Genomic DNA, 57,430 nt, shown 5'->3' on the forward strand with positions numbered 1-57,430 from the left:
TAGGCGGCTTGTCACGTCGATTGTGAAAGCCCGAGGCTTAACCTCGGGTCTGCAGTCGATACGGGCTAGCTAGAGTGTGGTAGGGGAGATCGGAAGGGCCTTCGACTGCAGTAGCGGGGACAGGATTTGAACCTGCGACCTCTGGGTTATGAGCCCAGCGAGCTACCGAGCTGCTCCACCCCGCGCCGTTTGCCTGGTAACAGTACCACGGCGCGGGGCGCTCTTGATCAATTCTTGCTTCCGGTCCCGTTCTTGCCGGCCTTGGCCTGCGCGTCCTCGGCCCGCTTCAGCGCGGCCTTCAGATCCTTCTGGGCCTTGTCGTACGCGGTCCAGTCCGGGCCGTTCGGCGACTGCAGGGCCTTCTGTCCGGCGTCGAACGCCTTCTGGGCGTCGCCCAGGGCCTGTTGGACGGTCGGGTTGCCGGACGGCGGCGGGCTCGTGGTGCCGGTAGCCGGCGGTGTGCTGGTCGAACCCGCAACGCCGAACACCTTGTTGAGCGCCTCGTCGAGGGTGTCCTCGAAGGCCGGCTTGCCGTTGTAGGTGACCAGCACCTTGCCCAGCAACGGGTACTTCAGCTTGTTACCGCCGAGGACGTAGACCGGCTCCACATACAGCAGTCCGCCGTCCAGCGGCACGGTCAGCAGATTGCCGTACTCGACCTTGGAATGTCCGCGGGTCAGCAGGCTGATCGTCTCCGCGATGTCCGGCCGGGAGTTGAACTGGCTCTGCACCTGTCTCGGGCCGTCGGCCGTCGTGCTGGTCGGCAGCTTCAGGAGTCTGATCTTGCCGTAGTCGCTGGTTCCCGGGTCGGAGTCGACCGCCATGAACGCGGCGAGGTTGTCCCGTCCGTTCGGCGTGAACGTCGTCGTCAGCGAGAACGCCCGCTCGCTCTGGTCCGGCATCTTCATGCTCAGGTAGTACGGCGGCACCGCGCTGCCCGAGTCGTTGGTCGGGTCGTCGGGCACCTGCCAGACCTCGCTGCCGGTGAGGAACGTCTGCGCGTCCGTCACGTGGTAGCGGGTGAGCAGCTCGCGCTGGACCTTGAACAGGTCCTGCGGATAGCGCAGATGGGCCAGCAGGTCCCTGGAGATGGCGCTCTTCGGCCGCACCGTGCCCGGGAACGCCTTCATCCAGGTCTTCAGCACCGGGTCCTGGGTGTCCCACTGGTACAGCCTGACCTCGCCGGTGTAGGCGTCGACGGTCGCCTTCACCGAGTTGCGGATGTAGTTGACCTGGTTCTGCTGGGCCACCACCGCGCGGGTGTTGTTGGCGGCGGTCAGCGAGTCGGCCGTCGTATCGCCGAGGGTCGTGCGGGAGGAGTACGGGTAGCCGTTCGACGTCGTGTACGCGTCGACGATCCATTGGATGTGGCCGTCCACGACCGCCGGGTAGGTGTCCCCGTCGATGGTCAGCCAGGGGGCGACCGCCTCCACGCGCTCCTTGGGCGTGCGGTTGTACAGAATCCGCGAGCCCTTGCCGATCGCGCCGGAGTAGAGGATCTGCGGCTCGTTGAACGCCACCGCGTACGCGGCCCGGTTGATCGGGTTGTCGAGGTTGACGCCGCTCTTGCCGGTGTAGCTGGTGGTCTTCTCGTCGCCGTTGTCCGCCGAGTAGTCGACCTCCTTCTGCGGTCCGCCGACGATCGAGTAGGTGGTGGTCTTCTCGCCGTAGTAGACGCGCTGCTGGTACGTGCCGAGGTCGCCCTTGGACGGCAGGCCGGACTCGTTGAAGACCGGCTGGCCCCGGTCGTCGGCCTCGGTGCCCTTGGCGGCGACCACGCCGTAACCGTGCGTGTAGCGGAAGTGGTCGTTGATCCAGTTGTTGCTCGGGACGCCGTCCAGGTTCAGCTCGCGCAGCCCGATGACCGTGTCCTGCTCCTTGGTGTCCGCGCCGTCCTTCGCGGGGTACCGGTCGACGTCCAGGTTGGTCGGGAAGGCGTAGTACTTCTTCATCTGCTGCGCCTGCTGGAACGTCGGCGACACGATGTTCGGGTCCATGATGCGGATGCTCGCCGCGTCGTCCGCGTCGTTGCGCAGCTTGGCCTTGTCCGAGGTCGTGGGCTTGCCGTCGTACTCGGTGACCTTGGTGGCGTCGATGCCGTACGCCTCACGGGTCGCCGTGAGGTTCTTCTGGACGTACGGCGCCTCCTTGGCCTGCTCGTTGGGCTGGACCTGGAACTTCTGCACGATCGCGGGGTACAGGCCGCCGATGAGGATCGCCGACAGGACCATCAGGCCGAAGCCGATGACCGGCAGCTGCCAGGTGCGCCGCCACAGCGTGGCGAAGAACAGCAGTGCGCAGATGACGGCGATGCAGAACAGGATCGTCTTCGCCGGCAGATAGGCGTTGGCGTCCGTGTACCGCAGGCCGGTCCAGTTGCCGGTCGCCTTGAAGTCGCTGGACTTGACGGCCAGTCCGTACCGGTCGAGCCAGTAGGCGACCGCCTTCAGCGCGACGAAGATGCCGAGCAGCACCGACAGGTGCCCGGTCGCGGCGCCGGTGGCCCGCGCGCCGGGGCTGGTGACGCGCAGCCCGCCGTACAGGTAGTGCGTGAGCGCGGCGGCGATCAGGCAGAGGATGGCGGCGGCGAAGCCGAAGCCCAGCAGGAAGCGGTACCAGGGCAGATCGAAGGCGTAGAAGGAGACGTCGAGGTGGAACTGGGGGTCCTTCTGGTGGAAGGGCACGCCGTTGACCCACATGAGCCAGGTCCGCCACTGGCCGGCCGCCGAGGCGCCGGCGATCAGCCCGACGAGCGCGGTGACCGCGAGCAGCAGCCACTTCTTGTACGGCGCGATGCCCATCCGGTAGCGGTCGAGGCTCTGCTGCTCCATGGACATGGCGCTCAGCGGGGGCCGCAGGCGGTGCGCCAGCCAGATGTTGACCCCGACCGCGACCGCCATCAGCACACCGAAGACGAAGAAGAGACCGATCTTGGTCCACAGCGTCGTCGTGAACACGGAGGAGTAGTGCACCGACCGGTACCAGAGCCAGTCCGTCCAGAAGCCCGCGAACATGGTGAACGCCATGCCGAGCACGGCCAGGACGCCCAGTGTCATCAGCAGGGTCCGGACACCCCGGGTCGGGCGGCCCGCTCTGATCCGTGGCCCCGTCGGGCCTCCGCCGCGGTCCGGCATCTGGAAAGCCAAGGTGCGCACCTCGAAGTTCGCTGTCGATCCGTCAGGCCCTCGTGTTCGCGGACCCTCCGTGGCCCCCCGTGATCGCGGACCCACACCTATGCAACTTACTCACGGTTTGCTCGGTTCCCGATTCGGGTGGGTAACGAGGCAGGATTGTGACCATGTCCAACACTCCCATGGCAGCGAGCCCGCTCACCCGGGCCGTACTCGAGATCGACGAGTACGTCTCCGGCCTCGGCTGGGACCAGCCCGCTCGCCTCTTCGCCCTTGTCGACACCGCACGGCTGCGGTCTCAGGAACCCGCGCTCGCGGCCCAGCTGGGCCTTGAGGACGGGTCCGAGTCCGCCGGTCTCACGCCTATCGAGCAGGACGAGATCCCGACCGGCAAGCCGCTGGACGAGTTCCTCGGCACCATCGCCTGGCCCGACGCGGTGGCCGGCTGCGCGCTCTCGGTGGAGCGCCTGATGCTGCCGCCGTCCGCCGAGGCGCAGGTCCCGCAGAACCTCGGCGAGGCGAAGCTGGCCAAGTGGGTCGCCGAGCACCCCGAGCGTCAGGAGGTGCGCATGACGGTCGCGGTGCTGCGCGACGGCGGCCGCGAGTCGGCGCTGCGGCTGCGTGAGAAGGACTCTCCGACGGAGGTCCTGACCGGCCCGGACCTGGTCCCCGGTCTTGCGCAGGCCCTTGCCGCGACGTTCGAGGACTGACGTACCGACGGAGCGGCGGTGGGGCGCCCCTTGTGCTCATCGGGCGCCCCAGGCGTGTCACGCGCGCGTGCCGCTCAGCCCTTGGTGGTGCACTTGGGCAGTGCCGCGGTGTTCCCGGTGCGGATGTCCTTCAGCGCGCCGAGCGCGTCCCCGATCGTCCTGACCTTCACCAGCCTGAGCCCGCTCGGGGTGTCCTTGGCGGCGGCCGCGCAGTTGTCGGCCGGCGTCAGGAAGTACTGGGCTCCCTTCTCCCGCGCTCCGACGGTCTTCATCTCGACGCCGCCGATCGGCCCGACCGTGCCGTTGTCGTCGATGGTGCCCGTGCCGGCGACGAACTTGCCGCCGGTCAGGCTGCCCGGGGTCAGCTTGTCGTAGATGCCGAGCGAGAACATCAGACCCGCGCTGGGCCCGCCGACGTCGGCGAGCTTGATGTCGATGCTGAACGGGAAGGTGTGGTCGGTCCCGGCGGAGATCCCGACGATGGCCCTCTTGGCGCCGCTGTCGTCGGAGGTGGCCGTGGTGAGGGTGACGTCCTGGGTCTTCGTCGCCGTCCCGTGGGCCTTCTCGGCGGCGGCCTGCTCCTTGGCGGGGACGACGGTGAAGACGACCTTCTGACCGGGCTTGTGCCTGGTGACGAACTTGGCGACGTCGGAGGGCTGCTTCACGGCCGTGCCGTCGACGGCCTTGATCACGTCACCGGCGTGCAGCCTGCCCTGGGCGGGCGAGCCCTTGACCACGGTGGAGACGATCACCCAGGACCTGACCGGGATGCCCAGCTCCTTCAGGGCGGCGACCTTGGCGCTCTCCTGGGACTGGCTGAACTCCTCGGCGTTCTGCTGCGTGGACTGCTCCTCGGTCGTGCCTTCCGGGTAGAGCGTGTCGTGCGGGACGACCTTGGTGTCGTGGTCCAGCCAGCCGTAGACGGCCTCCACCAGGTTCATGCGGAAGTCCGCGCTGGTCACCCGGACGGTCGTCATGTTCAGGTTGCCGTCGGTCGGATACGTCTTGTGCCCGGAGATCTGCAGCACCGGCTCGCCGTCGTGGTCGCCCAGTGTGTTCACGGTCGGGCCGGGAGACATCTCCGAGTACGGCACGGGGATGAGCACTCCCGCGCACAGGAGCGCGATCAGCATCAGGGTCGAGGCGAGCATCGTCGCGGTGCGGCGTGGCATGCCACGACAGTACGGGACGCCTCTGTCAGCGCACCGTCAGGGCACCCCCGTCACGCGCCGCCGGCACCCGTGTGGGACTTCTCCATGGCCTCGCGGAACCGGGCATACCCGTCCAGCTCGGGGCCGTCGCCCCGCGCCTTACGAGTCCGGTTGGCCCAACTGCCCCAGAGCCCTCCGCCGATCGCGGCCAAGAGCGGAATCAGCAGCCAGACAAGCGCCCCCATGCCGACCTCCCAACGCCATGAGCGTCCGCAACTGACTGATGAGCAGATTAACCATCCGCACCGACAACGCTCACGCGAGGGGGCCGGTTACGCAACTTGAGCGGCGGAAGTACTCCAAGTGACGGAACTCAGCAGGCCCCCACCCATTCTTCCGTACCATCGGAGAACTTCTGGTGTTTCCAGATCGGCACCTCGTGCTTGAGGTCGTCGATCAGCTTGCGGCAGGCGTCGAAGGCCTCGGCCCGATGAGGGCACGCCACAGCGACGACCACGGCGAGGTCCCCGACCCCGAGGTCCCCCACCCGGTGCACGGCGGCCAGCGCCCGCACCGGATACCCGGCCACCACCTTCTCGGCGATCCGCCGCATCTCGGCCTCGGCGCTGGGGTGGCAGGAGTAGCCCAGCGCGTCCACGTCGGCGCCTCCGTCGTGGTTGCGCACGGTCCCCACGAACAGCGCGATTCCTCCGGCCGCGGCGTCCCCGACGGCCTGGAACACCTCGTCCACGGAGAGCGGGGTCTCCCGGACACCGATCAGTTTGATGGGGTCCTGCGCCGCCTGCTCACCGGGGTGCTCGTTCGCGTGTGCCATGCCCCCATCGTGCCGCACGCCCGTGACAGCGGGGAATACGAGATTCACCAGGCACGCGCGCGTGCGCCTTTGGAGTGTCCTACGACGTGGCTGCGCCCAGCGGCGCCCTCACACGCGCCGCCGGGCCTTGCGGGCCCGCCGTACGACGGCAGCCGCGCCCAGCAGAGCGACCGTCGCTCCGGCGGCGCCCGCGGCCGTCGCGTCCTTGCGCCCCAGCCGCCGCCCGGCCACGGTGTGCCGCCCGGAGACCTCCTCCAGCAGTTCCGCGAGCACCTCCTCGTTGGTCCACCGCGGCCGCCACCCGGCGTCGTGCAACCGGCTCCCGCTGATCACCCACGGGTACATCGTGTAGGCGAGATCGCCGGCCGGGGACGGCGTGAGCCCGATCCGGTGCAGCCGGGCCGCCGCGCCCAGCGCGACCGCCGACGGCAGCTCCATACGCCGGATCCCGCTCAGCTCCTCGACCTCCTCCTGCTCCAGCCACCCGTCGCAGCCGACGGCCAGCTCCCCGTCGACCTTCTCCAGCACGGTGTACTCCAGAGCGCTGCACAGGTCCTCGACGTGGCAGAACTGCCACGCGGGCCGCGACCCGGCGACGACGAGCAGCCGCGGCGACTCGAAGTACCGGGTCAGCGCGGTGTCCGTGCCTCCGACCAGCACGGCGGGCCGTACGACGGTGACGTTCAGCCCCGGATGCGCCCGCGGCGCGCGCCGTGCGAGCCGCTCGATCTCCAGCAGGTCGCCGACCCCGGTGGCCTCGGCGGTCGCACGCAACTCGGCGTCCTCCGAAAGAGGCAGCTCGTTGTCGGGCAGCGCGCCGTACACCATCGCCGAGGTACAGAGCACGACCCGGTGCACCCCGGCCGCCGCAGCGGCCGTGAGGACGGTCTGCGTCCCCCGGACGTTGTAAGCGGTGCGAGCCGCCGGATCGGTCTCCAGATCGAGGTCCAGCGCGAGATGGACGACCACGTCGGCACCCCGCAGCTTGTCCGCGATGGCGGGGTCGCGCACGTCGAGGATGTGCCACTGCGCCCCGGCGCACTCCCCGCGCCGCTCGTCGATGGCGACGACCTGCTTGATCTCCTCGGAGGCGGCGAGCCGCTCGGTGAGCAGGGCGCCGACCCCGGTGGCGGCGCCGGTGACCGCTACGACGGGGCCGCGCACGGCGGGAGAGGTTGCGGGGTTTCGCGCTGCGCGAACCTGCGGATCTGGGGAACTCACCGGGCGTCTCCAGCGGTTGTCTTCAATACGAGCGCGAGTGACGCGTACGTACCAGGTGCATCCATCCTGCCGCAGCCCTTCCGTGGGCGAAGCACCGAGGCCCGATCGGTTCCGGGTGTCTACGCTGGGTGGTGTTGTCGGGCAGCCGCGCCGCCGGAGAGAACCGGCGGCCTTACCAGCCGAGGAATCCCGTGAGTGACACCCCATTCGGTTTCGGCCTTCCGCCGGAGGAGCCGGAGGACGGCGACGAGGGCAAGAAGAAGGACCAGCAGAGCGGTGGTGGGCAGGGACCGGCCAACCCGTTCGGCTTCGGCGGCCTGCCCGGAGCCGGGGGCTTTGACGGCCCCGGCGCCGACAATCCGCTCGCAGCCATGTTCGGGTCCCTGAACCCCACCGATCTGGGCGCCGCGTTCCAGCAGCTGGGCCAGATGCTCTCCTACGAGGGCGGTCCGGTGAACTGGGACATGGCCAAGCAGATCGCCCGCCAGACGGTCGCCCAGGGCACCCCGGACGGCACGAAGGACGCCAGCGTGGGCCCGGCCGAGCGCAAGGCGGTCGAGGAGGCCGTCCGGCTGGCCGACCTGTGGCTGGACGACGTGACGTCCCTGCCGTCGGGTTCGGCCTCGGCGGTGGCCTGGTCCCGCGCGGAGTGGGTCGAGGCGACCCTGCCCGCCTGGCAGGAGCTGGTCGACCCGGTCGCCGAGCGGGTCGGCGCGGCCATGGGCGACGTCCTGCCGGAGGAGATGCAGGCCATGGCGGGCCCGCTGATCGGCATGATGCGCTCCATGGGCGGCGCGATGTTCGGCACGCAGATCGGGCAGGCCGTGGGCGTGCTCGCGGGCGAGGTCGTCGGCTCGACGGACATCGGCCTGCCGCTCGGCCCGGCCGGCAAGGCCGCGCTGCTCCCGGCCAACGTGGAGGCGTTCGGCAAGGACCTCGGCGTGTCGCAGGAGGAGGTGCGGCTGTATCTGGCCCTGCGCGAGGCGGCCCACCAGCGCCTGTTCGCGCATGTGCCGTGGCTGCGCTCGCACCTTTTCGGCGCGGTCGACGGGTACGCGCGCGGCATCAAGGTCGACACGGCCAAGCTGGAGGACGTGGTCGGCCAGTTCGACCCGCAGAACCCCGAGCAGCTGCAGGACGCGCTCCAGCAGGGCATGTTCCAGCCAGAGGACACGCCCGAGCAGAAGGCCGCCCTGGCCCGGCTGGAGACCGCTCTGGCGCTCGTCGAGGGCTGGGTGGACGCGGTGGTCCACGCGGCCGCGAAGCCGCGCCTGGCGTCCGCCGACGCCCTGCGGGAGACTCTGCGCCGCCGCCGCGCCACCGGTGGCCCCGCCGAGCAGACCTTCGCCACGCTGATCGGCCTGGAGCTGCGCCCGCGCCGGCTGCGCGACGCCTCCCGCCTGTGGGCCTCGCTCACGGACGCGCGCGGGGTCGACGGCCGGGACGGCCTGTGGGCCCACCCGGACATGCTGCCGACCGCGACCGACCTGGACGACCCGGACGGCTTCGTGCACCGCGAGCAGCTGGACTTCTCCGAGCTGGACAAGATGCTGGGCGAGGCGGCACACGGCGGCTCCCAGGGCAAGCCCGACCTGCACAAGAAGGGCGACGACACCGAGGGCGACGACACCGAGTGAGCCTGTACGACGACGCGGTCCTCGTGCTGAAGGAGTACGAGGGCCAGGACGAGCTGCGCCAGGCCTACCTGGACCATCTGGCCGCCCATGCGGACGGCATGTGGAAGGCCTGCCGGGCGGGCCATGTCACGGCGAGTGCCCTGGTGGTCGATCCTGAGCGCGGCCGGGTGCTGCTCACCCTGCACAAGAAGCTGCGGATGTGGCTGCAGATGGGCGGCCACTGCGAGCCGGGCGACGCCTCGCTCGCGGCGGCGGCCCTGCGCGAGGCCACCGAGGAGTCCGGCGTCCCCGGGCTGGCCCTGCTGCCCGGCGGCCCGGTGCGCCTGGACCGGCATCCCATCCCGGCGCCGTGCCACTGGCACTACGACGTCCAGTACGCGGCCCTGGCCCCGGCCGGCGCCGAGCAGGTGATCAGCGACGAGTCACTGGACCTGCGCTGGTTCGCCTACGACGAGGTGGCGGACGTGGCCGACGAGTCGGTCGTACGCCTGCTGGAGGCGACCCGCGGGCGTCTGTGAACCCGAGGCACGAGTAAGGGGCGCTCGCCAAGGAGGAGCGCCCCTTACGTCTGCTTACCGGACGCTCGACTAGCTCCAAACGTTCCCCTGGTTCTGCCCGCGCGCCCCGTGCTGGCCCATGCCGAACTGGGCGGCGAGGCCCTGCCCGATCACCGCGTTCTGCGGCGGCAGCAGCTCGCTCGGCTGGACCAGCGCGAATCCGGAACCCATGAAGCTCAGCTCCCAGCCCTCACCGGTGTTGCCGCGCCGGCGCCACACCCCGGAGGAGTGCGTCTGGGCCTGCATCTGCACGCGCAGCCCCGTGGACCATGCGACGATCGCGTCCGCGTCGCAGTTGACGTACCTGTCGGGTGTGACCTGCATCAGCAGCGGCGCCCCCGAGGTCATCAGGGCGACCCGGCCGCGCCCGGTGATGTTGAGCTGGTACTTCCCGGAACCGGAGATGCCGTAGAGGCTGTCGACGGCGATGACCTCGTAGTGCAGCGAGGAGTCCATGGCGAGGACGTAGGAGCTGTCGACGGTCAGCCCGTCCTGCTCGACGTCCATGATGTGCACGTGCTGGGCGAGGTTGGCGAGGTACACCGTGCCCTGCCCGTGACAGCGCATCAGGTCCAGGCCCTCGCCGGTGTACGCACGCGCGCGTGCCTGGTTGTTGCTGCGGTACTCGGCGTCGAACTCGACCAGCCCCTGGTAGGCGACCATGGTGCCCTTGCGGGCGAGGATGTCGTCGTGGCCCTCCAGGGTGACGCGGAGCAGCTGCGAGTTCTGCAGGCTCCAGCGCTCCTGGGTCTGGAGGTCGTTGTGCGCGAAAAGCGGGCTCTGCATGGTTTTCTGGCTCCCCCTCAGCCCCGGACCCGGATGCGGTCGGTGCTGTCCTCGCTGGGCTGGACGACGACGATGCCCTGACCGGAGAAGGCCATCTGGTAGGCCTCGCCGCTGCCCCGGCCGATCAGCGACTGCGCCTTGAAGCTGCGCTTGCCCTTCACCTTCAGGTTCGGCGACCAGGCGACGAGCGCGTCCGGGTCGACGTACGTCTCGTCCTCGCCTCCGCCGCAGTCGACCACGATCGGCTCGCCCCGGGAGGTCAGCGCGACCCAGCCCTGCCCGGAGATCCGCGTGTTCCACAGGCCCTGCCCGGCGAACTTGGCGAGCCCCTTGACCCGTTCCACGCCCCAGCTGAGGTGGGCGTCGAAGGCGAGCAGGTTGGTGGCGTTGACGGAGATGCCGTCCCCGTTGAGGTTGATGACGACGACGTTGGCGCCGTAGTCGGCCAGGTAGAGCAGCCCGTCGCCGGAGCACTTCATCAGCGGCGCGCCCTCGCCGGTGATCCAGTCGCGGGCGATCTGGCGGACGGCGGGCGGGTTGGGCTCGTACGTGACGAACCCTTCGTAGGCGACCATCGACCCCACGCGCGCGAGGAGGTCGTTCCCGGTCTGCATGGCGACCTTCAGCATGTGCTGGCCGTGGTTCTCCATGCGGGCGGTGACGGGTGCGGGAGCGAAGCCCGCGAGCGGCTGGTTCATGACGGGCTCCCTCAGACCTCGTACGGCTGAACGACGATGAAGTTGCCGGGTGCGCCCCGGAACTGGAGATTGACGCTCTCGCCGGTGTCGCCCGGGTAGGCGTTGCGGCGCATGCGGACCTGGCTGGAGACGATCACCTGGGAGGCGGCGGACCAGGCGACGACGGCGTTGCAGTCGGCGAAGGTGGTCGGCGTGACCGGCAGGACCACGGGCGTGCCGTGCGTCTTGACCACGATCGTGCCGGTGCCCTGGAACTGCATGGTGAACAGCGCGCCGCCCGGAATGCCGTGGCCCTCGATGCGGCGGACCTCGTACTGCAGGCTCTCGTCGAAGGCGAGGACGTTCTCCGCGGACACGCAGATCGCGTCGCCCTGCAGCTCCACGGGGTGCACGTGGGTGGAGTTCTCGGCGAGGAACACCTGGCCGTTGCCGGTGCAGCGCATCAGCTGCATCTCCTGGCCGGTGGCGTTGCCGACGATCCGCCCGGCGAACCCTGCGCCCTTGTAGCTGAAGTCGACCTTGCCCTGGTAGAGCACCATGCTGCCCTGCTTGGCCAGCACCGGCTGCCCGCCGATGCCGAGGTCGACGCGGATGAGCTTCTTGTTCTGCTGGGTCCAGCGCTGCCCGGTCGGCGTCTCCTTGTACATCTGCAGCGCGGCCGTCACACCGGCACCGCCCTGCGGGGCGCCCTGCGGCGCTCCGTAGCCGCCGGGCTGCCCGGGGACCTGCCCGTAGCCCGGGGGCATGGGCGCGGCGGGCTGGCCGCCGTACGAGGGCGGCTGCGGGCCGTAGCCCGGGGGCATCGGCGCGGTGGGCTGACCACCGAAGGACGGCTGCTGGGGCGGCTGGCCGTAGGGCTGCTGCGGCCGGCCGTACGGCGCGGGGGCCGGGGCCGGCGGCGGGACGGTGCCGCCGGCGGGCGGGGTCAGGGGGGCGATGACCGTCGGCGCACCGTGCACGTCGGGCGCGGGCGCCGGCGCCGGGGGCGGGGTGTGGCCGGGCGGCGGCGTGAGGCCCTGTGGCGGCGTGCCACCGGCGGGCGGCGCGAAGCTCTGGGCGGCGGGCTGCGGCGCGGGGGCCGGAGCAGGTGCCGGGGCGGGCGCGGGCGGGGCGGCGAACGCGGGCGGGGTCGCGGCCTGCGGGGGCGGGGCGAAGGCGGGAGCGGCGCCGGTCTGCGGTGGCTGCGGGGCGGCGGGCGCCTCCTCCTCCAGCACCTCGCCGCCGAAGTTCTTCAGCAGCGCCTCCAGACCGCCGTCGAAGCCCTGTCCCACCGCGGCGAACCGCCAGCCGTCCTTGAAGTAGAAGTCACCGAGCATCACGGCCCGTTCGGTGGAGAACTCCGCGCCGTTGAAGGAGTACCGCGCGACCTCCTCGCCGCCCGCCACGATACGCAGATAGCCGGGGGCGACCTGCGACATCTGGCCGGTGCCGTCGATGGTCGCCGTGAAGGACAGCTTGCGGATGTGCGCCGGGACGCGGTCCAGCGTGACCCGGAACGACTCGGTGTCGCCCGCCTGGGCACCCAGCAGCTGGATGGACTCCTCCGGGGACTTCGGCTGGTTGAAGAAGACGAAGTACCGGTCGTCCGAGAGGCGCTCGTCGGCGTCCAGACCGAAGCAGCTGATGTCGAAGGTCAGTCCGGGGGCGGAGATCTGCACGCCTACGTACAGATCCGTGCCCGCCGTGAGGTCACTGATCCTGGCCTTGTGGCCGCGTTGGAATTCCCTGGCCATGCGTTACGACCGTCCCCCATCCCGAATGTGAGTGCGTCGCGCCAGGCTAACGGCAAAGTCCGAGACCGGACGCTGCCGGTACAGACCCGGTACACAACCGCGCCCGGAGGCGGACGGAGGACGCCCGGCTCACTCGCCGCGCGCCCCGGGCACGTGCGGCAGCCGTTCCGCGGCGACCACGCCTTCGAGGTAGCCGCGAGCCCGCTCGGTGCGCGGGTACGGGTCCAGCAGCCGCCAGAAGTCGGGCCCGTGACCGGGCACGAGCAGATGTGCCAGCTCATGGCAGAGCACGTAGTCGACGACGTATTCCGGCATGCCCTGCAGCCGGTGCGAGAGCCGGATGCTGCCCTCGGCCGGGGTGCACGAACCCCAGCGCGTGTTCTGGTTGGTGACCCAGCGCACGGAGGCGGCCCGCGCCCGGCCGTCGAAGTACTGGGCAGACAGCCGCTCGGCACGCTCGGCCAGTTCGGCGTCGCCGAGCACCCGCTTGCTCTCCTGGGCGGCGAGTTTGTCGAGCATGACGGTGATCCAGCGCTGTTCCTCCGCCTTCGACATCCGGGCGGGGATCAGTACGACGGTGCGATCGCCCTCGCGGTACGCGGAGACCGTCCGGCGGCGCCGGGAACTCCTGCGGACCTCGATCGCGCTCGCCCCCGAGCCGCCGGGCGGCTGGCTCGTCGTGCTGCGCTGTGGCATTCGGGCGCGGTGCAGGGGGTCGGCGGGCACGCCCCGACGTTACCCGCTGGGCATGGCCGAAGTCCCGGCTCCGGAACGGTTCCGTGCCGATCCCCCACCATGCGTTTGATTCCTATGATTCCTACGACTGATCCGCACATCCGGTTTACCCGGCTCCGGGTGTCCGGCTTTGCCGGACTTCGCCCCGCCGGTTCGGTCGTTTTCATCCGATCGGCTCGCCGAGCTTCACTCGATCGGTTCATATGACAAACATCCCCACCCTGTGGACAACTCTCGGCGTCCGGCAGACGGACGCGGCATGCTGGCAGGTGTCGGCGGAGCGTGACCGGCTCCACCGGCACCTAGCCGTCACGAGTTGTTTTCAACGGATACGGGGGGTCAGTCATGCATCCGATGCTCAAGCCCGCGCTGCGGCGCGGCTGGCGTGATCGCGACACCGTGCAGTTCGGGATGACCCCGGCGCACGCGCTGACGCTGGGGCCGGTGGATCCGGCGACGCACGCCCTCCTGGACCTGCTCAACGGCACGCGCGGCCTGCCGCTGCTGCGCGAGGAGGGCCGCCGCATCGACCTCCCGGCCGAACATGTCGACACCCTGCTGGAGCGGCTGACCCACGTCGGCCTGGTCGACGACGCACGCGGCGGCGGACCGGCCGCGGACGCGCTGCGTGGGAAGGGGGACGTCCTGCAGCGGCTGCGCCCCGACCTCGCCGCACTGTCCCTGACCACGGCCGAGCCGGGCGGTGCGCTCGCCCGGCTCGCCGCCCGCCGTGCGCTGCGCGTGCAGGTGCGCGGCGCGGGACGGGTCGGCGCCGTGCTGGCGTCGGTGCTGGCGGGCGCCGGAGTCGGGGAGATCGACGTGCGCGACACGGGGCCCGTGGAGCCGTGGGACGTGGCACCGGGCGGCCTGCCCGCGGAGTCGGTCGGCGAGCGCCGTGACGCGGCGGCGCGGGCCGCCGTCCGCCGGGCGGCACCCGACCGCCCACCGCGCCACGCACACTCCCCCGGCACCGGCGGCAACGGCCCGGGGCTCACCCTGGTGGTCCTCACGCCCCGGGACGACGTCGCCGTGCACACACCCGACCCGGCGGCCGCCGAGCCGCTCATGGCCTCCGGAACGCCACATCTGTACGCCGGGGTCGTCGAGGGCACCGGTGTCGTCGGCCCGCTCGTGCTGCCGGGCGAGTCGGGCTGCGCCCGCTGCCTGCACCTCGGCCGCACGGACCGGGATCCGGCCTGGCCCCGGCTGACCGCCCAGTGGCGGTGCCCCAGGGCCCACCGGGTCGGCGCCTGCGATCTGACGCTGGCCACGGCGGTCGCCGGACTCGCCGCGGCACACGCGCTGGCCTTCCTCGACGGGGGGTCGCCGTCCGCCACGGGCACCCGCTGGGAGGTCTCCCTGCCCGGTCTGGACTGGCAGGCCCGACCGGTCCCGGCGCATCCGGCATGCGGGTGCGGCGCGACGGAGAGAGGTAAGAAGGGGGAGCACTCCTCAACCGGCGGCGCACCGCGCGCGACAATGGCGGTGCAACGGCCGTCGACGGAGCCACGACGCATGACAGGCGCGGCACGGCCGACTGGGACTTGGAGGGCGCATGTCTGATCTTCCCCGCAAGGCGGTCACCCGTACCGCCAAGCTCGCCGCGCTCCCGCTCGGCTTCGCCGGCCGGGCGACCTGGGGGCTGGGCAAGCGGATCGTGGGCGAGTCCGCGGAGATCGTCGGGCGGGAACTCCAACAGCGCACGGCGGAGCAACTGTTCCGGGTACTCGGGGAGCTGAAGGGCGGGGCCATGAAATTCGGGCAGGCCCTGTCCGTCTTCGAGTCCGCGCTGCCCGAGGAGATCGCCGGGCCCTACCGCGCCGCCCTGACCAAGCTCCAGGAGGCGGCGCCGCCGATGCCCACCCGCACGGTGCACACCGTGCTCGAGGACCGGCTGGGTCCGGACTGGCGCGACCTGTTCGAGGAGTTCGAGGACAAGCCGGCCGCCGCGGCCTCGATCGGGCAGGTGCACCGCGCCATGTGGCACGACGGCCGCGAGGTGGCGGTCAAGGTGCAGTACCCGGGCGCCGGCGAGGCGCTCCTTTCCGACCTCGGACAACTGAGCCGCTTCGCTCGTCTCTTGGGGCCGCTGATTCCCGGCATGGACATCAAGCCGCTCATCGCGGAGCTGAAGGACCGCGTCTCCGAGGAGCTGGACTACGGCCTGGAGGCACAGGCCCAGACGGCCCACGCGGAGGAGTTCGCCGACGACCCCGACGTGGTGGTCCCGGCGGTGGTGCACCAGTGCGACCAGGTCCTGGTGACCGAGTGGATCGACGGCATCCCGCTGTCGGAGGTGATCTCGGACGGCACCCAGGAACAGCGCGACCGGGCCGGCCAGCTCCTGGCCCGGTTCCTCTTCTCGGGCCCGGTGCGCACCGGCCTGCTGCACGCCGATCCGCACCCGGGCAACTTCCGGCTGCTGCCGGGCGGCCCGGCCGGAGAGGACGACTGGCGCCTCGGCGTCCTGGACTTCGGCACGGTCGACCGGCTGCCGGGCGGACTGCCATCGCCGATCGGCGTCTCCCTCCGCATGACGCTGGACGGCGATGCCGAGTCGGTGTACGAGATGCTCTGCGCCGAAGGGTTCGTGAAGGAGTCCATAGAGCTGGACCCCGACGCGGTGCTCGACTACCTGCTGCCGATCATCGAACCGGCCCGGGTCGAGGCGTTCACCTTCACCCGCAGCTGGATGCGCAATCAGGCCGCCCGCATCGCCGACCCCCGCTCCCCCGCCTACCAGCTGGGCAAGCGGCTCAACCTGCCGCCGGCCTATCTGCTGATCCACCGGGTGACCCTCAGCACGATCGGCGTCCTGTGCCAGCTGAGTGCCACGGTACGGCTCCGGGATGAACTGGAGGAGTGGCTGCCGGGCTTCGCCGAGGACGTCCTCGACGACGAGCCGAACGAGGAGGAGCCTGCGGCGGAGGGTTGATCTAGGGGGGAGGGGGGAGGGCCCCCGAGAAGGGGCTCACCACCAGGACGAGTCCAGCCTCCCCTCGATCGCCCTCAGATTCTCCCTCGAGCAGGTGTCGCAAAAGTACCGACGGACGCCGTTCTCCATGGAGCAGGTCCAGGTGGCCGGCGGGGGCCCGTCGGCGGGGGTGCCGCAGCGGGCGCACACGAGCGCGCGGCGCTCCGGAGTGGAGCCGCCCTGATCACTTCCTCCGGGAAGACTCGTCACCCGGTGACGATAACTCCGCCGGCGGCGGATCGCCGTGCACAACGCACCGCGGGGGCCGGTCCGTTCGGCCGGACCGGCCCCCGCGCCAAAGACTTCGCCTCCCCGGGCCGGGAGGCCACCGCTTCAGCAGGTGTGATCGTTACTGCATGACCGCCATGGCGAGCGCCCGGCGGGCGCGCAGCGAGGCACGCTCGGCCCGGCGCTGCATCCGCTGGGCGACCACCAGGCGCAGGGCCCGGCGTTCCCGCACGGCGTCATGGAGTCGCTCGTGCATATGCGCACGAGCCAGGGCTTCTTGCATGAGTTGCATCTCTCGGGTCCTGTCCTGGCGCGCTTCGGTGGCGCCGGTGCTGGTGACGTCTGAGGTCGCGGAGCCTGCGGGCTCGCTGGTGGACGGCTTCATCGGGGCCTGCTTCTTGGGGTCGTGCGTGAGGGGGCGATCGATCGTTCCTGCGGTGTTCATGCCGTGACCGGGTTCTTCCGCGGGCGACCACGCGGCCGCTTGCGGGCGACGACGACACCCTGGACGAACAGCTCGCCACCCCAGACGCCCCAGGGCTCACGCCGCTCCTTGGCGCCGGCGAGGCAGGCCTCGATCAGCGGGCAGGTGCGGCAGAGGGACTTGGCGTACTCGACGTCCGCGGGCGACTCGGCGAAGAAGACCTCCGGGTCGTAGGAGCGGCAGGGGACGGGTACGCCGAGGTTCTCGATGGCGTCGTCGAGCGCGGTGAGCGCGGTGAGGGGGATCAAGGTGGAGTCCTCCGTGAGGCCGGGCGGGGGGATCGTTTGCGAAGGCGGTACGGACGGGGCGTGCGCTTCGAGTTGCACGGTTGGTTTTCCTCGTCTGGTCGTTCCGGCCGGTTGACCGGGTGTCGGCTTGGTACCGGGTTCTCTTTTCCCGAGGCCCCCTCGCTCCGTCGTCCCCGTTCGGGGAAAACAGAAGGGCCGCGGATCCCGGATGGGGTTCCGCGGCCCTGAAGGCGCCGGCCTGATCGGATCAGGCTGGATCACTCCAGGGTTTTGGCCCACGGAAGGCCCACATCAGGTGGTGCTGCGTCGTCTGCTTCCGGAATCCGGCACCGGCCGCCGCAAAGGCATAGGCATGCGCCTGTGCCGCTACCGCTTCCAGTGCCTTGGTCGGTCGCTCATTGCTCTCACGGACAGGGAGGCCCGCGAGAGCGAGGGAGGACGCCGGACGGGCGGCACGAATGCCGGACAGACCGGTGCCCTGGTGGGAGGCGCCGAGCATGCACAGGGAGACGGCCGAGCGATCGGTCAGTTTGGCCGTGCTGATGGTGCTGGTGTTGATGCTGATCACTGGACTCGCCTCCTCTCGGCGTCTCATGGGACTGGGGTGAGCCAGTCCGTTCGGATATGCAAGTACATCACGGAGTCGGGGCCTTGGAGAAGGCCGCTGCTTCCGTGCCTAGAACCTATGGGGATTGCCGGGGCATGCGCAAACTATTTTTCCGACGAGTTCGCATCAGTCGTTCTCGTCGACTTCCCCGACGTCGTGGCCTGCGCAGATGGCCAGAACGTCGGTTCCGTAGCTGCGCAGCTTGCGGCTGAGGACGCCGGGGATGCGGGAGAGCTCGGCGGGGCTCTCCGGCCGGGCTTCGGCGATGGCCATGAGGGTGCGGTCGGTGAAGACGCAGAAGTCCGGCTGCCCGCTGCACGTGGCCTGGACCGACCGCCACTCCCGCAGTCGTTCGTAGAGCCCTTCGTCCATGTCCGAGGGGCAGTCCTCGCAGCGCATCAGCTTCATCTCGCCCGCTTCGGTGAGCGTGCGGCCGCAGACCCGGCAGCGGGCGGGGGTGCGCGTGGCGCGCCGGGGAGTGACGGCGGTGCCCGCGGCCGTCCCCTGCTCGACGCCTCCGGTGCCGCCGGTGCCGCGGTGGCCGACGGTGGCGGTGGTGCCGGGACGCAGTCCGTCGAGGAAGCGGCTCGGACGGCGGTTCGGGCGGCCGCCCGGGGAGCGGGACAGGGCCCAGGAAACGTGGAGCCGTTCCCGCGCACGGGTGACGCCGACGTAGAGCAGCCGGCGTTCCTCCTCGATCTGGTCGTCGGTTCTGGCGTACGTGATGGGCAGCATGCCCTCGGCGACGCCGACCAGGAAGACGACGTCCCACTCCAGGCCCTTGGCGGCGTGCAGGGAGGCGAGGGTGACGCCCTGGACGGTCGGGGCGTGCTGGGCGTTCGCCCGTTCGTCGAGTTCCGCGACGAAGTCGGCGAGGGTGGCGCCGGGTCGTGCGGCGGCGAGGTCCTGGGCGAGGTTGACCAGGGCGGCGAGGGACTCCCAGCGCTCTCTGACGGCGCCGGAGCCGGCCGGTGGCTGGGTGGTCCAGCCCTCTCCGGACAGGACCGCACGCACCTGGGAGGGCAGGTCCACGGCGTCGTCCAGCAGGGAGTCGTTGCCGCCGAAGCGGGCAGCGCCGCGCAGGGCGATGCCGGCCTTGCGCACCTCGGGGCGGTCGAAGAAGCGCTCGGCGCCGCGCAGCTGGTAGGGGACGCCGGCGTCGGCGAGGGCCTGCTCGTAGATCTCGGACTGGGCGTTCGTACGGAACAGGACGGCGATCTCGGCGGCGGGGACGCCAGCGTCGATCAGCTCGCGGATGCGGCGGGCGGCACCTTCGGCCTCGGCGGGCTCGTCGGTGTACTCGGTGTGAACCGGCTCGGGGCCGGGGGCGCGCTGGGAGACCAGTTCCAGCCGGTGGTCGGCGGCGCGGCCGTGGGCCTGGGCGAGCAGGCCGTTGGCAAGGTGGACCACCTGGGGGGTGGAGCGGTAGTCGCGGACGAGTTTGACGACCGTGGCGCCGGGGTGCCGGGTGCGGAAGTCGAGGAGGTGATCGGGGGTTGCTCCGGTGAACGAGTAGATGGTCTGGCTGGCGTCGCCGACCACGCACAGGTTGTCGCGGTCGCCGAGCCACAGCTCCAGCAGCCGCTGCTGCAGGGGGCTGACGTCCTGGTATTCGTCGACGACGAAGTGCTGGTACTGGGCTCGGACCTGGTCGGCGATGTCGTGCCGGTCCTGGAGGATGGCGACGGTGAGCAGCAGGACGTCCTCGAAGTCGATCACGGCGCGGTCGCGTTTGAGGTCTTCGTAGGCCGCGTAGATGTGGGCGATCTCGGCGGGGTCGCGCGGCGCCTCGCGGCCGGCCTTCGCGGCCGCGTACGGATAGTCGGCGGGGATGGTCTGGGTGACCTTGGACCATTCGATCTCGGCGGTGACGTCCCGCAGCTCGCCCCGGTCGAGCCGGGTGCCCAGGCTTGCGGCCGCGTCGGCGACGAGTTGGATCTTGCGGTCGACGAGCCGGGGCATGCCGCCACCGATCGCTTTCGGCCAGAAGTACTGGAGCTGGCGCAGCGCGGCCGAGTGGAAGGTGCGGGCCTGGACACCGTGGGCGCCCAGCTGGCGCAGTCGGCCGCGCATCTCGCCGGCGGCGCGGTTGGTGAAGGTGACGGCGAGCACGCTGGACGGCTGGAGGATGCCTGCGCGCACTCCGTAGGCGATGCGGTGGGTGATCGCCCGGGTCTTGCCCGTGCCCGCTCCGGCCAGGACGCACACCGGGCCGTGCAGGGCGGTGGCCACCGCGCGCTGCTCGGGGTCGAGTCCTTCGAGCACCGCGTCGGCAGAGTCCGGTGCCTGCGGGAAGAGGGTGGAGTGCGTTGCTGCTGTCACACCGCCATGCTGCCAGGTTGCCCGGGACTGCCGTGCCGGTTGTCCACAGGCGGGCACCGATTGTCGTATGAATGCGGCAGGCGTCACAGCCACCTGTGGATACCCCCGGCGGGAATGGCCCGCGGCTCGCGTGCGTTCCCACCCTGGACGACTTCCCGAGCTGCCTGAGGAGCGCGAGAGACATGCAGGGCACTGTGACGATGTACAGCACGACTTGGTGCGGCTACTGCCGGCGGCTGAAGAGCCAGCTGGACCGCGAGGGCATCGTCTACACCGAGATCAACATCGAGCAGGACCCCGAGTCCGCCGTTTTCGTGGAGAAGGCCAATGGCGGAAACCAGACGGTCCCGACCGTGCTCTTCGCGGACGGTACGACGCTGACGAACCCGTCACTCGCCCAGGTGAAGCAGAAGCTCGCCGCGTGAGGCTCCGCGGGTTTCCGCGGTGACGACGGCAAGGGGCGGCCCCTGATCCTTCCTTCAGGGGCCGCCCCGCCGTGTCTTGTCCCAGAGCACGACGTAGCGCCAGACCGGGCGGCGCCGGTGGCGGCAGCAGGCGGTGGGCGGGCCTCGCGGACCTCGCCCCAGCCCATGGACGGGTACTCCGTGGGCATGCCGACCGGGCGGCGCCGGCCGCCACGCGTACCAGGCGGCTCACCGACGGCCCGCTGCCGCTGGTCAACCGGTCCAGCAACGTGTGGTCGTCCGCCGGTCCGGCTCCAGGTGGTCGGCCTCGACGAAGGCGATGTGCGCCATCCGCCGTGCGCGGGCCCGCCGGACCATCTCCGGCGAGCGGTCCTCACCGGTCACGGCCTGCGCCCGGGCCGCGGGCCGGCAGGCCGTCGCCGCAGCCGAGCACAGAGCCGTACGGCAGCCGTCGGGCACGGCGGCCGGTACGGACGTGTGGGGTGGACGTTGCGGTTTCAGTGCGGGTCGCCCGCCACCGGGGAGACCTCAGACGAAGCTGCGCGTCGGCAGCGGCTTGCCGTACCACATCTCGATCAGGCGGGCCGCGATGGAGATGCCGTAGGGCGGCAGCACCTCGCCGGACTCGAAGGCGTCGTGGAGTTCCTCGCGGGAGAACCAGCGGGCCTCATGGATCTCGTCGCCGTCGACGTCGATCTCGGTCGAGGTGGCGCGGGCCATGAAACCGAGCATCAGGCTGGACGGGAAGGGCCAGGGCTGGCTGGCCACGTACTCCACGGGGCCGACGGTGACCCCGACCTCCTCGGACACCTCGCGGCGCACCGCCTGCTCGATGGACTCGCCTGGTTCGACGAAGCCGGCGAGCGTGGAGAAGCGGCCCTCGGGCCAGTGGACCTGGCGGCCCAGCAGGATGCGGTCCTCCGCATCGGTCACGGCCATGATCACGGCAGGGTCGGTGCGCGGGTAGTGCTCGGCGCCGCAGGCCGGGCAGCGGCGGATGTGGCCGGCGGCGGCGATGACCGTGCGTTCGCCGCAGCGGGAGCAGAAGCGGTGGGTGCGCTGCCAGTTCTCCAGCCCGACCGCGTGCACCATGAGCCCGACGTCGCGCGGTGAGAGCAGCAGGCCGGCCTCCCGCAGCCCCGCGGGACGCGCGGACTGGTCGATACGGCCCGGGAGCGCGTCCTTCTGGAGCGCGAAGTAGCTCACTCCGTCCTCGTCGATGCCGAGGAAGTAGCGGTGCGCCTCGGTGAGCGGGGCCTCGAAGGAGGGGGTCATGACGAGCTCGGTCCGGCCGTCCGGCGTCTCGTCGATGAGGACCTGGCCGCCGGAGACCACGAAGCAGCGGGTCGTGGGGTGGCTCCACGCCGCCGCGAGCCAGGCCTCGTCGAGCCGGTGGTGGGCGGCGCGGTCGATGCCGCTCGGCGCGGTGAGCGAGATGGGTCGATCGGCTGTGTCGTCGGTCCAGGTGGTCACGGGTGCTTCCAACTCCCCCAGTGCAGCGGTTCGTTCGACGGGCGGTTCGGCGGGGCGTACGGCGGAGGCACCGGGTCGGGCGCGGGCGGGGCGGGCGGGGCGGTTCCTCCAGTGTGCCCCGCGCGCCGCGCCCTTCCGTACGGCGCCCGCCGGTCAGGTCGTGGGGCGCCAGTGCTCGGCCAGGTCACCCCACAGATAGGCGCTGGTCTCGACGCCCTTGAGGAGAAGGTCCAGCTCGACCTTCTCGTTCGGGGCGTGCCAGCCGTCGGAGGGGACTGAGATGCCCAGGAAGAGCACCGGGGCGCCGAGGACTTCCTGCAGGTCGGCGGCGGGTCCGGAGCCGCCCTCACGGGTGAAGCGGATGGGCTTCTCGAAGGCCCGGCCCATGGCGCGGACCACGGACTGCAGCGCGGGGTGGTCGAGCGGGGTCAGGCACGGGCGCGTGGCCGCGCCGAAGCCGATCTCGTGCCGGATTCCGGCGGGCACCTGTGTCTCGGCCCAAGCCCGCACGGCCTTCTCGATGTGGTCGGGGTCCTGGCCGGCGACCATCCGGAAGGACAGCTTCACCATGGCCGAGGACGGGATGATCGTCTTGCTGCCGGGGCCCTGGTAGCCGCCGCCGATGCCGTTGACCTCGGCGGTCGGGCGGGCCCAGATGCGTTCGAGGGTGCTGTAGCCCGCCTCGCCGTGGGGGGCGCGGGACTTGGCGGTGTCCAGCCAGCGCCGCTCGTCGAAGGGCAGCTCGGCGAACAGCTCGCGCTCGTGGTCGGCCAGCTCCACGATGCCGTCGTAGAAGCCGGGGATCGCCACGCGCGCGTCCTCGTCGTGCAGGGCGGCGACCAGGCGGGCGGCCGCGGTGGCCGGGTTGGGCACGGCGCCGCCGAAGGAACCGGAGTGGATGTCCTGGTCGGGGCCGTACAGCCGGATCTCGCACTCGGCGAGGCCGCGCATGCCCGTGCAGACGGTGGGGGTGTCCTCGGACCACATGCCGGTGTCAGAGACGATCACGGCGTCGGCGGCGAGTCGCCCCGCGTGTTCCTCGACCAGGGCCCGGAAGTGCGGGGAGCCGGACTCCTCCTCGCCCTCGATCAGCAGCTTCAGGTTGACCGCGGGGGCGGTGCGGCCGGTGGCGGCGAGGTGGGCGCGGACGCCGAGTGTGTGGAAGAACACCTGGCCCTTGTCGTCGGCCGCTCCGCGCGCGTGGAGCCGGTTTCCGCGGACGACCGGCTCGAAGGGGTCGCTGTCCCAGCCGTCCTCGCGGGCGGCGGGCTGCACGTCGTGGTGGCCGTAGACGAGCACGGTGGGGGCCTCGGGGTCGCCCGAGGGCCACTCGGCGAAGACGGCGGGGGCACCGGGGGTCGGCCAGACCTCGGCGGTCGGGAAGCCGGTCTCCTTCAGTTTGGCGGCGAGCCAGTCGGCGCTGCGCCGTACGTCGGCCGCGTGGACGGGCTGGGCCGACACGGAGGGGATGCGCAGCCATGCGGCGAGGTCGTCGAGGAAGGCGGCGCGGTGCTGCTCGATGTACGTGCGGACGGCGCTGTCCGGGGTCTGGCTCATGCTCACGAGCCTATCGGCCCGCACCGACAACCTCGGCGGGCGGTTGGTCACACTCAGGTCGTCTCCTGCGCCACTTCGGCGTCTTCCGTGAGGAGGCGTTCCAGTGCGGCCCGGTCCGGCAGGTCCCGCGGCCGTACGACCTCGCCGCTGCGCACGTACAGGAAGGCGGCCGTGACCGCTTCGGGGGGCACGCCCTGCTGCTCGGCCCAGGCCAGCCGGTACACGGCGAGTTGCAGCGGGTCGGCGGTGCGGGTGCGGCTGGTCTTCCAGTCGACGATCTCGTACGTCGCCCCGTCGCCGTCGCCGTGCTTGTAGACGGCGTCGATGCGGCCGCGTACGACGCGGCCGGCGAGGGTGAGCTGGAAGGGGGCCTCGACCCGGTAGGGGGTGCGGCGGGCGTACTCGCTGCGTTCGAAGGCCTCCTTGAGCGCTTCCAGATCGTTCTCGTCGGCGATCTCCGCGTCGGTGCCGGGCAGCTCGTCCGGTTCCAGCAGGGGCAGCGTCAGCTCCTCGAAGCGGGCTTCCACCCATGCGTGGAACCGGGTGCCCCGGCGCGCGGCAGGTTGCGGGGGGCGCGGCATGGGGCGCGCGAGTTCCTGCGCGAGCCCGTCCGGGTCCTCGGCCAGGCGCAGCAGCTGGGAGGCGGTGAGCGTGGCGGGCAGCGGGACGTCGGTGACGGCCCGCCGGGCGCGCAGCAGCTCTCCGGTGAGTGCGTCCAGATCGCGGTCCCAGGAGGCGATGGTGCGGGCCTCCTCGGGGGTGAGATCGCTGGAGCGCTGCGGCTCGGCGGGGCGGTGCTGCGGGGCGGGCGCCTGGTGCGGGACCGTGGGCCGCCGGCCGGCGCGCCCCTCGGCTCGGTCGGTGTCCCGGACATCCCGGTCGGCGGGGTCGTCCGCGAAGGCGGCGTCCGCGTCGTACGGCGGTTCCTCGTCGCCGAAGGGGTCGTCGTCCGGGGGCGGGGGCCAGTCCGGGTCGTCGGGGGCGGCGGGGTCGTGGACGGCCGGCGGCCGGCCGGTGTCCTGGGCGGCGAGGGTGTCCAGGTGGGCGAGGACGGTCTCGGCGGCCGCGCGGCGGCGGGCCAGGGCGGCGGCGTCGAGGGGAAGCGGCCACACCTGGTCGGCGCCGGCCGTGTGCAGCACGGGGTTCTCCTCGTCCTCGGCGGGCTCCTCCGCCCATGCCTCGATCTCGCCGTGTCCGGCGGCGCAGTGGTCGTGGAGGGCCCGGAGGAAGTCGGAGGGGCCGCGTTTCCTCTTCTGGCTGGGTCCCCACCAGTGGCCGGAGCCGAGCAGCAGGGAGCGGGGGCGGGTGAAGGTGACGTAGCCGAGGCGGAGCTCCTCGGTGTGCTGGTGGTCCTTCATGGCCTCGTGGAAGGCCTTCATGCCGCGCGCGTCCCAGCTGTCGATGTCGGGCAGGGTGTCGGTGTCGCCGCGCAGGGCGTGCGGCACCACCTTGGCCTGCGCCGTCCACTTCTCGCGCCCCTGTGCGCTGGGGAAGGTGCCCCTGACGAGCCCGGGCACGGCCACGACGTCCCATTCCAGGCCCTTGGACTTGTGGGCGGTGAGCACCTTGACGGTGTTCTCGCCGCCCGGCAGGGCGTTGTCGAGGCCCTTCTCGTACTGCGCGGCGGTGCGCAGGAAGGCGAGGAAGGCGAGCAGGGTGGCCTCGCCGTCGCTCGCCGCGAAGGAGGCGGCTGTGTCCAGGAAGTTGGACAGGGTCTCGCGGCGGCGGGCGGCCAGCGCGTGCGGGGACGCCGACAGCTCCACCTCCAGACCGGTGACGGCGAGGACGCGGTGCAGGACGTCCATCAGCGGGTCGGACAGCGAGCGGCGCAGATCGCGCAGTTCGGCGGCCAGGCGCGCGAAGCGCACGCGCGCGTCCGGCGAGAACGGCAGCCCGTCGTCAGCGCCCTCCTCGACGTCTCCTTCCATCGGTGATTCGAGGAAACTGTCGAGGGCGTCCGCGAGCGAGGTCACCTCGGCCGGGTCGACGCCTTCGACGGCCGCGGCGAGCCGGCGGTCGGGGTCGTCGGGGTCGTCCACGCGTGCGTGGGCCACGAGCAGGCGGGCGCGGCGGCCCAGCAGAGCGAGATCGCGGGGGCCGATGCGCCAGCGCGGTCCGGTCAGCAGGCGCACCAGGGAGGCGTTGGCGCCGGGGTCCTGCAGGACCTCGCAGACGGCGACGAGGTCGGCGACCTCGGGCAGGTGCAGCAGTCCGGACAGGCCGACCACCTCGACGGGGACGTCCCGGGCCACGAGAGCGCCCTGGATCTCGGCGAAGTCGGTCGCGGTACGGCACAGTACGGCGATCTCGCCGGGGGCCGTGCCGGTGAGCACGAGATGGGCGATCGAGTCGGCGATCCAGTCGATCTCCGCCGCGTGCGTCGGCAGCAGGGCGCAGCGGACCGTCCCGTCGTACTCGGCGCCGGGGGCGGGGCGGAGGGCCTCCACGCCCGCGTGCATGGCGCGCAGCGGCTCGGCGAGGCCGTTGGCGAGGTCGAGGAGGCGGCCGCCGCTGCGGCGGTTCTCGCTGAGCGCCTGCCGGGTGGCGGGGCGGCCGTCGGCGTGCGCGAAGTGCGCGGGGAAGTCGTCCAGGTTGGCGACGGAGGCGCCGCGCCAGCCGTAGATGGCCTGGCAGGGGTCGCCGACCGCGGTGACCGGGTGGCCCGTGCCTTCACCGAACAGGCCCGCGAGCAGGACTCGCTGGGCCACGGAGGTGTCCTGGTACTCGTCCAGGAGCACCACGCGGAACTCCTCGCGCAGCAGCCGGCCCACCTCGGGGATGCGGGCGAGGCGGGCGGACAGGGCGATCTGGTCGCCGAAGTCGAGCAGGTCGCGCTCGCGCTTGGCGGCCCGGTAGCGCCCGACGAGGTCGGCCAGTTCGCGGCGGGCGGCGGCCGTCTCGGGGACCTTGCGCAGATCGGCGTTGGTGAGCTTGGCGTCGTGGAGGGTGCGCAGCAGGTCCGCGTCCCAGGCGCGCAGTTCCTCGGGGGCTACGAGGTGTTCGGCGAGCTCGGAGTCGAGGGCGAGCAGATCGCTGACGAGGTCGGCGAAGGACCGGGTCAGCGCGGGGTAGGGGCCGGGGGCCTCGCGGAGCACGCGCGCGGCGAGCTGGTAGCGGGTGGCGTCGGCGAGCAGCCGGGAGGTGGGTTCCAGGCCGAGGCGCAGGCCGTGGTCGGTGAGGAGGCGGCCGGCGAAGGCGTGGTACGTCGAGATCACCGGCTCGCCCGGCGGGTTGTCCGGGTCGATGACGTCCGGGTCGGTGACGCCGGCCTTGATCAGCGCCTTGCGGACGCGTTCGGCCAGCTCGCCTGCGGCCTTGTTGGTGAAGGTCAGCCCGAGGACCTGTTCGGGGGCGACCTGGCCGGTGCCGACCAGCCAGACCACGCGGGCGGCCATCACGGTGGTCTTGCCCGACCCGGCGCCGGCCACGATCACCTGCGGGGCGGGCGGCGCGGTGATGCAGGCCGTCTGCTCCGGGGTGAACGGGATGCCGAGGAGCTCTTTGAGCTGCGCGGGGTCTGTGATACGGGCGGGCATGTCGGGCAAGGCTAGCGGCGAGCACTGACAGTCGAGCGCCGATCGGCCCTCCGGGGAGGAAGAGACGCAGGTCAGCGCCTGTGGTGCGGTACGTCACTCCCGGGCGTCCGGCTCAGTCGACCACGTGCCGCCCCTCGGGCCGGGCGCTGCACGACGCGCGGAACGCGCAGTGCGTGCAGTGCTGGCCGGTGGTCGGCGCGAACCGCTCGTCGAGGACCTTGCCCGCGGCGGTGGCCAGCAGCTCTCCGACCCACTCCCCCGACAGCGGCTCCTGCGACTGCACCTTGGGCAGGTCGTCGCCGCCGTCGCGCCTGGCGGCGCCCTGCCTGAGGTGCACCAGTTCGGCGCCGCCGGGTTCGGGGCGCACGCCGTCGAAGGCCTCGTCGACGGCGCCTTCCTGGACGGCGAGCTGGTAGACGGCGAGCTGGGGATGGCGGGCCACCTCGGCGGCGCTGGGTGCCTGTTTGCCGGTCTTGAAGTCCACCACGTAGGCGCGGCCCTCGCCGTCCGTCTCCACGCGGTCCATCTGGCCGCGGATGCGGACCTGGTAGTCGCCCGCTTCGAGGGTGACGTCGAAGTCCTGCTCGCTGGTCACCGGGGTGCGCCCGGTGCGGTCCAGCACATGCCAGTTCAGGAACCGTTCGAGCGCCACGCGCGCGTTGTCCCTCTCCTGACGCGACTTCCAGGGCGCGTCGAAGGCGAGCGCGTTCCACACCGAGTCCAGACGCTCCATGAGGACGTCGAGGTCGGCCGCGGTGGTGCCGGAGGCGACCTCGTCGGCGAGGACGTGGACGACGTTGCCGAAGCCCTGCGCGGTGGTGGCCGGGGCGTCGGCCTTCACCTCGCGGCCGAGGAACCACTGGAGGGCACAGGTGTGGGCGAGCTGGTCGAGGGCGCTGCCGGAGAGCACGACCGGCCGGTCGCGGTGGCGCAGCGGCACCTTGCTCTCGGTCGGGTCGTACATGCCCCACCAGCGGTAGGGGTGCGCCGAGGGCACCAGCGGACGGCCGTCCTCGTCGGCGAGGGCGGCGAGCCGGGCCAGACGGCGGGCGGCGGCCTCGCGCAGGGCGGCGGACACGCGCGGGTCGACCGTGGTGGCGCGCAGCTCGGCGACAAGCGCGGCCACGGACAGCGGGCGGCGGGGGCGTCCGGTGACGTCGCGGGGCTCCACGCCGAGTTCGGTCAGGAAGCGGGAGGGCTGGTCGCCGTCGTCGGCCGGTGCCTTCACGGCGGTGACGACGAGGCGCTCACGCGCGCGCGTGGCGGCCACGTAGAAGAGCCGGCGTTCCTCGGCGAGCAGTGCGCCCGGGGTGAGCGGTTCGGCGAGTCCGTCGCGGCCGATGCGGTCGGCCTCCAGCAGGGAGCCGCGGCGGCGCAGGTCGGGCCACAGGCCCTCCTGGACGCCGGCGACGACGACCAGCCGCCACTCCAGGCCCTTGGAACGGTGCGCGGTCATCAGGCGGACGGCGTCGGGGCGTACCGCGCGGCGGGTGAGCGTGTCGGCGGCGATGTCCTCGGCCTCGATCTCCTCGAGGAAGTTCAGGGCGCCCCGGCCTCCGGTGCGCTCCTCGGCGCGCGCGGCCGTGGCGAAGAGCGCGCACACGGCGTCGAGGTCCCGGTCGGCGTTGCGGCCGGCCGCGCCGCCGCGCCGGGCGGCACGCTCCAGGCGGGCGGGCCACGGGGTGCCCTCCCACAGGTCCCACAGCGCCTCCTCGGCCGTACCGCCGCCCGCGAGACGCTCGCGGGCCTCGCGGAGCAGCGCGCCGAGGCGCTGCGCCCCGCGCGCGTACGCCGGGTCGTGCACGGCGAGGCGCTCGGGTTCGGCGAGTGCGCGGGCGAGCAGGACGTCGGAGGGGGGCGGCACGGGGGTGCCGGCCGCCCGCTCCTCCTCGCGCAGGGCGCGCCCGAGGCGGCGCAGGTCGGCCGGGTCCATGCCGGCGAGGGGGGAGGCGAGCAGGGTGAGCGCGGTCTCGGTGTCGAGCCAGGAGGTGGCGTCGGTGATCTGCTCGGCAGCGTCCGCGGTCTGCTCCCCGGCGTCCTCAGGGCCTTCCGCTTCGGCCCCGGCTTCCGGAGCGTCGGCTCCTTTCGTGGCGGCGGGCGACTCGGCCCCCGCGGCCGGGTTCTCCTCCTGGCGCCGGGTTTCCGCCGTGGCGACCGCGCGCAGCGCCGTGAGCAGGGGGGCCACCGCCGGTTCATGGCGCAGGGGGAGGTCGTCGCCGTCGATGTCCAGCGGGACGCCGGCCGCGGTGAGGGCGCGGCGGAGGGTCGGCAGGGCGCGGGAGCCGGCCCGGACCAGGACGGCCATGTCGCTCCAGGCGACGCCGTCCTCCAGATGCGCGCGGCGCAGGATGTCCGCGATGTTGTCCAGTTCCGTGCCGGCCGTCGGGTACGTGTAGACCTCGACGCGGCCGCCGTCCCGTGCGGCGGTGGGCTCGCGGTGGGCGCGCACCTTGTCGGCGGGCAGCCGGGGCAGCGGCATGCGCCGGGTGATCAGCCGGGTGGCGGCCAGGAGGACGGCGCCGGAGCGGCGGGAGGCGCGCAGCACCTCGACGGGCGCGGGGCGGCCGTCCGCGCGGGGGAAGGCCGCCGGGAAGTCGAGAATGCCGTTCACGTCGGCGCCCCGGAAGGCGTAGATCGACTGGTCGGGGTCGCCGAAGGCGACGAGGGTGTGTCCGCCGCCGGCCAGCGCGTCCAGCAGGCGTACCTGGGCGGGGTCGGTGTCCTGGTACTCGTCGACGTACACGGCGTCGTACTGGGCGGCGAGCCGTGCCGCGTTCTCGGGGCGGCGGGCGAGCAGGACCGCGCGGTGGACCAGTTCCGTGTAGTCGATCACGCCCTGCATGTCGAGCACGTCCAGGTACTCGGCGAGGAACGCGGCGGCGGCGCGCCAGTCGGGGCGGCCGGTACGGCGGGCGAAGGCGTCCAGCGCCCGGGGTGCGAGGCCCAGCTCGCGGCTGCGGGCGAGGACCGCGCGGACCTCGTCGGCGAAGCCGCGCGTGGTCAGGCAGGCGCGCAGTTCGTCGGGCCAGCTCACATGGGCGAGCCCGAGTCGCTCCAGCTCGGGCTGCCCGGCGAGCAGCTCGCGGACGGTGACGTCCTGCTCGGGGCCGGAGAGCAGGCGCAGCGGCTCGGTGAAGAGGCCGCTGTCCTGGTGGGCGCGCACCAGGGCGTAGCAGTACGAGTGGAAGGTGGTGGCCCGGGGCGCGCGGGCGGCGCCGATGCGCAGGGCCATGCGGTCGCGCAGGTCCACCGCGGCCTTGCGGCTGAACGTCAGCACCAGGATGCGCTCCGGGTCGGCGCCCCGGGCGATCCGCGCGGCCACGGACTCGACGAGGGTGGTGGTCTTGCCGGTGCCTGGGCCGGCGAGGACGAGGAGGGGTCCGCTCCGGTGGTCAACCACGGCGCGCTGTGCCGCGTCCAGACGAGGGGGGTCCACGGCGGCCGGCGGGGTACGCACCAGTCGGTAAGCGCCACGACCTCCCTGCCGCACCTGAAGGTGCGGCAGGCGCCTGGTGGAGGAAGAGGAACTCACGTGATGGGCCGGTCCTGGTGGTTGTGCTGGCGGGCGGGCGGTCACGCGTGCGAGGCGGTGGCCGCGGGGTGAACGGGACACGTGCAGCTGACGCTACGCCGCCGCATCGGGCGGAAGCAGAGCTTCCGCTTCTTCCCTCACGGCGCTCGCGCCACGCGAGTCCCACATCTCTCGAACGTACGTCATGCCACGGATGTCCCCCGCGTCACCCGAACGTGCAACAGGCTCTCCCCGACGGCGCCCGATGGCGGAAGCTGTCAGGTGTGACCCCCTGCGCCCGCCCCGCCGTCCCATCGGGCCCGCCGCATGTCGAGCCGCGGCAGATGCCCCTCGGCACTCCTGGCCGCCTCCTTCAGCGGCGTGCCCTCCGCGCGGTAGTGGCCGAGCGCGCTCAGTTCGTGGCCGGGCAGCAGCACGCCGTCGGCACGCACCACACGCCACCACGGGACGGCTCCCCCGTAGAGGGACATCACCCGTCCGACCTGGCGCGGTCCGCCTTCTTCGAGCCACTCCGCGACATCGCCGTACGTCATCACCCGTCCCGGCGGAATCCGCTCGGCGACCTCGAGGACCCGCTCCGCGTACTCGGGCAGCGCATCCGCGTACTCCTCGCGGGTGTCCTCGGCAGGGCTCTGCTCGCTCATTCGTCCCATCCTGCCGCACCCCACCGACATCGCCGCGCGGACCGCGCGCCACGGCCCTCTCGCCCCCGGACGGCGCTTCCGGCAGACTGTGCGCCCGCGCATCCGCACCCTGATGCCCGCGGGTGTCGGTGGGGCATGCCACCATCGTGCGGGCGGTGACCGGTGATACGAGACCAAGAAGAGACCATGAATCAGCAGGGCGTGCACCCCGAAGGCGCGGCGGGCACCCCTGACGCCGCCGCACGCCCCGACACCGCCGGCAGCCCGGGCGAGGACAGCGGCGCGGGGCGGACGGACACCGGTCCGCGCGAGAGCGACGGCACGCAAGAGTCCGGTCCGCGCAAGGACGACGGCCCGCGCGCGCGTGGGCACGATGCCGCAGGACCCGCGGAAGACCCACCCACGCATGAGAACGACCGCGCAGGGACCGAGGGGGCGCACATCCCGGAGAACACGCCTCCCGGTCACGGCCAGGACGCAGACGACGATCCGCACGCCGAGGCCGTGGAGGGCGACGAACCGCTGCTCCCCGCGCGCGTGCACCGCCCGTCCGACCTCATGCGGTGCCTGGTGGGCGTGCTCGCCATCGTCGTACTGCTCGCCGTCGCCGCGTTCGCGCACGGCACCACCTCGGGCCTCGAACAGGACATCCACAAGGGCACCGGGCAGGCCCCCGACCTCCTGATCAGGTTCGCGGGACTGGCCTCCAGCATCGCGATCCTGCTCGTCCCGGTCGCCTTCGCGATCGAGCGGCTGATCAAGCGGGACGGGCTGCGCATCGCCGACGGCGTCCTCGCGGCCGTCCTCGCGCACGGAGTGACCCTCGCGACCGACCTGTGGGTCGCGAGGGCCGCCCCGGGCTCGATCCAGGAGGCGCTCACCCAGCCCTCACCGGGCGACATCCACGCCCTGACCGACCCCGTGCACGGCTATCTGGCCCCCGTCATCGCCTATATGACGGCCGTCGGCATGTCCCGCAGACCCAGATGGCGCGCGGTGCTGTGGATCGTGCTGCTGCTCGACGCGTTCTCGATGCTGGTCACGGGCTACACGACCCCGTTCTCGATCATCCTGACGGTGCTGATCGGCTGGACGATCGCCTACGGCACGCTGTACGCGGTCGGCTCCCCCAACGTCCGCCCCACCGGGCAGACGCTCATGGCCGGCCTGAGGCACGTGGGCTTCCATCCCGTGAGCGCGGCCCGTGAGGAGGTCGTGGAGTCGGAGAACGGCGACCGCGGCAGGCGCTACTTCGTCACCCTGGAGGACGGCCCCCCGCTGGACGTCACGGTCGTGGACCGGGAACAGCAGGCACAGGGCTTCTTCTACCGGGCGTGGCGCAATCTCACCCTGCGCGGCTTCGCCACCCGCTCCAGCCTCCAGTCGCTGCGCCAGGCGCTGGAGCAGGAGGCCCTCCTGGCGTACGCGGCGATCGCGGCCGGCGCCAACGCGCCCAAGCTGATCGCGACCTCCGAACTCGGCCCCGACGCCGTCATACTCGTCTACGAGCACACCGGCGGGCGCACGCTGGACTCGCTGGACGACGAGGAGATCACCGACGAGCTGCTGCGCAACACCTGGCACCAGGTGCAGGCGCTGCAGTCGCGGCGCATCGCGCACCGCAGGCTCGCGGGTGACGCGATTCTGGTGGATCGTTCCGGCAGGGTGATCCTCGCCGAGTTGCGCGGCGGCGAGATCGCGGCCGGCGAGCTGCTGCTGCGCATGGACGTGGCGCAGCTGGTCACGACGCTCGGTCTGCGGGTGGGCGCCGAGCGGGCCGTGGCCTCGGCGGTCGGCGTGCTCGGTCCGGACGCCGTCGCCGACTGTCTGCCGATGCTCCAGCCGATCGCCCTGACACGCTCCACGCGCGCGACGCTTCGCAGGCTGGCCCGCGAGCGCGCCGAACGGGAACGGGAAGCGGTCCTGGAGGCGTCCCGGCTGGCCAAGCAGGCCCGCCTGGAGGAGGCCCCCGAGACCGGCCGCCCCGCTCTCGAAAAGCCCGACAAGAAGACCGTCCGCGCCGAGCAGCGCGCGGAGCGGCGGGCCATCGACGAAGCGGTCGACGAGGCCCGCGAGGAGGACCTGCTCACCCAGATCCGGCACCAGGTGCTGCGGATCAGGCCACAGGCCCCCGTGGAGCCCGCCCGCCTGGAGCGGGTGAGGCCGCGCACCCTCATCAGCTTCATCGCGGGTGCGATCGGCGCGTACTACCTGCTGACGCAGCTCACCCACATCGAGTTCGGCACGCTGTTCGCCCAGGCCCAGTGGGGCTGGGTGGTCGCCGCGGTGGCGTTCTCCGCACTCAGCTACGTCGCCGCCGCGATGGCGCTGCTGGGGTTCGTGCCGGAGCGGGTGCCGTTCCTGAGGGCGGTGGCGGCACAGGTCGCCGGGTCCTTCGTGAAGATCGTGGCGCCGGCCGCGGTCGGCGGTGTCGCCCTCAACACGCGCTTCCTGCAGCGCGCCGGTGTACGCGCCGGCCTCGCGGTGGCGAGCGTCGGAGCGTCGCAGCTGTTCGGGCTCGGCTGCCACATCCTGATGCTGCTGTCCTTCGGCTATCTGACCGGCACCGAGAAGACACCGTCGCTGTCGCCGTCCCGGACGGTCATCGCGGGTCTGCTGACCGTGGCGGTGCTGGTGCTCGTGGTGACCTCGGTGCCGTTCCTGCGGAAATTCGTCGTCACGCGCGTGAGGTCGCTGTTCGCCGGTGTCGTGCCCCGCATGCTCGACGTGCTGCAGCGGCCGCAGAAGCTCGTCACCGGTATCGGCGGCATGCTCCTGCTGACGGCCTGCTTCGTGATGTGCCTGGACGCCTCCGTCCGGGCGTTCGGCGGCGGCACGGCCTCGCTGAGCATCGCCAGCGTCGCCGTCGTCTTCCTCGCCGGCAACGCGCTCGGGTCCGCGGCGCCCACCCCGGGCGGCGTGGGCGCGGTGGAGGCGAGCCTCACCCTCGGTCTGATCGCCTTCGGCCTGCCCAAAGAGGTCGCCGCCCCGGCCGTCCTGCTGTACCGCCTGCTGACGCTGTGGCTACCGGTGCTGCCGGGCTGGCTGGCCTTCAACCACCTCACCCGCAAGGGGGCGCTGTAAGGACTCGGGCTGCGCATACCTCGTACGGCCCGCGCCCCGCGCGCACCGGCGTGCACGCCCCCACGATGGGAGCATGGCGAACCCCTCCCGGCTGCGCGCCGCCGCCCTGGCGACCACTGCCGTGCTGCTGGCCGCTCCGCTGGCCGGGTGCAGCGACGGCACCAAGGACGGCGACCTCACGACGCAGAAGCTGGACTGGAAGGACTGCCCGGCTCCGTCCCAGGCCGAGGGCGGCGGCAGCGCCCCCTCGCCGCTGCCCAACGGCGGCACATGGCAGTGCGCCACCATGAAGGCGCCCCTGGACTGGAGCAAACCCAAGGGCGACACCATCGGCATCGCCCTGATCCGCGCCAGGGCCAGCGGCCCCGCGAGCAAGCGGATCGGCTCGCTCGTGTTCAACTTCGGCGGCCCCGGCGGCAGCGGCGTGAACACGCTGCCCGCCTTCGGCTCGGACTACGCCGCCCTGCGCACCCGCTACGACCTGGTGAGCTTCGACCCGCGCGGGGTCGGCCGCAGCGCGCCGGTGAAGTGCGAGAGCGACTCGGAGCTGGACTCGTACTTCCAGCAGGACGCGACACCCGACGACAGCCCCGAGCGCGCCCAGTTGCTGAACCGCACCAAGCAGTTCAACGAGGCCTGCGAGAAGAACTCCAAGAAGATCCTGCCGTACGTGGCGACCACGGACGCGGCCCGCGACATGGACCTGATGCGCCAGGTCCTCGGCGACGACAAGCTGCACTACTTCGGCATCTCGTACGGCACCCAACTCGGCGGCGTGTACGCCCACCTGTTCCCGAAGAACGTCGGCCGGGCCGTGTTCGACGCCGTCGTCGACCCCACGCAGAATCCCGAAGAAAGCGCACTCGGGCAGGCCAAGGGATTCCAGCTGGCCCTCGACAACTTCGCCGAGGACTGCACCTCGAAGACCACGGAATGCCCGATCGGCAACACCGCGCAGGACGTGAAGAACCGCATCGCGAAACTGCTGAACGACCTGGAGAAGAAGCCGATCCCCGGCATCGCACCGCGTCAGCTCACCCAGACCGTCGCGACGAACGGCATCGCCCAGTCCCTGTACTCCAAGGACTTCTGGGAGTACCTCACCGAGGGCCTCGAGCAGGCGTACGCCGGCGACGGCAGGGTCCTCATGCTGTTGTCCGACTCGATGAACGGCCGCAGCGAGGACGGCCAGTACAGCAACATCACCGCGGCGAACATCGCCATCAACTGCGCCGACGAGAAGCCGCGGTACACGGTCGACTACGTCCTGGGGAAGCTGCCCGAGTTCCGTGCCGCCTCTCCACTGTTCGGGGACTACCTGGCCTGGGGCATGGTCAGCTGTACCGACTGGCCCGTGGCGGGCGCCGCCGACCACCCCGACGTCAGCGCCCCCGGCTCGGCGCCCATCCTCGTCGTCGGCAACACCGGCGACCCGGCCACGCCGTACGAAGGGGCGAAGAAGATGGTGGACGCGCTCGGCAAGGGCGTCGCCGTCGAGCTGACGTACAAGGGCCAGGGGCACGGCGCGTACGACAGCAAGAACAAGTGCGTGCAGGGCGCGGTGAACGGCTACCTGCTGGACGGGACGGAGCCGAAGGTCGACACGGTGTGCTCCTGAAACACCCGAAGGCGCGTCCCGAAAACCCCCGCGACCTCGAAGAAACCGCTGGTCAGATGGTTATCCACAGGCTGTCACGGGCGCGGCTCGGAGTCCCTACCATGGCCTGAACGCCCGGCGCGGCACGACGCGACGGGCCTGTCAGGGGGGCACGTATGAGGGGATTCCTGTGCGGCCGCGGGAGGGGGCACGGGGGCGGCGAGGCTAAGGGGACGAGGGCGGCTCCCCCGCCGGCTCCGACGACGGGCCTGCCCGCCCTGACTCCAGGCCGTCCGAGATCACCCGACGCCGACCGACGACGAACGAAGCCCACGGCATCCGAGCAGCTCAGAGCCGTGGGCCTCTGCGGTCCAGCTGGTCAGCCGGACCGGTGATCAGTAGACCGGCTTGTGCGGTTCGATCTGGTTGACCCAGCCGATGACGCCGCCGCCGACGTGCACGGCGTCGGCGAAGCCGGCGGACTTCAGAACGGCGAGGACTTCCGCACTGCGGACACCCGTCTTGCAGTGCAGGACGATCTTCTTGTCCTGCGGGAGGCCCTCCAGGGCGGTGCCCATGAGGAACTCGTTCTTCGGGATCAGCCTGGCGCCCGGGATGGAGACGATCTCGTACTCGTTCGGCTCGCGGACGTCGATGATCTCGATGTTCTCGCCGTCGTCGATCCACTCCTTGAGCTGCTTCGGAGTGATCGTGGAGTCGGCGGCCGCCGCCTGGGCCTCCTCGGACACGACGCCGCAGAACGCCTCGTAGTCGATGAGCTCGGTGACGGTCGGGTTCTCGCCGCAGACCGCGCAGTTCGGGTCCTTGCGGACCTTGACCTGACGGTACGTCATCTCCAGGGCGTCGTAGATCATCAGGCGGCCGACCAGGGGCTCGCCGATGCCCGCGAGGAGCTTGATGGCCTCGTTGACCTGGATGGAGCCGATGGACGCGCACAGCACGCCCAGGACGCCGCCCTCGGCGCAGGAGGGAACCATGCCGGGGGGCGGGGGCTCCGGGTACAGGCACCGGTAGCAGGGGCCGTGCTCCGACCAGAAGACGGAGGCCTGGCCGTCGAAGCGGTAGATCGAACCCCACACGTACGGCTTGTTCAGCAGCACGCACGCGTCGTTGACCAGGTAGCGGGTCGCGAAGTTGTCCGTGCCGTCGACGATCAGGTCGTACTGGCTGAAGATGTCCATCACGTTGTCGGCTTCCAGCCGCTCCTCGTGAAGGATCACGTTCACGTACGGGTTGATGCCCTTGACGGTGTCACGGGCGGACTCGGCCTTGGAGCGGCCGATGTCGGACTGGCTGTGGATGATCTGGCGCTGCAGGTTCGACTCGTCGACCTCGTCGAACTCCACGATGCCGAGGGTGCCCACGCCCGCGGCGGCCAGGTACATCAGCGCCGGCGAGCCCAGGCCGCCGGCGCCCACGCAGAGCACCTTGGCGTTCTTCAGCCGCTTCTGCCCGTCCATGCCCACGTCGGGGATGATCAGGTGGCGGGAGTACCTGCGGACCTCGTCTACGGTGAGCTCAGATGCTGGCTCAACCAGGGGTGGCAGCGACACGGGGACTCCGTTGGTCGGTCAATCACTACAGTTGTTCTCCCTGTAACACTGCCACGGCCTTCTTCATTCCGAGACACCTGTTCCGATACTCGAGACGAGGTCGTCCCAGTAGCCGGGCATGGTCTCCCACGGGTCGGCGCGCCCGCCGCGGTCCGTGCGGTCGGTGAAGTAGATCGTCGCGGCCCCCTGCCAGCGGGCGATGCGCAGCGCCTCCTCCAGGTGCCCACGGGGCACGCCGTGCACGAAGTGGCAAAAGCGGTCCGGCGGATAGTCGGCGGTCCACTCGGCGACCTGCGACCAGCGGTATTCGGACCAGGGACCGGAGAAGGTCACCAGTTGGTCGGCGTTCTCCGCGTACCCGGGATGCGGATGGCTGCCGTGGCCGAGGACGATGTGGGCCGGGTCACTGATCGCCCGGAGTGTGGTGATCGCACGGCGAACCTCGGGGAGCTCGGTGCGGTCGGTGGGGCAGCGGTCCAGCAGGAAGCCGTCGACCCGGTACCAGTCGAGGTAGCGGTGGGCGTCGGAGAGCAGGTCGGCGAAGGCACGGGCGCCGTGGGTGAGGTCCAGGTGACCGAGGACGCGGACGCCCGCGCCCCGCAGCCGGCCCGCGGCCTCCAGACAGTGCGGGTCCGGGCGGGCGCCGGGGCCGGCGGCCACGTCGAGGACCACCCAGTCCAGTGGGGTGCCTGGGCGGGCGAGTTCGGCCCACTGGGCGGGGGCGACCAGCGGGTGGGCGTAACCGGGGACGCCGAGGGCGGTGCGCAGGCCGGTGCTCGTGGCGCCTGCTGTGGTGCTGGTCAGATGCGGCATGCCGCCTCCATCCAGATGTCGGCCAGGGATTCTTCGAGGTTGATACGGGGCCGCCAGCCGAGCCGGTCGCGCGCGGTGCGCACATCGGCCTGCTGCCAGCTGCCGCAGCCGTCCGGGTACGGGTACGCCATCGGGGCCGCGTGGTCGGAGTCGGCGCGGGGGTGGCCGATGGCGCTGCGCAGCGGACCGGGCGGGGCGTCGAGTTCGTGCAGCGCGCCGCCGTATCCGGCCACGCGGGCGAGGACGGCGGCGGCGTCGCGCAGACGGACGGCGCGGCCCGAGCCGATGTTGATGACGCCCTGCGCGGCGGAGAGCGAGGCCGCGTGCACGGCGCGGGCGACGTCGCGTACGTCGACGAAGTCGCGCTGGACGCCGAGACCGCCGAGTTTGAGTTCGCCGTCGCCGGACTGCATGGCCCGCCGCATCGCCTCGGCGAGGCGCCCCAGCGGGGAGCCGGCGGGGGTGCCGGGGCCGGCCGGGGAGAAGATGCGCAGCACGACGGCGTCCAGGCCGGAGCCGAGGACCAGTTCGGTCGCGGCGAGCTTGCTGACGCCGTACGGGCCGCCGGGGCGTGGTACGGCGTCCTCGGCCGTGGAGGAGCCGGGCTGGCTCGGCCCGTACTCGGCGCTGCACCCGATCTGGACCAGCCGGGCGCCGCAGCCGCTGCGGCGCAGGGCCTCGCAGACGGTGGCGACGGCCACGGTGTTGTGCCGGGTGAGTTCGCGGGCACCGCCACGGATGGCGCCGGCGCAGTTGACGACCACTCCGGGGTGCACGGCGTCGAGGAAGCGGGTGAGTGCGCCGGGGCTGCCGCTGGCGAGGTCGAAGCGGACGTCGGCGTCGTCGCCGCGGCCGAGCGCGGTGAGCTGGACGGCCGGGTCGGCGAGCAGGCGGTCGGCGACGAAGCGGCCGATGTACCCGTTGGCTCCGATCAGCAGAACCCTCATCGGACGGCCCCCGGGGTGTGCGGGCGGGCGTGACCGACGGCGCTGTGGACGCGGCTGGTGTGACTGCCGCGGCTCAGGCGCCGGAAGGGTTCGGTGCGGCTGACGAGGGCCGCGTGCCCGGACGGTCCGGCGGGCAGCGAAGGCCCGGCGGCCCAGGAGGCTGCGGTCGGTCCGCACGCTCTCGCCGTGCAGGCGGATCCGGTGGTTCCCCGGACTCCGGCTCCAGCGGTCCCGGCGGCTTCCGCGCCTGTGGCTGTTCCGGACGCGCCGGTGATTCCGGGGGCTCCGGACGCTCGGGGTCGGGAGGTGGTCATGAGGTGGTCTCCTTCAAACAGGGTGGTGCGGGTCGCCTCCGGCGCCGGTGCGGGCCTGAGGCGGATCACTCGGGGGCTCCCGTCGGCGCGTGCGCCGAGGCCTGGGTGAGGGTGCGCCCGGCGTGGAGCAGCAGGGCCAGCGCCGCGAGGCCGCAGGCCAGAGCCGGGACGGCGGCCTCCCCCCAGGCGTTCACGAGGGAGCGGACGGGGGCTGCCAGGACGGCGCAACCGGGCAGCCTCGCGGCCAGCGGCAGCGCGAGGGCCGCCGCCTCCGTGGCCGCCGCGGCACCGAGCGCCACGGCCGGGGCGTGCTGGTGGTGGTGCACGGTGAGCAGGCGGGCGAGCAGCAGCAGGGCGCCCAGGGCGAGGGCCTGCGGGTAGGCCGCGGGTTCGTGCAGGGCGCTGCCGGACACCAGGAGCAGGGCGGTCAGCGCGCCCAGGAACAGGGTGAAGACGCCGAACAGCAGCGGTTTGGCGGCCGCCGTGAAATCCTCCAGCCCCCTGCTCCCCGCGAGCCTGCGGCGGGCGCCCGCGGTGAGCAGATGGGCGCACCAGGCCGCGGGAGCGCAGGCCAGGGTGAGGGCCAGGGCGGGCGCGGTTGCCGTGGGCCAAGGGCCGTCCACGGCGCCGTTCGGCAGGGCGTCGGGGCCTCCCTCCAGGACGGCGCCCAGGAGACCGTCGCCGAGGAGGGCGTACCCGAGCAGCCAGAGTGTCCACGCGCGCGTGCCGTTCGCCGTGTGCCACGCGCGCGTGCCGGGCAGGCCGGCGAGGGGACCGTGGCGCAGTGCGGCACGTGCGGCGAGGGCGACGGCGAGGATGCCGGCGGCCGCGGCCAGGAGGCGAGGACGGCCGTGCGCGAGGCGCAGTCCGGTCACCGTGGCCGCGCCCAGGACACCGGGCAGCAGGGTCAGCAGGATCCAGTCCGGGCGCACCCGGGGTGCGGGCAGGAGCTCGGTGTCCGGGCTTTGCCCACCGCTGCGCGGCACGCGCGCGTACAGCTCCTCGGCGAGCGAGAAGACGTCGCGGTGGCGGAATCGGGCGGCGGTCCGGTCGGTGACGCCGTGCGCCTCCAGCCCGGCGGCGATCTCCAGCGGGTCCACGGCCCGCTCGCACAGCTCACGGTGCCGGTGCAGCAGGGCTTTCACGGGGTCGGCGGCTCCGCGCCGGGGGGCGGCGACGCGCCGCTCGCCCGGCTCCGGGCCGCCCGCAGAGGCGTTGCCGGACCGTGAGCCGACCGGCCTCCCGTGGTCGGAGTCGTGGGTCCACTCCTGTGACCGCGAGTCCCAGGGTTCGGCAGTGCTCGGCATCCCGGGCAGGTCCGGCGCGGCCGGCGCACTCGCCACCCGACGGCCGTCAGCCCAGACCTCCGGAACAGCAGCCGGACCCGGGCCGCCGGCCCCGTCCGACATCCCGGCGCCCAGCGCGCCGAGCCCGTCCGGTTCCCTCCTCGTGCCCCGTTCGCTCAACTCGCCCACCGTCCCTTCGCGGTGCCCGTCGGCGCGGTCGTCCCGTTCGCCCATCACGCCCCCTCCGCAGCAGCCAGTGGTGTCGCGCGTACCGGTGGGGCCGTGGCCCAGCCGGGAAGGGCGCGGGGCAGGACGCGGGCCGTGTGGCCGGTCCAGCGGCCGGGGACGTGGGACTCGGCCGGGGCGGCGAACGGCAGTGGCTCGCCGGCCTCGTCGAGGACGACGCGGCGGACCGGACAGTGCGAGACGATCCGCAGGTAAATGCCGTGAAATGCCGCGATGTTCTGCTCGACGGTGAATAGTTCGAGCGCCCGGGCGCGCGCGGCGGCGCCGAGCCGCTCACGGCGCTCGGGGTCGCGCAGCAGCGCCACACAGGCTTCGGCGAGCGCCCGCGGATTGCGCGGCGGCACGACGAGTCCGGTGCCCCCGATGACCTCCACCACCGCCCCGACGTCGGTGGACACCGTGGCCCGGCCGCAGAACATGGCCTCGATGAGACCGATGGGGAAGCCCTCGACCACGCTGGACAGCACGACGATCGCGCCGGCGGCGTACACCTCGGGCAGGGCAGGGGCCTCCGGGTCGCCGATCTCCTCGAAGGAGACCGGGTTGTCGCCGACGGCGTGCACGCCCTCCGCCTCGTCCGGGAAGAGCTGCGCGGCCAGCGCCCGGCAGTGGCCGAGATAGGCCGCGCCCTCGGGGCCGGAGGGCGCGCCGACGATCCTCAGGCGTGCCTTGGGCTCCTCCCTGCGCACCTCCGCGAAGGCGTGCAGCAGCGAGATCAGGTCCTTGGCGGGTTCGACGCGCCCCACCCAGACCAGCGTGTCCGGGTCGGCGCGGTCGGGGGCCTCGCCGACCTCCGCGAAGCGGGCGGCGTCCATGCCCGGGTGGACCGTCCGGATCCGGGCCCGCTCGGCGCCGCACCGTTCCTGCCAGCGGCGGGCGTGCGCGTTGCCGGGGGTGAGGATCTCGGCCCGTCCGTAGACCTCGGCGGCGAGCCGGACGTGGAAGGCGCCGAGCAGCGCCCGTACGGCGGGGGCGGCGGTGTCGGGGCCGAGCGTCAGGTAGTGGGAGCGCAGCTGCACGCCGTATTCGGTGACGAGCAGCGGTACGCCGGAGAAGTGCCGCGCGAGCAGCCCGGGAAGGGCGGCGGGTCCGCCGGCCGCGGCGTGGCAGAGGTCGACGGCACCGAGTTCGTCGTCGCCGTACCAGTCGAGGGAGAGGGGGCGTAGGGCGCGCTCGAGGTGCGCGGCGACGGTGAGCAGGTCGGGTACGCGCGCCTCGCGCGCCGTGCGCAGCGCGCCGGGGGCGCGACAGGCGCGTTCGAGGGTGCGTACGGCGGCGTCCGAGCGCAGCGCACCGACGAGTCCGCGCTCCTCCCGGGCGAGTTCGGCCAGTCCGTACAGCGCGCTGCCGAAACGGTCCGGCAGATCCGCCGGACCGCCCTCGGGGGCGGTGTCCGCCCCTGTCCCGGCGCACAGCGCTTCGACCAGTTCCGCGTAGTGCTCGGCGAAGCGCCGGCGCGTGCGCCGCCCGTACACGACCCCGTCGTCCTCGGCCGTCCACAGCGGCGCCGTACGCACCCGGCCGACGTGCGGCGGGAGCGCGACCCAGCCGTCGTCCTCCTGGCGTCGGCTGCGACTGAGCGCGTAGATGTCGAACTCGTGCTGCTCGAGCCCGCGCACGAGCCGGTCGCACCAGAGTCCGGCGTCACCGCTCACATACGGGTAGCCACCCTCCGTAAGCAGTCCGATGCGCACGTGTGCACCCCCGATCTCCCGTCTGGGGAGCCGCCGTTCGTCCCGGCGGCTCGCAGCGGGACGAACGTAAGGGGACAAGACGGTGGCGCGACGGACGGTTGTCCATCGCGCCACCAAAAGGGGTGAACGGCCGTAACTTTCACGTGCGGGTCGCGTTCCGTCGCGCTAGGGTTTCAGCGCGTCATCGCTCATGCACGAAACGTTACGCCACGGCCGGTTCACCCCGGGCCACGCGCCGCTGGGCCGCCAGCTCGGGATCGAGCGCGGGCACGGCGGCCAGGAGCTGCCGGGTGTACGGCTCGCGCGGACTGTCGTAGACCTCGTCCGCCGGCCCGTGCTCGACGACCCGGCCCCGGCGCATCACCGCGACCCGGTCGCTGACCTGGCGCACGACGGCGAGGTCGTGCGCGATGAAGACCAGCGCGAGGCCGAGTTCCCGCTGGAGTTCGCCGAGCAGCTGAACCACCCGGGCCTGTGTGGTCACGTCGAGCGCGGAGACCGGCTCGTCGCACACGATGACGCGCGGTTCGGCGGCGAGCGCCCGGGCGATGCCGATGCGCTGCCGCTGCCCACCGCTGAACTCATGCGGGTAACGGTCGTAGTGCGCTCTTTCGAGCCCCACGCGTTCCAGCAGTTCCGTCACGCGCCCCCGGATGCGCTCCTCGTCGCGTTCCCCACGCGCGCGAAGCGGGTCGGCGATCGATTCGCCGACGCTGCGGCGGGGGTTGAGGGAGGAGACGGGGTCCTGGAAGACCATCTGCACGGCCGGGTTCACGCCGGTGTGCGGACGGTCCTCGTAGCGGATCGTGCCGGCGGTCGGCTCCAGCAGCCCGACGAGCATCCGGCCGAGTGTGGTCTTGCCGCTGCCGCTCTCTCCGACCACGCCGAGGGTCTCGCCGCGGCGGACGGTCAGCGAGACGCCGTCCACGGCCGCGAACGCCCGCCGGCCGCGGCCGAACTCGCGCCGTACTCCGGTGGCCTCCAGCACGACCTGGCCGGAGGCCCGGGAGCCGGTGCGGCGGGCGTCCACGCGCGGGACGGCGTCGAGGAGTTCGCGGGTGTAGGCCTCGGCCGGCGCCGCGAGGACCGTGCCGACCGGGCCGCGCTCGACAGCCCTGCCGTGCCGCATGACGAGGACGTCGTCCACGCTCTCGGCGGCGACGCCCACGTCATGGGTGACGAGCAGCAGGCCCATGCCGGTCTCCTCGCGCAGCGTGTGCAGCAGATCGAGGATCTGGGCCTGGACGGTGACGTCGAGGGCGGTGGTCGGCTCGTCTGCGATCAGCAGGTCCGGTTCGCAGGCCAGGGCCATGGCGATGAGGGCACGCTGACGCATGCCGCCGCTGAACTCGTGCGGGCGGGACCGGGACCGCCGCACCGCGTCCGGAATTCCAACCCGCTCCAGCACGTCCACGGCACGCGCGCGTGCGCTGCGACGCGACACGCGCGCGTGCACGCGATAGACCTCGGCGATCTGGTCGCCGATCGCGTAGTACGGATCCAGCGACGACAACGGGTCCTGGAAGACCATGGCGGCCTTGGCGCCGCGTAGCCGCCGCAGCTCCTCGTCGGAGGCCGTCCGTACGTCCGTGCCGGCGACGCGGACCGAGCCGCCCACCCGGGCTCCGGTGCCCCGGTGCAGGCCCAGCAGGGCGCCCGCGACCGTGGACTTGCCGGAGCCGGACTCGCCGACGAGGGCCAGCGCGGCGCCCTTCGCCAGGCTGAAGGAGAGTCCGTCCACGGCCCGCAGCGACCCGAACTCGACGGTCAGGTCCGTGACTTCCACCAGGCTCATTGGAGTACCACCCGTCGGTCGGCCACCGCGTACAGGACGTCCGCGACGGCGTTGGCGAGGACCACGAAGAAGCCGATGACCAGGACCATGCCGACGACCACCGGCAGGTCGACGACGTTCACCGCGTGCACCAGCTCCTGGCCGATGCCGGGCAGCCCGAAGAGGGTCTCGGTGAGGACGGCACCGCCGACGGCCGAGCCGACGTTGTTGGCGTTCAGCGCGATCACGGGCGCCAGGGCGCCGCGCAGGGCGTGCCGGCCGACGATGGAACGCTCCGCGACGCCGTAAGCCCGGAAGGTGCGGATGTGGTCCTCGGCGAGGGTCTCCAGCATGGCGGCACGGGTGAGGCGGGCGAAGGCCGCCGCCTCGATCAGGGCGAGCGAGAGCCAGGGCAGCAGCAGGTTCCACGCCCACTGTTCGGGATCGTCCGAGAAGTTCACGTACTGCGGGAACGGCAGCAGCTGCAGCTCGCCGCAGACGACGATCATCAGGACCAGGCCGATGACGAAGACGGGCGTGGCCGTGCCCGCGAGGGTGATCGCGGTCAGCACGCGCTCGGAGACGCGGCCGCGCCGCCACGCGGACAGCACACCGGTGCCGACGCCGAGGACGAGCCACACCACCATGCCGCCGAGGACCAGCGACAGGCTGACCGGCAGCTTGGTCATGATGATGTCCAGGACCTGCTGGTCGGTCTGGTACGACTCTCCCAGGCAGGGCGCCGCGCAGTGCACGACCGAGGTGCCCGTGGAGAAGTCCTGGCCGACGAGGAGCCCTTCCAGGAAGTGCCAGTAGCGCAGGTAGAGGGGGTCGCCCAGCTTCAGCTGCTCGGCGACCTGGTGCACCTGTTCCGGGGAGCAGCGCGGGCCGCAGGTGATCTGGGCGACGTTGCCGGGGGTGACGTAGAAGACGACGTACACGATCACCGAGATGGCGAGCAGGGTGACCACCACGCCCAGGGCGCGGCGCAGCAGGAATCCGCCGAGGCCGCTCATGCGGTTGCCTCCTTGTCGGTCGCGCCCTGCCGGCCGGTGTCCTCGGTCGCGGTGGACTTCTTGCGGCCGGTGCCGACGCGCAGGCGGGAGGCGGCGCGCGGGTCGAGGGCGGTGCGCACGCCGTCGCCGAGGACGGTGAGGGCGAGAACGGTGACGAACAGGGCGCCGGCCGGCAGCAGCAGGTACTGCGGCGCGGCCTGGTACCAGACGTCCGCCGCGGTCAGCATCTGTCCCCAGGACGGGGTGGGCGGCTTCACACCGACGCCGAGGAAGGACAGCGCGGCCTCGACGGAGATGTTCGTGGGCACCAGTAGCGCGGCGTACGTGATGATGGGGGCGGCCAGGCCGGGCAGCAGTTCGCGGCGGGCGACCCGCCAGGAACCCCAGCCGCTGAGCCGGGCGGCGGAGACGTGGTCGAGCCCCTTCAGGGAGAGTGTCTGGGCCCGCACGATCTTCGCGATGTTGCCCCAGGCGATCAGCCCGATGACGAGGGTGACCAGGACCGGCCGCGGGAAGCTCGACGGCACGATCGCCAGCAGGGCCAACGACATGATCATGAGCGGCATCGACACGATGATGTCCGTGGCGCGGCTCAACAGTTGATCAACCCATCGGTTGCCCAGCGCGGAGGCCACGCCGACCGCGACCCCGATGGCGACCTGCACCACCGTGGCCGCGAGCGCGACCCCCAGGGACACCCTCGCCCCGTAGACCAGGCGGGCGAACAGGTCGCGTCCGGTCTGCGGTTCCACGCCCAGCCAGTGGTCGGCGCTCATGCCGCCCAAGGAGCCGATGGGCACGCCTCCGCGCGCGGAGTCGATCAGGGACGGGTGGTACGTGGTGGGGTCCTGGCCCTCCAGAGCGGTGAGCAGCGGCGCGGCGAGCGCGGTCAGCACGAGCAGCGCGACGACGGCGGCGGCGACCAGGGCGGCGCGCTGCGCCAGCAGCCGCCGCCAGAACTGACGGGCCCCCGAGGCGGCCGGGACGGACGACTCCGTCCCGGCGGCCTCGACGGCGACAAGTGCCTCGCTCACGGCGCTACTTCACCGCGACCTGGGAGATGTCCAGCACACCGGTCCAGTCGCTGATGACGATGTTCTTGACGTCCTTGCCGTACAGCCGCTTGTAGACCGGGTGGAACAGCGGCACGACGAGGGCCTTCTCACCGATCTTCCGGTCCAGCGCGCCCCATCGCTTGGCAGCGGCGTCAAGGTCGGTCAACTTGTTGATTGCGTCAATCTCGTCATTGACCGACTTGTCGTTGAGCAGGCCCGTGTTGAAGTTCGCGCCGTCCTTGACGATCTGCCGGCCATCGAAGATCGGGGCGAGGAAGGGACCGCCGGAGGGCCAGTCGGCACCCCAGTGCGCGAGGAAGAAACCGGGCTCGGTCTTCACGCTGTGGATCTTGTCCCGGTAGTCGTTGTCCTCCAGCCCCTGGAGCTTGACGGTGATGCCGGCCTTCTTCAGCGCGTCCTGGACGGCGGTCGCGATCTCCGGGCTGGTCTCGAAGTCCTTGGCGTTGGAGTGGGTCAGCGTGACGGTGAGCCCGTTCTTGTAACCGGCCTGCGCGAGCAGTTCCTTGGCCTTGGCCGGGTTGCCGGAGGCGCCCGCCGGGAACGGGTCGTACGACGTGTAGCCGAACGACTTCTGGTTGGGCAGGAAGGTGGTCGCGGGCTCGGCGAGCGCGCTGCCGCCGGCCGCGTTGACCACCGAGGACCGGTCGACGGCGTAGGCGATCGCCTGCCGCACCTTCGGGTTGTCGAACGGCTTCACGGTCGGGTTGAACGCGATGTAGTTCGTGTAGCCGAAGTGGCCGGTGCCCACGCGTGAGGCGAGCTCCTCGTCGCCGCTCACCTTGGCGAGTTCGGCCGGGCCGAGGTTGGTGTCCGTGGTGACCGCCGCCGCGTCCGCGCCCTGGGACGCGGACAGCCGCTGGTTGATCACGGAGGAGTCGAGGCCGGAGCGGACGTCGATCGTGTCCGGGTAGGCCTTGCGCTCGTCGTCGGTGGCCGCCGACCAGTACGTGTTGCGGGTGAGGACGAGGTGCTCGCCGTCGTTCTCGTTCCTGACGACCTTGTAGGGGCCGGACGAGATCGGGTGCTCCTCGTACTTGGTGCCGTCGTCCTTGCTCCTGGGCACCGGGGTGAACTGCGTCTGCGTGGCGAGGTACGGGAATTCGCCCTCGGGCTTGTCGAGATGGAAGACGATGGTCCGCGCGTTCGGCGTCTCGATCGCCGAGAGCCCCTTCTTGTCCTTGTACGGCCCTTGGTAGTCGGCCGCGCCGACCAGCCAGTCCCGCAGGTAGGGCGCGCCGCCGGAGAGCTCGGGGGCGAAGGAGCGCTCGATGCCGTACTTGATGTCGGCCGAGGTGATCGGGGTGCCGTCCTCGTACCTGAGGCCCTTCTTCAGGGTGTACGTCCACACGGTCGCGTCCTTGTTGGGGCGCCCGGTGTCGGTGGCGAGGTCGGGGACGACCTTGGATCCGGCCGTGCCGTTCTCGCGGTTGCGCGTGGTGAGGGTGCGGAAGACCAGCGAAGGGACGTTTCCGCCGCCGGAGGTGTAGAGGCGGGCGGGGTCGAAGTCGGTCTGCGGCTCGGAGTTCAGCACGGTGAGGGTGCCGCCCTTGTGGGGCGTGGAGTCACCACCGGAGCCCTTGGCATCGTGGTCCTTGGGGCCGCAGGCGGCGGCGCCCGCTGCCACGACCAGGCTGACGGATGCCGCTGCCACGCGGCGCGCTATGACGGACGGTTGACGCATCGGAATGACGACCTCTCGCGGTGACGTGACGGGGTTGATCGAGGACTTCTCGAAATGTGAGACATGTGGACAAGGAGTGAGACGACTGCGAGCAGACGTCGACCCCGGCGCCGGGTCGTCGAAAAACGCCGTGACACGGTCACGGACGAAAGGAGAGAGAAAGGTCGCGACGCGAGCGCCGGGGGGCGGCGTCAGCGACAGGCGATGTCGGCCACGCAGAGTGCGGTCACGCCGATGAGCGCCAGCTCGATGGCTGCGCTCTCACGGACGGCATGACTAGACCACATGCGCAGAAATATGAACGACCTTGCAGCTCATGTCAATGTGACATAAGCGATGCCTGTCAACTCCCGGGATACGGCCAGGGGTTGGGCAGACAGTGGATCCCGTCATGATCCAGGAACTTGGTCTGCTGCTGCATGACAGGGGCGAGATCACCGTTCTTCTGGCACGTCACGTGGCCGTGGCCGAGCCGGTGACCGACCTCATGGTTGATCAACATCTGCCGATAGGCGTGGATTTTGTTCCCATATGTCTTACTGCCCTGGGCCCACCTGTATGCATTGATCATCACTCGTTCGGTGGCGGCCGAGTCGCAGGATACGTTGTCCTCCGTGGTGTCCAGCCCGGACTTGGCGCACCACTTGGCGGTCGTGCCGGGGCTGGCCAGCGTGATGACGAAGTCGGGCTTGCCGGAAGAGATCCGCTCGAAGGTGCGGGCGCCGCCGTGGGCCCAGCTGCGGTCGTCGTTCAGGGTCTTCTGCACGGCCTCGGCGAACAGCTCGCCGTCCAGGCCCAGCCCCTGCTCGACGTCCACGCGGTAGGTGTACTTCTGCCCCTTGCCGGGTGCCTTGGCGAAACCGCGCACCGTCGCGAACTTCCCCGAGCCCTTCAGTGTGGCGCTCAGCGGGTACGTCCGGTCCATCTTCTGCTCGTACGACAGCGACACCGCGCCCGGCGAGGCAGAAGGCGTCGCACCCGGGGGGCGTGCGTCGCGGGCCTGGTCGGTGGCGGACTGCGACTGTACGGCGCCACCGTCGTGCTTCCCGGTCACCTGGCCGGCGACGACCACCGCGAGCACGGTGGTCACGGCGGCCGCGGCGACGCCGGTGAAGGTCCGCCCCTTGCGGGAACGCTGCGCGGGCAGGCCGACGGGGCCCGGGGCGGCCCGGCCGACGGGGGGCGCGTCACCGCCGTGCGCCTCCGGCGCGTCGGCCGGGTGCTCCTCGGCGGGGCGGGGGACGGGCTTGCCTGGACGAGGCGCGAAGACGTCGACGTCGTCCTCCAGGCCGACACCGCCGTGGCGTCCGTCGCGCCCCTCGGCGAAGGCGTCGAGGTATTCCTGCCGCGGCGCGGCCGGCCGCTGCCGCGGAAGCGAGACGCCGGGGCCGGCCGCCCCCGCATGCTCCCCCCATCCGCCGCCGGCTTCCCGCTGCTCGGGGTGCCCACCACGAGCGGAAGCACCCTCCCGCAGCCGGGGCACGCCGTGCGCGGGGGTACCGTCCGAAAGCCTCGGGACGTCCTGCGCGGGCGTGCCGTCCGGAAGCCGAGGCGCACCCTGCCCGGGAGTGCCATCGGGCAGACGCGGCACACCCCGCACCGGCGCACCGCCACCGAAACGCGGCACCCCCCGCGCAGGCGTACCGTCCGCAAACCTCGGGACGCCGTGCCCGGGCGTGCCATCGGGAAGCCTCGGGACGCCCTGCGCGGGCGTGCCCTCCGGAAGCCGAGGCGCACCCTGCCCCGGAGTGCCATCGGGCAGACGCGGCACACCCCGCACCGGCGCACCGCCACCGAAACGCGGCACCCCGTGCGCAGGCGTACCGTCCGCAAACCTCGGGACGCCGTGCCCGGGCGTGCCATCGGGAAGCCTCGGGACGCCCTGCGCGGGCGTGCCGTCGGGGCGGGCCGGCGGTCCTTGCCGCGGATGACCGGCAGGAGCGGCGCCACCCGTGGGTGCCTGTCGCTGCCCGGGCAGCACCGGCCGCCCGCCGCCCGCGGCAGCCACACCGAGTCCGCCCGGAAGGCCGGCCCGGCCCGGCGCGTCCGGCGGCCCCGGAACACCCTCGGCCCCTTGAACGCCCTCAGCACCTCCCCCGTACGGCGCGCCCGGACCGCTGCTCCGGTCCGGGAGGTCCCGACTGTTGCCCGGACGGACGGCCGCCTGTTCCGTGCGCCCTCCCTTTATGTCCGCGGCGTCGCCCTTGGGGGCCGGGCCGCGGCGGCTGTGGCGTCCCACGCCGGCCTCAGCTCCCCGCGCCCGAGCCGGCGGTGCCGTCCCCGGTCTCCGCGAGGAGTTCCCGGAACGCCGTGGCCACCACGTCCGGGTACTCCATCATCGCCACGTGTCCGGCGTCCGGCAGGGACAGCAGGCGGGAGTCGCGGAAGGCGCGGGCGGCCCGGTGGGCCATGCGGAAGCCGACGAGCTGGTCACGGCCGCCGTAGATCAGCAGGGTCGGCGCGAGGACGCGCTCGGCCTGGCGCCACAGCCCGTGCTGCCCACCGAGCGTGTAGGCGTTGACGATCCCGCGGGCGGAACGGGCCATCGCGTCCCAGAAGTACGGCAGCTGCAGCCGCCGTTCGAGCTCCTCCACGGCGTGCTGGAACGCCTCGGCCGACACCCGGCCGGGGTCGCCGTAGCAGAGCCCCAGGACGCCGCGGACCCGCTGCTCCGCCGTCCACTCCTTGGTGAACCGGGTGAACAGGGCGGCGACACCGGGCACGCCGAGCAGCGCGGTCGGGGCCGCGCTGCGCTGGATGCGCAGCTCCGGCAGGGCGGGTGACACCAGGGTGAGCGTACGGACGAGATCGGGCCGTACGGCGGCGACGCGGGTGGCGACGGCGCCGCCCAGCGAGTTGCCGAACAGGTGGACCGGTCCGCGCCCTGCCGCGTCGAGATGGCGGATCACCGCGCGCGCGTGCCCGGTGACCGAGTAGTTCCCGTCGTCCGGGGGCGGCGAGTCGCCGAAACCGGGCAGGTCGACCGCCTCGCTGTCGACGACGCCGTCCAGCTCGGCCATGAGCGCCGACCAGTTCTGCGAGGAACCGCCGAGCCCGTGGACGTACAGCGCGGGCGGCAGGCCCTCGCGCGTGGGAGGGCGGGAACGGATCGACAGGGTGACCCCGGGCAGTCCCACGGACCGCAGCCGCTCGCCCTCGCCGACCCGGACGGGCGCCACCCTCGGAAGCGCACTGCTGGCGGCCGGCACGGATGGCGACTCGGTCGAAGACATGCGGCAATGTTACGAGGTGATCACACCGAGGTTCATGTGGTGGCCGTCACAGACTGGACCGTGGGCGACGGGTGAACCCGACGACTGCCGGCGGACCTTACGCCACTGGTGAACACCGGTGAACACGGGCAACAAACGGACGAGACGGCATGGCGTCCGGATCAGCTGTCTCCTAGGCTCGTACAGAGGGCACCCGCATGTGGCCCCTGCTGCTTCAGGGACATTCGTAGGAAGGGAGCCCACCATGGCCTATGACCCCACCGAGCCCGACATGATCGAGGACCTGGAGACCGACGCGGCCCCGGAGATCGACGTCGAAGCCAACGAGGTGGACGCCGCCGAGCAGCACGCCGACCTCGCCCCGGACCGTGACGACCCCCTGACGGGCATGGACGCGGACCGCGCGAGCGAGGGCGATCTGGTCGAACAGGCGCGTGTGGTCTCGCTCGACGAGGACGACTACCGCTGACCTCCGCCGACTTCTGCGGCCGCACGAGGTGTCCGCTGCGGCTTTCGCCACCGTCCGGTACGTGAAATTCTGCGCTCGCACCGCGCACACCACGGTTACCGAAAAGTACGATGGCCGCGCGGCCTACACCGCGATATGGACGACCTTGGGAGGCGGCGTGACAGCCATCGAGCAAACTGAGGCAGCACGCCCGCGTGGCACGCGTCTGCCGCGCCGAGCCCGACGGAACCAGCTGCTGGGCGCCGCCCAGGAGGTTTTCGTCGCGCAGGGCTATCACGCGGCGGCGATGGACGACATCGCCGAACGGGCCGGCGTGAGCAAGCCGGTGCTCTACCAGCACTTCCCCGGCAAGCTCGACCTCTACCTCGCCCTGCTGGACCAGCACTGCGAGTCGCTGATCCAGGCCGTGCGCAGCGCGCTGGCCTCGACGACCGACAACAAGCAGCGCGTCCGGGCGACCATGGACGCCTACTTCGCGTACGTCGAGGACGACGGCGGCGCCTTCCGGCTGGTCTTCGAGTCGGACCTGACGAACGAGCCCGCGGTGCGCGAGCGTGTCGACAAGGTCACGAACGACTGCGCCGAGGCGATCTGCGACGTCATCGCCGAGGACACGGGCCTGTCGCGCGCGGAGTCGATGCTGCTCGCCTCCGGCCTCGGCGGTCTCGCCCAGGTGGTGGCCCGTTCCTGGCTGCACAGCGACCGCAGCGTGCCGCGCGACCAGGCGGTGCAGCTGCTGACCTCGCTGGCCTGGCGGGGCATCGCCGGCTTCCCGCTGCACGGCAGCGAACACCACTGACCGCCGTTTGTTCCCGGCGGCTGTTCGCTGTTGGCGTGCCGACCCGCAGCCTGTACGTCCCCTCACCGGGCTAATGTGTGCTGGGTACGGCGCGGAAGATCGCGCACATCACTGACCGTCGGAGGGACATAGCCGTGGAGGTCAAGATCGGCGTGCAGTACGCGCCCCGCGAGATCGTTCTGGAGAGCGGTCAGAGCGTCGAGGAGGTCGAGCGCCTGGTGAGCGACGCGCTGGCCGGAAAGACGCAGCTGCTGAGCCTGCAGGACGAGAAGGGCCGCAAGGTCTTGGTGCCGACGGACCGTCTGGCGTACGTGGAGATCGGCGAGCCGACCGTGCGCAAGGTGGGCTTCGGCACCCTGTAGGCCGACGTCGTGGGAAGGGCCCGGCGGCCGTGTGCCGCCGGGCCCTTCCACATGGGGAGTGCACACAGTCGGAGCACAACTCCTGCACAGCGGAGGATTGCACTCCGCAGGTCACGGGTATGACGGGCTACGAGCGCATGTGGACAGCCCGGCCGTGGGAGGGACCCCGACATGATCCTGGAAGCACTCGCGTCCGCAGTGCTCGGTCTGATCCTCGCCTGGGCGGCGGCACACCGTCTGTCCCACCGGCTGCCGGCGCGCCCGCTGGTCCTGTGCACGGGCGTCACCGGAGCCCTCTTCGGCGACTTCGTCACCCACACCGCCCTCGGCCCCGGCACCGCCTGGCTGAGCCTCGTGGGCGCAGCGATCATCTCGGCGGCATCCCTGTCCCTGCTCCTGCGCCCGGCGGGGCGCCTGCGCCGACGATCATTGGTGGCGTAGAAAGCCGCACTTGTCGGAAGGCGGCGGAAGTCGCGTCCCGAAGGGGCGGGGCTGTGTGGGCCGTCCGGCTCCCCCGCGGGGCGCGACCAGACGCGCCCCGCAGCCGCGACAGCGGCACCCGCCCGACGGGACGTACCCGTTCTCAGGCAGCGAGGCCCAGCGCGGCCATCCGCTTGGTGTGCGCCTCGGTGATCCGCGAGAACATCCTCCCGACCTCCGCGAGATCGAACCCGTCGGCCACCCCGCCCACGAGCATCGTCGACAGCGCATCCCGGTCGGCGACGACCCGCTGGGACTGCGACAGCGCCTCGCCCATCAGCCGCCGCGCCCACAGCGCCAGCCGGCCGCCCACGCGCGGGTCGGCGTCGATGGCGGCCCGCACCTTCTCCACCGCGAACCCGGCGTGCCCGGTGTCGTCGAGGACGGCGAGGACGAGCTCACGGGTGTCGGTGTCGAGCCGCGCCGCGACCTCCCGGTAGAAGTCGCTCGCGATCGAGTCGCCGACGTACGCCTTGACCAGGCCCTCCAGCCAGTCCGAGGGCGCCGTCTGCCGGTGGAAGCCGTCGAGTGCGGCGACGAACGGGTCCATCGCGGCGGTCGGCTCCTCGCCGATCTCGGTCAGCCGGTCCCGCAGCCGCTCGAAGTGGTGGAACTCGGCCGAGGCCATCTTCGCCAGCTCCGCCTTGTCCGCGAGGGTCGGCGCGAGCTTCGCGTCCTCCGCGAGCCGCTCGAACGCCGCCAGCTCCCCGTACGCGAGCGCGCCGAGCAGGTCCACGACGGCGGCGTGGTACTGCGGGTCGGCGGAGGCCTGCGCCCAGTCCTGGGCGGCGACGCCCGTGGGCACTGCGGAGTCGTTCTCAGGCTTGTCAGAGCTAGTCATGAGGCGCACAATAGCCCGCTCGCGTGGCGTCGGAAGGTCCCGCCCGATCAGTGTGACCACCATGACGTGACCAAATCGGCCATCACATGTGCGCGGATCCGGGGTATGGTGGTAATGCGCCTGCCTGAGTGCGCCGACGGTGTTCGACGTCTCGCGACAGGCCGCACGCATGAGGATGCCCGGTCGGTGGCCCGATCGGCTCCGACCCGACAGCCCTCCCTGGCCGTACGGCACAGTACGTACGACGACCGGAGGGACACCCTCAGCGGTACGAGCGCTAGAGCGTCGGCAGAGGTCCCGTGTCATACGGCTTGCCTTGAGTGGTTCGTCCGTACGGCAGCCGACGTACCCCGGCACGGTCAGACATGACCCCCGCGCTCGCCTCGCGCCGCACACACAGAAGAGGCATGACCCTGACTACGACGTTTCGAGAACTCGGAATCCTTCCCGAGACCGCCGAGGCCCTGGAGGCCGTCGGCATCATCACTCCCTTCCCCATCCAGGAGATGACGCTTCCCGTCGCCCTCTCGGGCACGGACGTCATCGGCCAGGCCAAGACCGGCACCGGCAAGACGCTGGGCTTCGGTCTTCCGCTCCTGGAGCGCGTCACCGTACCCGCCGACGTGGAGGCCGGACGCGCCGCCCCCGAGGCCCTCACCGACGCCCCGCAGGCGCTCGTCGTCGTCCCCACGCGCGAGCTGTGCACCCAGGTCACCAACGACCTGCTGACGGCCGGCAAGGTCCGTAACGTGCGCGTGACCGCTATCTACGGCGGCCGGGCCTACGAGCCCCAGGTGGAGGCGCTGAAGAGGGGCGTCGACGTGGTCGTCGGCACCCCGGGCCGCCTGCTCGACCTCGCGGGCCAGAAGAAGCTGAACCTCAAGCACGTCAAGTGCCTGGTCCTCGACGAGGCCGACGAGATGCTCGACCTGGGCTTCCTGCCCGACGTCGAGAAGATCATCGACATGCTGCCGGTCAAGCGCCAGACGATGCTGTTCTCGGCGACCATGCCGGGCGCGGTCATCGGCCTCGCGCGCCGCTACATGGCGCGGCCCACGCACATCCGCGCCACCGCGCCGGACGACGAGGGCGCGACGGTCGCGAACATCAAGCAGTTCGTCTACCGCGCGCACAACATGGACAAGCCGGAGATGGTCGCCCGCATCCTGCAGGCCGAGGGCCGCGGACTGGCGATGATCTTCTGCCGTACCAAGCGCACGGCCGCCGACATCGCCGAGCAGCTGCAGCGCCGCGGCTTCGCCTCCGGCGCGGTCCACGGCGACCTCGGCCAGGGCGCCCGCGAGCAGGCGCTGCGCGCCTTCCGCAACGGCAAGGTCGACGTCCTCGTCTGCACCGACGTCGCCGCACGCGGCATCGACGTCGAGGGCGTGACCCACGTCATCAACTACCAGTCCCCCGAGGACGAGAAGACGTACCTGCACCGGGTCGGCCGCACGGGCCGCGCGGGCGCCAAGGGTACGGCGATCACGTTCGTCGACTGGGACGACATCCCGCGCTGGCAGCTGATCAACAAGGCGCTGGAGCTGGACTTCAACGACCCGGTGGAGACGTACTCGAGCTCCCCGCACCTGTTCTCCGACCTCGGCATCCCCGAGGGGACGAAGGGCACCCTGCCGCGCTCGGAGCGGACCCGCGCCGGTCTGGACGCGGAGGAGCTCGAGGACCTCGGCGAGACCGGCGGGCGTGGCGCACGTGGCCGTGGCCGTGGTGGCCGGGGTGAGCGCGGTGACCGTCCCGAGCCCGGCACCGCCGAGCGCGAGCGTACGAGCCGTACTCCGCGCCGTCGCCGTCGCACCCGCGGCGGAGCACCGGTCGACGCCGCGACGACCACCGCGGTGCCCGCCGCCGAGTCCGGCGCCTCCGAGGCCACCGGCGCGGAGGAGTCAAGGGCTCCCCGTAGCCTGCGCCGCCGTCGCCGTACCCGCGGCGGGGCGCCGGAGCAGCCGGTTGCCGCTGCCGAGGCCGCCGTCGAGACGGTGGACACGGCGGAGGGCCCGGCGGAGCTGGATACCCCTCAGCCGGAGATCACGGAGAAGCCGCGCCGCCGCCGTACCCGCAAGTCGGCGGAGCCGGCCGTGACCGAGACGGCACCCGAGATCGCCGCGCCCGCGGCGGAGGCGACGCCTGTGGCCGCCGAGTCCCAGGCCGAGACCGCGCCGGTGGAAGCACCGGAGGCCAAGCCGCGCCGCCGTACGCGCAAGACGGCGGAGCCCGCCGCCGAGACGGCGGTCACCACGGCCGAGGGCACGGAGGCCAAGCCGCGCCGCACCCGCAAGACGGCCGCCACCGCGCCGGAGACGACCGAGGCCCCCGAAGCCGAGGCCAAGCCCCGCCGCACCCGCAAGACCGCCGCCACCGTCACCGAGGCAGCACCGGCGGACACGGAGCCGGAGGCCAAACCCCGCCGCACCCGCAAGGCGGCCGTCACCGCCGAGGCCACCGCCGACACCGCGGAAGGCACGGAGGCCAAGCCGCGCCGCACCCGCAAGACGGCCGCCACCGCGCCGGAGACGACCGAGGCCCCCGAAGCCGAGGCCAAGCCCCGCCGCACCCGCAAGACCGCCGCCACCGTCACCGAGGCAGCACCGGCGGACACGGAGCCGGAGACCAAGCCGCGCCGCACCCGCAAGACGGCCGCCACCGCGCCGGAGACGACCGAGGCCCCCGAAGCCGAGGCCAAACCCCGCCGCACCCGCAAGACCGCCGCCACCGTCACCGAGGCAGCACCGGCGGACACGGAGCCGGAGGCCAAACCGCGCCGCACCCGCAAGGCGGCCGCCGCGGAGATTCCGGCGCAGGCCACCGCTGAGCCGGAGGCCAAGCCGCGCCGCCGTACCCGCAAGGCCACGGCTGCCGTCGAGGTCGGCGAAGCCTGATCCGGCACGCGTACCCCGTACAC

General features: G+C 72.1%; 46 protein-coding genes and 1 tRNA gene. 13 read left to right on the plus strand and 34 right to left on the minus strand.

Annotation, left to right across the window (positions count from 1 at the left end; genetic code table 11):
• Positions 1–111 precede the first annotated feature (111 nt).
• A tRNA-Met gene (locus AB0L59_RS36490) sits at positions 112–185 on the minus strand.
• Between the two features lie 42 nt (positions 186–227).
• Positions 228–3,134 carry a UPF0182 family protein gene (locus AB0L59_RS36495; protein ID WP_365591200.1) on the minus strand — a complete coding sequence of 969 codons (2,907 nt, stop codon included), beginning with the start codon at positions 3,132–3,134 and terminating at the stop codon, positions 228–230.
• Between the two features lie 164 nt (positions 3,135–3,298).
• Here AB0L59_RS36495 and AB0L59_RS36500 point away from each other — a divergent pair, with 164 nt between their 5' ends.
• A complete protein-coding gene (locus tag AB0L59_RS36500; protein ID WP_365591071.1) occupies positions 3,299–3,841 on the plus strand; it encodes a PPA1309 family protein in 543 nt (180 codons plus the stop codon).
• A gap of 74 nt (positions 3,842–3,915) precedes the next feature.
• On the opposite strand, the gene AB0L59_RS36505 is transcribed toward AB0L59_RS36500, so the two are convergent.
• The 4 genes from AB0L59_RS36505 to AB0L59_RS36520 form a co-directional block, all read right to left on the minus strand.
• Positions 3,916–5,013 carry a PDZ domain-containing protein gene (locus AB0L59_RS36505; RefSeq protein WP_365591072.1) on the minus strand — a complete coding sequence of 366 codons (1,098 nt, stop codon included), beginning with the start codon at positions 5,011–5,013 and terminating at the stop codon, positions 3,916–3,918.
• A 50-nt stretch (positions 5,014–5,063) separates the two neighbouring features.
• Complete coding sequence (locus AB0L59_RS36510) at positions 5,064–5,237, minus strand: hypothetical protein (protein WP_365591074.1); 174 nt, start codon at positions 5,235–5,237, stop codon at positions 5,064–5,066.
• A gap of 128 nt (positions 5,238–5,365) precedes the next feature.
• Positions 5,366–5,827, minus strand: coding sequence for a molybdenum cofactor biosynthesis protein MoaE (locus tag AB0L59_RS36515; RefSeq protein WP_365591075.1), 462 nt, complete (start codon positions 5,825–5,827; stop codon positions 5,366–5,368).
• Between the two features lie 108 nt (positions 5,828–5,935).
• Entirely contained in the window at positions 5,936–7,048 is a 1,113-nt protein-coding gene (locus AB0L59_RS36520; protein ID WP_365591076.1) for an SDR family oxidoreductase, read from the minus strand.
• Positions 7,049–7,239: 191 nt separating this feature from the next.
• Here AB0L59_RS36520 and AB0L59_RS36525 point away from each other — a divergent pair, with 191 nt between their 5' ends.
• Entirely contained in the window at positions 7,240–8,685 is a 1,446-nt protein-coding gene (locus AB0L59_RS36525; protein WP_365591078.1) for a zinc-dependent metalloprotease, read from the plus strand.
• Positions 8,682–9,203 carry an NUDIX hydrolase gene (locus AB0L59_RS36530; RefSeq protein WP_365591079.1) on the plus strand — a complete coding sequence of 174 codons (522 nt, stop codon included), beginning with the start codon at positions 8,682–8,684 and terminating at the stop codon, positions 9,201–9,203. The genes AB0L59_RS36525 and AB0L59_RS36530 overlap by 4 nt, the downstream gene beginning before the upstream one ends.
• Positions 9,204–9,272: 69 nt before the next feature.
• On the opposite strand, the gene AB0L59_RS36535 is transcribed toward AB0L59_RS36530, so the two are convergent.
• The 4 genes from AB0L59_RS36535 to AB0L59_RS36550 all read right to left on the minus strand — a co-directional run bounded on the left by AB0L59_RS36535 (position 9,273) and on the right by AB0L59_RS36550 (position 13,185).
• Entirely contained in the window at positions 9,273–10,028 is a 756-nt protein-coding gene (locus AB0L59_RS36535) for an AIM24 family protein (RefSeq protein ID WP_365591081.1), read from the minus strand.
• Between the two features lie 17 nt (positions 10,029–10,045).
• Positions 10,046–10,726 (minus strand): AIM24 family protein, encoded by a 681-nt coding sequence (locus AB0L59_RS36540; RefSeq protein ID WP_365591083.1) that lies wholly within the window; start codon positions 10,724–10,726, stop codon positions 10,046–10,048.
• Positions 10,727–10,737: 11 nt separating this feature from the next.
• The gene (locus AB0L59_RS36545) at positions 10,738–12,459 is read right to left on the minus strand and encodes a TerD family protein (RefSeq protein WP_365591084.1); all 1,722 of its coding nucleotides are present in this window, start codon (positions 12,457–12,459) and stop codon (positions 10,738–10,740) included.
• A 129-nt stretch (positions 12,460–12,588) separates the two neighbouring features.
• The gene (locus tag AB0L59_RS36550) at positions 12,589–13,185 is read right to left on the minus strand and encodes a M48 family metallopeptidase (RefSeq protein WP_365591086.1); all 597 of its coding nucleotides are present in this window, start codon (positions 13,183–13,185) and stop codon (positions 12,589–12,591) included.
• 354 nt (positions 13,186–13,539) lie between these two features.
• Here AB0L59_RS36550 and AB0L59_RS36555 point away from each other — a divergent pair, with 354 nt between their 5' ends.
• The gene (locus AB0L59_RS36555; RefSeq protein ID WP_365591087.1) at positions 13,540–14,757 is read left to right on the plus strand and encodes a TOMM precursor leader peptide-binding protein; all 1,218 of its coding nucleotides are present in this window, start codon (positions 13,540–13,542) and stop codon (positions 14,755–14,757) included.
• Complete coding sequence (locus AB0L59_RS36560; protein WP_365591088.1) at positions 14,750–16,129, plus strand: AarF/ABC1/UbiB kinase family protein; 1,380 nt, start codon at positions 14,750–14,752, stop codon at positions 16,127–16,129. The genes AB0L59_RS36555 and AB0L59_RS36560 overlap by 8 nt, the downstream gene beginning before the upstream one ends.
• 36 nt (positions 16,130–16,165) lie before the next feature.
• On the opposite strand, the gene AB0L59_RS36565 is transcribed toward AB0L59_RS36560, so the two are convergent.
• From AB0L59_RS36565 to AB0L59_RS36585, 5 genes are all read right to left on the minus strand, one after another.
• Complete coding sequence (locus tag AB0L59_RS36565; RefSeq protein WP_365591089.1) at positions 16,166–16,378, minus strand: hypothetical protein; 213 nt, start codon at positions 16,376–16,378, stop codon at positions 16,166–16,168.
• Positions 16,379–16,517: 139 nt separating this feature from the next.
• The gene (locus AB0L59_RS36570) at positions 16,518–16,841 is read right to left on the minus strand and encodes a hypothetical protein (RefSeq protein WP_365591090.1); all 324 of its coding nucleotides are present in this window, start codon (positions 16,839–16,841) and stop codon (positions 16,518–16,520) included.
• Positions 16,838–17,206, minus strand: coding sequence for a WhiB family transcriptional regulator (locus AB0L59_RS36575; protein WP_053664703.1), 369 nt, complete (start codon positions 17,204–17,206; stop codon positions 16,838–16,840). The genes AB0L59_RS36570 and AB0L59_RS36575 overlap by 4 nt, the downstream gene beginning before the upstream one ends.
• A gap of 169 nt (positions 17,207–17,375) precedes the next feature.
• Positions 17,376–17,696, minus strand: coding sequence for a hypothetical protein (locus tag AB0L59_RS36580; protein WP_365591092.1), 321 nt, complete (start codon positions 17,694–17,696; stop codon positions 17,376–17,378).
• Positions 17,697–17,861: 165 nt separating this feature from the next.
• Positions 17,862–20,114: an ATP-dependent DNA helicase UvrD2 gene (locus AB0L59_RS36585; RefSeq protein ID WP_365591093.1), complete on the minus strand. Its 2,253-nt coding sequence runs from the start codon at positions 20,112–20,114 to the stop codon at positions 17,862–17,864.
• Positions 20,115–20,239: 125 nt separating this feature from the next.
• Here AB0L59_RS36585 and AB0L59_RS36590 point away from each other — a divergent pair, with 125 nt between their 5' ends.
• Entirely contained in the window at positions 20,240–20,482 is a 243-nt protein-coding gene (locus tag AB0L59_RS36590; protein ID WP_365591094.1) for a mycoredoxin, read from the plus strand.
• 252 nt (positions 20,483–20,734) lie between these two features.
• On the opposite strand, the gene AB0L59_RS36595 is transcribed toward AB0L59_RS36590, so the two are convergent.
• The 6 genes from AB0L59_RS36595 to AB0L59_RS36620 form a co-directional block, all read right to left on the minus strand.
• Positions 20,735–20,866, minus strand: a complete 132-nt coding sequence (locus AB0L59_RS36595; protein WP_365591095.1) for a hypothetical protein — start codon at positions 20,864–20,866, stop codon at positions 20,735–20,737.
• 144 nt (positions 20,867–21,010) lie between these two features.
• Positions 21,011–21,955 (minus strand): NAD(+) diphosphatase, encoded by a 945-nt coding sequence (gene nudC / locus AB0L59_RS36600; protein WP_365591096.1) that lies wholly within the window; start codon positions 21,953–21,955, stop codon positions 21,011–21,013.
• A gap of 153 nt (positions 21,956–22,108) precedes the next feature.
• A complete protein-coding gene (locus tag AB0L59_RS36605; protein ID WP_365591098.1) occupies positions 22,109–23,512 on the minus strand; it encodes a dipeptidase in 1,404 nt (467 codons plus the stop codon).
• A 53-nt stretch (positions 23,513–23,565) separates the two neighbouring features.
• Positions 23,566–27,048, minus strand: coding sequence for an ATP-dependent DNA helicase (locus AB0L59_RS36610; protein ID WP_365591099.1), 3,483 nt, complete (start codon positions 27,046–27,048; stop codon positions 23,566–23,568).
• A 112-nt stretch (positions 27,049–27,160) separates the two neighbouring features.
• Positions 27,161–30,580 (minus strand): ATP-dependent DNA helicase, encoded by a 3,420-nt coding sequence (locus AB0L59_RS36615; RefSeq protein WP_365591101.1) that lies wholly within the window; start codon positions 30,578–30,580, stop codon positions 27,161–27,163.
• A gap of 257 nt (positions 30,581–30,837) precedes the next feature.
• Positions 30,838–31,224, minus strand: a complete 387-nt coding sequence (locus tag AB0L59_RS36620) for an MGMT family protein (RefSeq protein ID WP_365591103.1) — start codon at positions 31,222–31,224, stop codon at positions 30,838–30,840.
• A 186-nt stretch (positions 31,225–31,410) separates the two neighbouring features.
• On the opposite strand from AB0L59_RS36620, the gene AB0L59_RS36625 reads away from it, so the two are divergent.
• Both AB0L59_RS36625 and AB0L59_RS36630 read left to right on the plus strand, forming a co-directional pair.
• Positions 31,411–34,308 (plus strand): lysylphosphatidylglycerol synthase domain-containing protein, encoded by a 2,898-nt coding sequence (locus tag AB0L59_RS36625; protein ID WP_365591104.1) that lies wholly within the window; start codon positions 31,411–31,413, stop codon positions 34,306–34,308.
• A 73-nt stretch (positions 34,309–34,381) separates the two neighbouring features.
• Positions 34,382–35,926, plus strand: a complete 1,545-nt coding sequence (locus AB0L59_RS36630) for an alpha/beta hydrolase (RefSeq protein ID WP_365591106.1) — start codon at positions 34,382–34,384, stop codon at positions 35,924–35,926.
• 374 nt (positions 35,927–36,300) lie between these two features.
• Here the strand turns inward: AB0L59_RS36630 and moeZ are convergent, their stop codons facing one another.
• The 12 genes from moeZ to AB0L59_RS36690 form a co-directional block, all read right to left on the minus strand.
• Positions 36,301–37,479, minus strand: coding sequence for an adenylyltransferase/sulfurtransferase MoeZ (moeZ, locus tag AB0L59_RS36635; RefSeq protein WP_365591107.1), 1,179 nt, complete (start codon positions 37,477–37,479; stop codon positions 36,301–36,303).
• Positions 37,480–37,542: 63 nt separating this feature from the next.
• Entirely contained in the window at positions 37,543–38,292 is a 750-nt protein-coding gene (locus AB0L59_RS36640) for a spherulation-specific family 4 protein (protein WP_365591109.1), read from the minus strand.
• A complete protein-coding gene (locus tag AB0L59_RS36645; RefSeq protein WP_365591110.1) occupies positions 38,280–39,239 on the minus strand; it encodes an NAD-dependent epimerase/dehydratase family protein in 960 nt (319 codons plus the stop codon). Before AB0L59_RS36645 ends, AB0L59_RS36640 begins: the two co-directional genes overlap by 13 nt.
• Positions 39,240–39,618: 379 nt before the next feature.
• Positions 39,619–41,073, minus strand: coding sequence for a hypothetical protein (locus AB0L59_RS36650; RefSeq protein WP_365591112.1), 1,455 nt, complete (start codon positions 41,071–41,073; stop codon positions 39,619–39,621).
• Positions 41,073–42,779, minus strand: a complete 1,707-nt coding sequence (locus AB0L59_RS36655; RefSeq protein WP_365591113.1) for a DUF3492 domain-containing protein — start codon at positions 42,777–42,779, stop codon at positions 41,073–41,075. Before AB0L59_RS36655 ends, AB0L59_RS36650 begins: the two co-directional genes overlap by 1 nt.
• Positions 42,780–42,981: 202 nt before the next feature.
• A complete protein-coding gene (locus AB0L59_RS36660) occupies positions 42,982–44,574 on the minus strand; it encodes an ABC transporter ATP-binding protein (protein ID WP_365591115.1) in 1,593 nt (530 codons plus the stop codon).
• Positions 44,571–45,569: an ABC transporter permease gene (locus AB0L59_RS36665; RefSeq protein ID WP_365591117.1), complete on the minus strand. Its 999-nt coding sequence runs from the start codon at positions 45,567–45,569 to the stop codon at positions 44,571–44,573. The genes AB0L59_RS36660 and AB0L59_RS36665 overlap by 4 nt, the downstream gene beginning before the upstream one ends.
• Entirely contained in the window at positions 45,566–46,603 is a 1,038-nt protein-coding gene (locus AB0L59_RS36670; RefSeq protein WP_365591119.1) for an ABC transporter permease, read from the minus strand. Before AB0L59_RS36670 ends, AB0L59_RS36665 begins: the two co-directional genes overlap by 4 nt.
• A gap of 4 nt (positions 46,604–46,607) precedes the next feature.
• Positions 46,608–48,326, minus strand: coding sequence for an ABC transporter substrate-binding protein (locus AB0L59_RS36675; protein ID WP_365591120.1), 1,719 nt, complete (start codon positions 48,324–48,326; stop codon positions 46,608–46,610).
• Positions 48,327–48,517: 191 nt separating this feature from the next.
• A complete protein-coding gene (locus AB0L59_RS36680; RefSeq protein WP_365591122.1) occupies positions 48,518–48,613 on the minus strand; it encodes an Ms4533A family Cys-rich leader peptide in 96 nt (31 codons plus the stop codon).
• 56 nt (positions 48,614–48,669) lie between these two features.
• Positions 48,670–49,809 (minus strand): DUF3152 domain-containing protein, encoded by a 1,140-nt coding sequence (locus AB0L59_RS36685; RefSeq protein ID WP_365591123.1) that lies wholly within the window; start codon positions 49,807–49,809, stop codon positions 48,670–48,672.
• Between the two features lie 763 nt (positions 49,810–50,572).
• Positions 50,573–51,559: an alpha/beta hydrolase gene (locus tag AB0L59_RS36690; protein ID WP_365591125.1), complete on the minus strand. Its 987-nt coding sequence runs from the start codon at positions 51,557–51,559 to the stop codon at positions 50,573–50,575.
• Between the two features lie 244 nt (positions 51,560–51,803).
• Between AB0L59_RS36690 and AB0L59_RS36695 the strand changes: the two genes are divergently transcribed.
• The 4 genes from AB0L59_RS36695 (at position 51,804) to AB0L59_RS36710 (ending at position 53,630) form a co-directional block, all read left to right on the plus strand.
• Positions 51,804–52,028, plus strand: coding sequence for a hypothetical protein (locus tag AB0L59_RS36695; protein ID WP_365591126.1), 225 nt, complete (start codon positions 51,804–51,806; stop codon positions 52,026–52,028).
• Between the two features lie 157 nt (positions 52,029–52,185).
• Positions 52,186–52,827 (plus strand): TetR/AcrR family transcriptional regulator, encoded by a 642-nt coding sequence (locus tag AB0L59_RS36700; RefSeq protein ID WP_069778840.1) that lies wholly within the window; start codon positions 52,186–52,188, stop codon positions 52,825–52,827.
• Between the two features lie 134 nt (positions 52,828–52,961).
• Positions 52,962–53,189, plus strand: a complete 228-nt coding sequence (locus AB0L59_RS36705; RefSeq protein ID WP_031163497.1) for a DUF3107 domain-containing protein — start codon at positions 52,962–52,964, stop codon at positions 53,187–53,189.
• Between the two features lie 171 nt (positions 53,190–53,360).
• Positions 53,361–53,630 carry a hypothetical protein gene (locus AB0L59_RS36710; protein ID WP_365591128.1) on the plus strand — a complete coding sequence of 90 codons (270 nt, stop codon included), beginning with the start codon at positions 53,361–53,363 and terminating at the stop codon, positions 53,628–53,630.
• 142 nt (positions 53,631–53,772) lie between these two features.
• On the opposite strand, the gene AB0L59_RS36715 is transcribed toward AB0L59_RS36710, so the two are convergent.
• Positions 53,773–54,510: a ferritin-like fold-containing protein gene (locus AB0L59_RS36715; RefSeq protein ID WP_365591129.1), complete on the minus strand. Its 738-nt coding sequence runs from the start codon at positions 54,508–54,510 to the stop codon at positions 53,773–53,775.
• Positions 54,511–54,917: 407 nt separating this feature from the next.
• On the opposite strand from AB0L59_RS36715, the gene AB0L59_RS36720 reads away from it, so the two are divergent.
• Entirely contained in the window at positions 54,918–57,407 is a 2,490-nt protein-coding gene (locus tag AB0L59_RS36720; RefSeq protein ID WP_365591131.1) for a DEAD/DEAH box helicase, read from the plus strand.
• Positions 57,408–57,430: the final 23 nt, after the last annotated feature.

This window comes from Streptomyces sp. NPDC052109 (genome assembly GCF_040680195.1).
In the GTDB taxonomy this organism is placed as follows: Bacteria; Actinomycetota; Actinomycetes; order Streptomycetales; family Streptomycetaceae; genus Streptomyces.

Excerpts from the sequence above, each read along its gene's own strand:
- AB0L59_RS36495 (WP_365591200.1), bottom strand. The coding sequence starts at position 3,134 with ATGCCGGACCGCGGCGGAGGCCCGACGGGGCCACGGATCAGAGCGGGC.
- AB0L59_RS36500 (WP_365591071.1), top strand. The coding sequence starts at position 3,299 with ATGTCCAACACTCCCATGGCAGCGAGCCCGCTCACCCGGGCCGTACTC.
- AB0L59_RS36505 (WP_365591072.1), bottom strand. The coding sequence starts at position 5,013 with ATGCCACGCCGCACCGCGACGATGCTCGCCTCGACCCTGATGCTGATC.
- AB0L59_RS36510 (WP_365591074.1), bottom strand. The coding sequence starts at position 5,237 with ATGGGGGCGCTTGTCTGGCTGCTGATTCCGCTCTTGGCCGCGATCGGC.
- AB0L59_RS36515 (WP_365591075.1), bottom strand. The coding sequence starts at position 5,827 with ATGGCACACGCGAACGAGCACCCCGGTGAGCAGGCGGCGCAGGACCCC.
- AB0L59_RS36535 (WP_365591081.1), bottom strand. The coding sequence starts at position 10,028 with ATGCAGAGCCCGCTTTTCGCGCACAACGACCTCCAGACCCAGGAGCGC.
- AB0L59_RS36540 (WP_365591083.1), bottom strand. The coding sequence starts at position 10,726 with ATGAACCAGCCGCTCGCGGGCTTCGCTCCCGCACCCGTCACCGCCCGC.
- AB0L59_RS36545 (WP_365591084.1), bottom strand. The coding sequence starts at position 12,459 with ATGGCCAGGGAATTCCAACGCGGCCACAAGGCCAGGATCAGTGACCTC.
- AB0L59_RS36555 (WP_365591087.1), top strand. The coding sequence starts at position 13,540 with ATGCATCCGATGCTCAAGCCCGCGCTGCGGCGCGGCTGGCGTGATCGC.
- AB0L59_RS36560 (WP_365591088.1), top strand. The coding sequence starts at position 14,750 with ATGTCTGATCTTCCCCGCAAGGCGGTCACCCGTACCGCCAAGCTCGCC.
- AB0L59_RS36570 (WP_365591090.1), bottom strand. The coding sequence starts at position 16,841 with ATGAACACCGCAGGAACGATCGATCGCCCCCTCACGCACGACCCCAAG.
- AB0L59_RS36590 (WP_365591094.1), top strand. The coding sequence starts at position 20,240 with ATGCAGGGCACTGTGACGATGTACAGCACGACTTGGTGCGGCTACTGC.
- AB0L59_RS36605 (WP_365591098.1), bottom strand. The coding sequence starts at position 23,512 with ATGAGCCAGACCCCGGACAGCGCCGTCCGCACGTACATCGAGCAGCAC.
- AB0L59_RS36610 (WP_365591099.1), bottom strand. The coding sequence starts at position 27,048 with ATGCCCGCCCGTATCACAGACCCCGCGCAGCTCAAAGAGCTCCTCGGC.
- AB0L59_RS36620 (WP_365591103.1), bottom strand. The coding sequence starts at position 31,224 with ATGAGCGAGCAGAGCCCTGCCGAGGACACCCGCGAGGAGTACGCGGAT.
- AB0L59_RS36625 (WP_365591104.1), top strand. The coding sequence starts at position 31,411 with ATGAATCAGCAGGGCGTGCACCCCGAAGGCGCGGCGGGCACCCCTGAC.
- AB0L59_RS36630 (WP_365591106.1), top strand. The coding sequence starts at position 34,382 with ATGGCGAACCCCTCCCGGCTGCGCGCCGCCGCCCTGGCGACCACTGCC.
- AB0L59_RS36640 (WP_365591109.1), bottom strand. The coding sequence starts at position 38,292 with ATGCCGCATCTGACCAGCACCACAGCAGGCGCCACGAGCACCGGCCTG.
- AB0L59_RS36645 (WP_365591110.1), bottom strand. The coding sequence starts at position 39,239 with ATGAGGGTTCTGCTGATCGGAGCCAACGGGTACATCGGCCGCTTCGTC.
- AB0L59_RS36650 (WP_365591112.1), bottom strand. The coding sequence starts at position 41,073 with ATGGGCGAACGGGACGACCGCGCCGACGGGCACCGCGAAGGGACGGTG.
- AB0L59_RS36660 (WP_365591115.1), bottom strand. The coding sequence starts at position 44,574 with ATGAGCCTGGTGGAAGTCACGGACCTGACCGTCGAGTTCGGGTCGCTG.
- AB0L59_RS36665 (WP_365591117.1), bottom strand. The coding sequence starts at position 45,569 with ATGAGCGGCCTCGGCGGATTCCTGCTGCGCCGCGCCCTGGGCGTGGTG.
- AB0L59_RS36675 (WP_365591120.1), bottom strand. The coding sequence starts at position 48,326 with ATGCGTCAACCGTCCGTCATAGCGCGCCGCGTGGCAGCGGCATCCGTC.
- AB0L59_RS36680 (WP_365591122.1), bottom strand. The coding sequence starts at position 48,613 with ATGTGGTCTAGTCATGCCGTCCGTGAGAGCGCAGCCATCGAGCTGGCG.
- AB0L59_RS36690 (WP_365591125.1), bottom strand. The coding sequence starts at position 51,559 with ATGTCTTCGACCGAGTCGCCATCCGTGCCGGCCGCCAGCAGTGCGCTT.
- AB0L59_RS36695 (WP_365591126.1), top strand. The coding sequence starts at position 51,804 with ATGGCCTATGACCCCACCGAGCCCGACATGATCGAGGACCTGGAGACC.
- AB0L59_RS36710 (WP_365591128.1), top strand. The coding sequence starts at position 53,361 with ATGATCCTGGAAGCACTCGCGTCCGCAGTGCTCGGTCTGATCCTCGCC.
- AB0L59_RS36715 (WP_365591129.1), bottom strand. The coding sequence starts at position 54,510 with ATGACTAGCTCTGACAAGCCTGAGAACGACTCCGCAGTGCCCACGGGC.
- AB0L59_RS36720 (WP_365591131.1), top strand. The coding sequence starts at position 54,918 with ATGACCCTGACTACGACGTTTCGAGAACTCGGAATCCTTCCCGAGACC.